The organism is Spongiivirga sp. MCCC 1A20706, from assembly GCF_046524175.1.
Classification (GTDB): domain Bacteria; phylum Bacteroidota; class Bacteroidia; order Flavobacteriales; family Flavobacteriaceae; genus Spongiivirga.
The window spans coordinates 1-57671 of sequence record NZ_JBEFZF010000006.1 but is presented as its reverse complement, the minus strand read 5'-3'; the positions used below and the strand labels follow the sequence as shown (position 1 = coordinate 57671).

The following is a 57671-nucleotide window of genomic DNA, read 5'->3' as shown; positions in this document are numbered from 1 at the left end:
GACGCATTTAATGCATCAAGCGCTTCGTACTATTTTAGGTGATCATGTTGAGCAAAAAGGTAGTATGGTGCACTCAGGTTACTTACGATTTGATTTTTCTCATTTTTCGAAGGTAACACATGATCAATTGAAGGAAATTGAGGACTTTGTAAATGCCAGAATAAATGAAGGTATTGTTTTAGATGAGAAGCGCGCAATGCCATATCAAGAAGCAATTGATAAAGGAGCAATTGCACTTTTTGGTGAGAAATATGGTGACGTTGTGAGAGCTATACGATTTGGCGAAAGTATGGAACTTTGTGGTGGCACTCACGTTCAAAACACCAAAGATATTTGGCATTTTATAATTATTGCGGAAAGTTCAGTAGCAGCTGGGGTAAGACGAATAGAAGCCATTACCAAAGACGCTGCCAAAGAACACTTTGCTAGTGAAACTGCAAAATTTAATGAAGTAAAAGTTGCTCTAAAAAATACTAAGGCACCAGTAAAAGCAATAATCAGTTTACAAGAGGAAAATGCCAGTTTAAAAAAGCAAATTGAACAACTATTAAAAGACAAGGCAAAGAATTTAAAAGGGGAGTTGAAATCAGAAATAGAAGAAATAAATGGTATCAATTTCTTGTCGAAAAAAGTTTCCTTAGATGCGGGTGGAATCAAAGATCTTTGTTTTGACCTTGGCAATGAGGTTGATAATCTGTTTGCTGTTTTTGGATCAGAAGCCGATGGGAAAGCTATTTTAAGCTGTTATATTTCTAAAAATCTCGTAGCTGAAAGAGAACTGAATGCCGGTCAGATTGTTCGCGAACTTGGTAAATATATTCAAGGCGGTGGCGGCGGACAACCATTTTTTGCAACTGCGGGAGGTAAAAACCCTTCCGGGATTGAAGAGGCATTAAATACAGCCAAAAGCTTTGTTGACTAAACCTATTACCGCTTCCTTAGGTTAGAGAGATAAGGTAACGGCTATGAAACTACAAACAACCATACCACTAAAAAAATCGGATAATCAAATTGATTATGATTCAAATGTGTTGCTAATTGGTTCCTGTTTTGCACAGAACATTGGAAGAAAACTGGATTACTTCAAGTTTCCGATCGTTCAAAACCCATTTGGTATTTTGTTTAATCCGGTTGCTATTGAAAACGTAATTGCCAATGCAATTTCTGGAGTTGACTATACCGAAGATGATATTTTCGAGCATCAAGGCTTATGGCATTGTTTCGATGCACATTCAAGCATAAGTAGTGATACCAAAGAATCAACACTTAATAACTTAAATGCCGCTTTGGGCTTAATGAGAAAGCAGTTATCCAAGGCTTCACATATTGTTATTACATTAGGTACTTCATGGGTGTATCAATTAAAACAGACCGATCATATTGTGGCCAATTGCCATAAAATTCCACAAAGTGAGTTTGATAAACGACTACTTTCTGTTGAAGAAGTCATCAAATGCTTAATGACGATTTTTAAGTTAATAAGGCATGTAAATAAAAATGTAGCTATTATTTATACGGTATCACCAGTACGTCATTTAAAGGATGGTTTTGTTGAAAATACGATTAGTAAGTCACATTTAATAACAGGCTTACATCAAACTTTATCTTTTAAAAATAGACCTACGGGGTTGAGTTATTTTCCTTCGTATGAACTTATGATAGATGAGCTGCGTGATTATCGTTTTTATGATCGAGACATGCTACACCCAAACGATTTGGCGATTGAATATATTTGGGAGCGATTTCAGCAAGTTTTTATATCACAAAACAGTTTTCCGGTAATGAAGGAAATAGACCAAATACAAAAGGGATTGCTACATCGACCTTTTAATCAAAATGGAGAACAACATCAACTGTTTTTAGAAAGGCTAAAGCAGCGAATAGGTACCTTGCAAAAAACGTACCCTGCAATACGGTTTAATGATTAGTAGCTAATTTCATTTTTTGTAACTTTCCTTAAAAGTGGCGCATGCGTAAAGTACTTTTCGGAATCATTATCACCTTACTTATACTCTTATTTTTTCAGTATTGGCAAAATAAAAAAGAACAACAACAAACTATTTTTAAAGGAACACAACTTATTCAGGAGCAATTAGTCAATGTGGGAAAGTTAGTCGTTTCTGAAGGGCATTTTTCAGAAGTATATAATTATGCTGATGCGAAGTCGTATTGGAGTGATTTCGTTAGTTTTGAAAAAAAAGCCTTGGTTGTTATTAACGCTGAGGTTACAGTAGCTTATGACTTAGGCAAATTAACCTATGAGTTAAATGAAGTTGAAAAAATAATCAAGATTACTAATATTCCTGAGGAAGAGATCAAGATCAACCCCATGATCGAGTTTTACAATATTGATCAAAGTGTTTTTAACCCCTTTACTGGAGAAGATTATAACAAAATTCAAGATAAGGTGCGCGCTGACTTTAAGGAAAAAATCGAAGATTCAAGCCTAAAAACAAACGCACAAAATCGGTTGATTAGCGAATTGTCAAAGTTTTATATCATCACGAATTCGATGGGTTGGAAACTAGAATATGAAGAACAGCTTGCCAAAGAATATGAATTTTTAAATACGAAGTCATTAGAATTTGCTAATTAACTTCTTTTTCTAGGATATTTTCTTTCTTAACGAAGCAATACCACCACCGTTAACAGCCTTAATACCATGTTTACGTAATATACTTGCACCCTTAGCACTTCGCACGCCACTTTGGCAATGGACAATTACCGGTTTATTATGCGATTTTACTTTGTCTATATGCTGTTTTATTTCGTTTATAGGAATGTGTAGAGCACTTGCAATATGATCGGTTTCATATTCATTTTTGGTTCTTACATCGAGAATAATATAATCTTGATTCAAAAATTCATCAAGTGATCCATTCTTTTTCGAACCAAATAAAAAACTAAATAATCCCATTTATCGTATAACTTTTTGTTCCTGTATTAAAGTAATACCACCATCAATTAGATGACCCACTTCAGGTCGGTTTTGTTTTACAGTTTCCAGATGCTGTTTGATTTCTTCAGCAAAAGTTGTATCGCCATTTTCTGAAGCTAGCTCAAATAACTCGACACTTAACAACCAGTCTTCAGGATGATTTTCAACAATTTGCTCAAAAACTTTATGTCTAGAAATGGTGCGGTTGGTTCCTTCTCTAAAATCACGAACCTGCTCGTATAGCATCTCTAAGGCTTTTCTTTCGGCGGATTTTTTTGGTTTAATGGTTGTTGAGGAAGGTGAATGCGTTACCAAATTAAATGAAGAAAGATCGGCAGAACCCGAAAAAACAGAAACAACTTCTTTGCCAACTGCCATGTCATAAATGCCCCATTCCGGTTTGAAAAGTACTTTATCATTATGGTTAACTGTGCAGTTTTTAAAACTGATTAATATTATTTTACCCTGCAAGTTTCGTGTACCTGTAATAATCTCACCTTTTACTTCGATACCACCTTCGAAAATAAGATGTACTTGTTTGCCTTCATAAATACCATAGGCTTCCAAATCACGCGGACTCATATCTTCAATAGCGAGATTGATACCTTTTAATTTACCGACAGTAGTACCGTATCCGTTGGTATGACTTTTGGTGCTATGACCAACTAATTCTTTTTCTCGATTAGACAGCGCTGTTTTTCCTGTGGTTTGTATGTAAATGGGCTTTCCTTCCCAATCAATCGCCTCGCTAAAAACTCCAGAAATTTGTAAACCAGTACTTAATTCGACAGTGCCTAGTGCATTTGAATCGATAAGTTTTTGTACGCCACTAAGTCCACCTTTTCTAAGTGCCATGGTATTGGCAAATTCTTCTAAAATGAGACTTAGATGGGCAAAATCAGGGGTCACAAAAAGTTGAGGTTGTGGTTTGGTAATATCAAAACCAGTAAAGGTAGCCTCTTTGGTATATGGTATTTTTTTAACTTGATCGGTCATACACCACTCGCTCTCACCAATAGAGGATAATAGCCCGGCGCCATAGATTTTCGGATCATCAACTTCGCCGATCAAACCGTATTCAACCGTCCACCAGTGTAAATTTCTGATCAAAGCCATTTCACTAGGTTCACCCATATTTTGTTGAAGGTATTCAATATTGGCCTCGGCTTTATCAATTTCTTCTTTTGGAGTGCCTGGCGCTTCTTTGATAATACTTAAGTGACGCACAGCTTCGTATAATTCGTAATCCTTGGCACTACTAATGGCCTTACAGCCAATTTCACCAAAACGCCGCAGATACTCTGCGTACTCAGGATTTGCAATAATGGGTGCATGGCCTGCTCCTTCGTGAATGATATCAGGAGCCGGAGTGTATTCAATATGTTCTAATTGTCTTATGTCTGAAGCAATGACCAGTACATTGTAAGCTTGAAACTCCATAAATGCACTGGGGGGAATAAAACCATCAACCGCAACTGCTGCCCAACCAATTTCCTTTAAAATACGGTTCATGCCGTACATATTTGGGATATGGTCAATAGAAATCCCTGTTTTTTCAAGACCTTCTAGGTAAGATGAATGAGCAACTTTACTTAAATAATCAACGTTTTTTCGCATTACATAGCGCCAAACGGCTTGATCAATTGCTGAATAAGCATCATAATCTTGCGGTTTAATGTATTGACTAAGGTGCTTTGGTAGCCTATCTAATATCTCGTTTGATTGAATTTTTAAGCTCATTAATCCCTTCTTTTTTCATTAGTAAAGTTACGAAAACAAGCAAAATAAAAAGCTGTAGCATTGCTACAGCTTTCTCGTATTTTTTGTTATCAGAATTTTAATTAGCCTGTGCTAAAGGTGGGTATTGCTTCATGATTTCTTGAACAAATTCTCGAATACGTGCCTCCTTTTTCTCAATATTATTGTTGGTTACTAGATTACCTGTGCCTTTTCCTTGCCAAACCAATTCTTTTTCAGTGGTATCGATAACATCGATATATAATGATCCTTCGGTGCGCGTGGCTACATTGTTAAAGCCAGCACCCCAACCTGGACCCCAGCCCCAGCCCCAGCCTCCCCAGCCGAAACCGCCCCAACCAAAGCCTCCCCAGCCCCAGTTGTTATATACGTCAACTCTTTCTTTTTCTTTAGTGAAAATGTTGACTAATACATCGGGATTATCACTTTTTACGAATCCTTTCGCCAACATTTCAGCTTCAATGGCTCTTAAAATTCGCTTTTTGTCTAGATCTGAAATTTCAGCTTTATCAATACCTGTTTTGTAAAAGGCAAATGACTTGTAATTGTTAAAATCAGCTTGCTGATCATAATCTGAAGCTACTCGTACACTTACGCATGAAGTTAGCATGAGTACCAGTAGCAATGGTAGTAGTACTTTTATTTTTTTCATCATAACAGCTTTATAAATTAATATTCTCCAGAAATTCTATCAAAAATGTAACAATAATTGTACCGAAAAGGTATTTTAACTGTTAATTCTTGTTCTTGTCAAAACCATAGGGACAATGTCTGCATCCGCTTTCGCAACAGTATCCTCTTTTAAGGTGGTATTGCTCAGTAAAACACCTATAGCCTTCTGGTGTTAAGTAATAGTCACCTTCTTCTACCGGAATTATTTTTTTCATCTAAATAGGTAATGTTAACAAAATCAAGCAATTCTGCTTATAACTTTTTTCTTTTAAGTGCGTTTAAGATACACCGGTTCTATACCTTTATTCCAAAGATAACCCAAAATGGTTTGATATTTGAGTAGTTTAAGATATGATTCTTGTATTTAAACATATTTTTAGGAAAAACTATATCGGGCTCACACTCTGGCCATTAATTATTTTGCGCGATCATGAGTTAAAGAACGATGAGGTGTTGCTTAATCATGAACGTATTCATCTAAAACAACAGAAAGAACTTTTCATTTTTCCATTTTACATTCTTTACATGTTGGAATGGGTGTTACGAGCTATTCGCTATGGCAATGCTTATAAAGCCTATAAAAATATCAGTTTTGAGCGTGAGGCTTATTACAACGAATGGGATCTAAACTATTTAGAAAACCGAAAATCATGGCACTTTATCAAGTATCTTCGTTGTCATGAATCTCTTTAGTGAATTTATTAGCCAAAATCAAGAAATTGAGCTTCCGCTATTTCTAGCTAAAAAAGTAAGAGTATCAATAAAGCGTGAGGATGTTTTTGATGAGTTCGTATCAGGTAATAAGTTGAGAAAACTTAAATATAATTTGTTAGCTGCAAAGACTAAAAAGTGCAATACGCTACTAACGTTTGGTGGTGCTTATTCCAATCATATTGCTGCTGTAGCAAAAGCAGGAAAACTCCTAGATTTCGAGACCATAGGGGTTGTTAGAGGCGATGAGTTAGCAGATAAAATAGAAGAAAATTCAACATTGCGTTTCGCACAATCTTGCGGAATGAAATTTGAGTTTGTTTCTAGAGAATTATATCGCGAACGAAACGACCCTGAATATATAGATGAACTTCAGGAAAAACACCCTAATACCTATATTATTCCTGAAGGTGGTACCAATAAAGAAGCTATTAAAGGATGTGAAGAAATTTTGACTAAAAGAGATGAAGACTTTTCGCATATTGCAGTCGCTGTTGGAACTGGAGGCACCCTTGCCGGAATTGTTAATTGTTCAAAACTCGGTCAACAAGTTTTAGGTTTTCCTGCTTTAAAGGGGAATTTTTTGCAAACTGATATTAGTAAATTTACAAAGAAGCAAAATTGGTGCTTAGTGCCTGATTATCATTTTGGCGGGTATGCCAAGATAGATGAATCGCTTATCAGATTTATTAATCAGTTTAAAAAGGATACTAAAATAGCACTTGATCCTGTTTATACAGGTAAAATGATGTTCGGCATTATCAATATGATAAAGAACGATCAATTTAAGCCAGGAGATTCCATTTTAACAATTCATACGGGAGGCTTACAGGGAATCAACGGTATGAATAAACTGCTTCGAAAAAAGAGCATGATTGAAATAAAATAGTAATGATAAGGATTGGAATGGTAATGGTAGTCTTTGCACTACTTTTTTCAAGCTGCGGAAACCAACGCAGAGTGGTAGAAAATACTAAGGACAAGGAAAAGTCAGTTGTCAAAGTATCGCCAAGAGATACGGTAAAAGTGTATGTTGCTAAACGAATGGCTAATTATAAAGAATATATAGCGACATTTAAAGATATTGCTATGGAAGAAATGACCAAAAGTGGCATACCGGCAAGTATAACATTAGCTCAAGGCCTGCTTGAATCTGGTGGTGGTAATAGCAATCTTTCATTACGTAGTAACAACCATTTCGGAATTAAATGCCATAAAGGCTGGAAAGGCTATCGGGTGTATCATGATGATGATGAAAAAGGCGAGTGCTTTAGAAAATACACGCATCCTCGTCACTCATTTAGGGATCATTCAATTTTTTTGACTACGAGATCTAGATATTTATTCTTATTTAGTTATGCAAAGGACGATTACAAGAAATGGGCTAGAGGTCTAAAGAAAGCAGGGTATGCAACTGACAGGCGATATCCACAAAAGCTCATCGATCTTATTAATAAATACGAACTTTACCAATATGATGCGTTGGTTTTAGGTAAAGATAGTAGTGTGGCTAATGTGGTAACTGATGATTTGGACAAATACATGGTAAAAAAAGGTGATACGCTTTACTCAATTTCTAGAAGATTCAAAATATCGGTTGGTGAATTAAAAAAGCTAAATGGTTTAGAGACCAATGACCTTCATATAGGACAGGTATTATTTACTAAACCACTTCCAAAAGATTTTTAAAATACATGTTATACAAACGTAGTAGTGCTTTGTTTACCGAAGCACAGAAAGTAATTCCTGGGGGAGTAAATTCTCCTGTCAGGGCATTTAAAGCAGTAGGGGGTACTCCAATTTTCGTAAAAGAAGCCAAAGGTGCCTATTTATATGATGAAGATGGCAATCGCTTGATTGATTATATCGCATCGTGGGGCCCACTTATTTTGGGACATGCGTATGAACCTGTAGTAAATGCAGTTATTGAAAAAGCTAAAAAAGGAACTTCATTCGGTATGCCGACAGCAATCGAAACCCAAATTGCTGAACTTGCTGTTTCTATGGTGCCAAATATTGACAAAATTCGATTTGTAAATAGTGGTACCGAAGCATGTATGAGTGCGGTACGCTTAGCAAGAGGGTATACTAAAAAAGATAAGATTATCAAGTTTGCTGGGTGTTATCACGGGCATAGTGATTCGTTTTTAATACAGGCGGGTAGTGGTGCTGTTACCTTTGGGTCACCAAATAGCCCCGGCGTTACTCAAGGTACCGCTAAGGATACTTTATTGGCTAGATATAATGACCTTGATAATGTTAAAGCTCTTTTAGAGGCTAATAAAAATGAAATAGCAGCTATCATTATCGAACCAGTAGCTGGTAATATGGGCTGTATTATTCCTAAAAATGGTTTTTTAGAAGGACTTCGGGACTTATGTGATGCATATAGTGTATTGCTGATTTTTGATGAAGTGATGACCGGTTTTCGATTAGCGGCCGGAGGCGCTCAAGAATTGCTAGGTATTAAGGCAGATATTGTCTGTTTCGGAAAGGTAATTGGAGGAGGTTTACCTGTAGGAGCATTTGCGGCGAGAAATGAAATAATGGATCATCTTGCCCCAAGCGGACCGGTATATCAGGCGGGTACTTTATCCGGAAATCCATTAGCTATGAGTGCTGGACTTGCAATGCTAAGTTCATTAAAGAATAAGCCTAATGTTTTTGAGAGTCTTTCAAAAAAGTCGGAATATTTACATAACGGAATTTCAAAAGTACTTATGGCCGAAGGGATCGAGCATCGGATAAACCGATTAGGATCGATGATTTCAGTTCACTTTACTGATCAAGATGTAGTCGATTTCGATTCTGCAGCATTAGGTAATAATCCTGTTTTTAATGCATATTTTCATGGTATGCTTAAGGAAGGTGTGTATTTACCACCTAGTGCATTTGAAAGCTATTTTTTGAATGATGCGTTGTCGTACGAAGATATTGATTTCACCATTGCAGCATTAGAAAAAATTGCGCCTACTTTGAAATAACCTAATATCGTTCTTTAGGTATCTCGGCCTTTTTTTCCTCTACACCAGATGATTTAATTAATTTCTCATATTGCTGTGGAGTTAAGATTGCCTTTAACTTTGCTGTAACGGTTATGCGCTTACTTTTAGCTTCCTGAACTGATCTCGGTTTGCGCGCCATCATATTTTTTTCTGAATACAAGGCAATTAGCTTTTTTTCTTGTTCTTCGTTTAAGTCGAGAATTTTGTCAAGGTCTTTAACTTTTCGAATTGCCAAATCTTTTTGAGACATTTTATCCAGAGGGACAACATTTGATTGTGCCATTGAAAAAGAGGTAAACACAATGGCGCAAAGGAGCATAAATTTTTTCATTTTAGTCTTATTTAAGTAGGTAATATTGGCCACAATATACAGTTAAATTAGCAAAAAAGGGTGTTTGGAGACTTCGGGTTTTAACGATCTCGTCTTAAAAACACCCTTTCTTGACAAATAACGTACTACTTACGAGAGCGTCTTTCTCGCTTCATTTTAGCTTTTCCTCTTCGCATTTTTCTCCGTTCCATCTCTTCTTTCCATTGTGCGAATTGATCATCATCTAAAATATCTTTTAAGTTATTTTTATAGCTAATTTGACGATCTAGGCGTTCGTTGATTCTATTAAAGCGCTCCTCGTCACTAAGAGTCTTATTGTCACTTTTTTCTTGTTTACGAGAGGCCATTTTCGTTTTTTTAAACTGGGCCTCCTTCAATTCTAGAGCTTCGACAGCCTTTTGTTGTTTGTCTGTTAAATCAAGCTGCAGCGTCATCCGTTTACTATTAATAGTAGCAATTTGCTCAGCAGTAAATTTTTCAAATACACTCGCTTTTTTCTCCTGATGTTGCCCTTTTCTATGTTGAGCGACACTTATGCTGCTTACTGTTAATAGTGCTAGCATTAAATAGATTGTTTTTTTCATTGTACTTATGTTTTAGTTCAATGCTATGACCATTTAAAAAGAGAATGGTTTAATAGCTTAAACCTAATACAATGTTAAAAATGAGAGAACAAAAAGTCCGATGTATTAAAACAAAACGGACTTTTAGTGAAAATAAAGTATTGTAATTATAGCACATCAATAGTGGCTGTAAGGTCTAGTTTTATAGCTATATCAAAATTGATAGGTGTACTACTCACTGTACCTTCTAGAGTGGCTGTAATCGAACCAGAACTTTTAAGAATAGAAGCGATATTGCGAAGCAAATCTGTATCTGTTATAGTATAAACAGTACCTGCTTCATCCGCTGTTTGAGGATTAATCTCATCAACGTTAATGCCTAAGTCGCCAAAACTAAGAGAAGCGTTAGTTATGGTAGTATTTTGGGCTCCTGTGAAATTAGTGATTTCATAGGTTAGTGAATTGATATTAATATCTTGAATAAGATTTAGATTCTCTTGAATATCTTGATTGCTTAAAATATCAATAGTTGAAGTTTCAGAAAATGTTTGTGCCTCAGTGGATTCATCAGGAATCGAAACGGACATAGTGGTAGAAAAGCCATCGGTTACATCAAATTCCGTTAGTTCATCTATCTTATTACAAGAAAAAAGTGTCGCGATAATTAGAAGTAGTAACGTTGATTGTTTGGTAATTGTCATTTTTTAAATTTTTATTGGATTTACTACTTAGTTGGAACTTAACAATAAAAGGTTAACACCTCGAGGGAGTTAAATGTTTTACAAAAAAAAGAGGCTATCTAATAGATAACCTCTTTTAAAATAATGTGTATTAATTATTTCGGATCTAAGATAAGATCGATACGCTCCGCTAAATCTTGAAGGTGATACCGGCTCATGCTATCAGCGGTTCTTCCAATAGCACTGCGCACGCTACTTTTTAAGCTTCTTAACTCTGCACGAACAACTGGGCGAATATCACTTTGACTTACATTTACATTTGTTCTTGCAACAAAACGTCTAAATGCAGCCGGAATTGGTGCCTGTTCTTCAGTCATTAAATGCTCCATACGTTCAACATACGCACGTTGAAGGTTACGACGATAGGTATCAATTTTTCTTCCGTTTCTTAATTCGTTGAACAAGCCTCTTCGCAATTCGCGCATCATTTGTGGTAGGCTATATGCATTGCCGCCATTAATGGTTTCATTTTCAATCATGCGTCCCATTCTGCCAAAGTCTAGCATATTGTTTAATGTACGCACTTGAAAAGCTCTTATACGATCAACATTACCTGCAGATTCAATTTTATTGAAAATATTTTGATCAATTAACCATTTTGGAGTTTTGAACAGTTCATTTTGCACAAATTTCATTGCATTTTGCTGATGCGCTTTTGGAACATGTGTATAAACAGCACCTTCCTGATCATAAGTTTTATAGTATTCATAAACCCCACCAATATTAGAGGACACATGTCCCATGTAGCGGTTATACTGCCCTAGTACCTGACGGTACATGGTACCGAGGTCGCTATAGTTCTTTCCGTCTTCAGCTGTCCATTCAATCAGGTTTGGAACAATTCGTTTCAAGTTGGCAATACCATAGTTGCTTGCTTTAATGGCATCATCACCTAAATCTTCTGTTTGAGAACTAGGGTCAATAACACCAAATTGTTGGCGACCAAAACGGTACATGGGGTCATCAGCATGATCTAAAATCCACTTATCGAGTGTTTTCTTCTCGTCAGCAGGAGTTTCAGCATCTAGTATTGGACGATACCCCCACTTAATTGAGTGCTTGTCATAAACACCAATATTTGGCATTAGCGCTACACCTTCATCGCCGGGTTGCGCAACGTAGTTAAAACGAGCATAATCCATTATTGAGGGTGCTGTACCGTATTTTTTAGTAAAGCTGGCAGAACGAAGTGAATCTACCGGATATGCCACACTGCTTCCCATGTTATGTGGTAAACCTAATGTGTGACCTACCTCATGGGCGGAAACAAAACGGATCAAACGACCCATTGTTTCATCTTTAAATTGTACGCCACGAGCATCAGGATTGATTGCTGCAGTTTGTACAAAGAACCAATTGCGTAACAATGTCATTACATTGTGATACCAGTTAATATCGGATTCTAAAATTTCTCCTGATCGAGGGTCACTAACATGCGGTCCGTTTGCGTTGGGAATTGGTGAAGCCAGATAACGAACAACACTATATCGTACATCTTCAGGGCTCCATTCAGGATCTTCTTCTTTTGAGGGAGGATCTTTTGCGATAATAGCTTCTTTAAAACCAGCCTCTTCAAACGCTACTTGCCAATCTTCTATACCTTGCTTTATGTATTTCCTCCATTTTTCAGGAGTCGCTCGGTCTATGTAATAAACAATTTGCTTTTTTGGAACTACGAGCTCACCTCGTCTAAATTTTTCAACATCTTCATCTTTTACCTCCAATCTCCAACGATCTAAATAACGAACCGTTTTACTCTCCTGATTTGGTAAACCATAATCAGTTTGACCTCGTCCAAACCAGCCAACACGTTGATCGAAAATTCGACGCTTCATGGGTTCTTTTGGTAGTAAGATCATGCTATTATTCATTTCTAATGAAATAGTACCCGTACTTGAATTAGAAGGAGGTCTTCCTGCTGCATAAGTTTTTACATGTCTTGCTTCAATATTTAGAGGATAGCTCTTCACACTTTCGATAAATGATTTGCTATCATCAAGTCGAGTGATACGATATTGTTGTCTTCTACTTTGAGGAAAACCAAGAGCCTTTACATCCTTAGTAAATAATGGAGAGACATCAACTACAGTACTAGTACTGTCTTTGCCGAACGCCTTTATTGGAAAATTATAAAGTACCGGCTCAAAGTTAGAATTTACAACAGCCTCATGAACAGGTAGCGAATCTGCAGCAAATATTTGATGAGAAACGACCCTTAATAATACCTTTTTATCTCTTTTTTCCCAGCGAAGTACTTGTGTATTTTGCTTACCACCCCCAAAACCAATACCAGTAGCTGTTTTGGCAATTCGGGTTACCATCAGCATTTCGCGGTTAAATAAGGAGTCCGGAATTTCGTAGAAGTATTTGTCATCTACTTTATGTACTGCAAAAAGGCCTTCATCTGTTTTCGCCTTTTTCGTAATTACTTTGCTATAGGGCTGAATTCCGCCTTTTTTGCTTGGCGGCTTAGCAGGAATTTCCGTTTTACCCTTTTTCTTTTTCTTTTTTCTCTGAGCATTAGTGGTATGAACCATACCCAAACACAACAACATCACTAATGATGCGCTTAGTACTTTTTTAATCATAATCATATTTGAATTAGTCGGTAGAAAGGTACGACCAACCAAGGTGCATTTTCTGTTAAGAGAATCATAAGAAATTTATTTAATGTTAAGAGAAAGTGTCCTTAATATAAAGCGATCTAAAAGTATTCTTAAAGCAGTGCAGTTTCTGTTAAATATTTCCAAATGACTGTAACGAAAACATTTAGTAAACGTCTTTTAGGTGTATTCAATAGTGAATACCATCAATCAATCAAATCAAATCAAAAATGAACCAATTATTAATTTTAGGTAGCCTTGTATTCTGGATGAATACCCCTACCGACACGACCAACACAGTAATTAATTACATCGATGTAGAAACCGTATCGTATGTATGCAACGAAGAAACAAACGCCGTAGAACCGGTAATTTACATTGAACAAGAAGAAGAAATCGAATTAGGGTTTGATACTGCTGAATATTTACCAGTTGGTTTTGATCCTTATGCGGAGAGCGGACAGCTTACAGAAGATGAAGTAGACGCTTTATTTGAAGAAGAAATCGAATTAGGATTCGACACCGCTGAATATTTACCAGCTGATTTTGATCCTTATCAAGAAGTTCTTACCGATGAGGAGATCGACGCTTTATTCGAGGAAGAAATCACCATTGAGTTTAATACCAGAGACTATTTGCCAAAGGATTTTAATCCTTATGAAGCAGTAGCAATGATAAAATAGTTTTTATAACAACATAAAAATTATTTGAATTAGTCAACGAAAAAGCCACCTGTGCAAAGGTGGCTTTTCTACATGTTTTAATCGTTGACATTCCTTAGTCAATCTGTACCTTTTGAATATGTTGAGCATCTTCTGTCGAAACACGAATAAAGTACGATCCTTTTTTAAGTTTTGGTAATGCAATTTCAGTGAGCTGGATTCCTGAAGAAATCTCTTTTTGGATACTGTCAGAGGCAGTTTTTCCATTTTGATCGTAAATATCAAGTACTAAATGTTGTGGTTCATAGGCCACATGCTGAACAAGTAATTTCGAATTACCATCAGATGTATTCTGATGAACACTCATTACTTCAGACAAATTTTTATAAAATTGTTTGTTACGTTCAAAAGCCGGTGATTTCGAAGGTGCTAATGCCGGTTGATTAGGTTTTGTGTTACTTGCACTAGCAGCCTTTTGCAACTTATTGTCATTAAAATTAGCAAACCAACTTTCTCCGTAGGTTTCTTTAATATTCTTTTTTCTGTAGTCGGGTTTTTCAGTAATGTCAGTATAAACCCAGTCAGCTTGTACACTGTTTGACCTTACATTTAAAATCATATAACCATGTTGTTGTACATTACTGAATTTTAAATGTTCATTGTTCGCCGATAAGTTAGCGTCTATATAGCGAGCGTTGGTGGTGCCATCTAATTCATTAAAGTTAGCACTGCTAATACTAGGGGTGCTAAATTCAACACCAAAATGTTTACCATTATTCTCGAGTTCTAATCCTAAGGAAGAATGCATGTCGCCCGATAGCAAAACTGTATTATTGATGCTGTTTTGAGTAAAGAAATTTATGATTTCTTTGCGCTCTGCGGGATACCCATCCCAATGATCAAGAAATGCACTTTCAAGCTTATTTGGTGTAGTCTTCAGCTGGTTTGCAGCCCAACCAATATTGAAATCAGAAAACAATACTTGGCTGCCAATTATTTTCCACTTAGCATTACTAGCAAGTAATTCTTGCTTTAGCCAAGCTTTTTGTTGACTTCCCAAAATGGTACGATCGTCAGCATGAAGCGCCTTACTGTTAATATCAAAAATTTGTTTTTGTCTACCTTCTAATCGTGTGTCGAGCAATATAATATCTGCAAGATTCCCGTAGCTAAGTGTTCTGTAAATTTGGTGTTTCTTAGTCTCACGAATTGGCATCCATTCAAAAAACACTTTCTTAGAAATTGACTTTCTGGTTTCCCATGCGCCTTCATTTTTATTGTGATTCGTGGCACCATCTTTATATGCTTGGTAGGCTGATTCATGATCATCCCAAATAGCAATAAACGGATGTTGTTGGTGCACCGCTTGAAGGTCAGGATCTAATCTATATAATGAATATCTAGTTCTATAATCTGCAATATCTAACAACTCAGTATTAGGAATATTAATACGGTCGGCACGTTCTTTTGAATATCCTTCGGTATTGTTTCCAGCTCCGTACTCGTTTATATAATCACCTAAATGAATTACGGCATCTAGGTCTTTTCGTTTAGCAAGTTGTGAGTACGCATTAAAATAGCCAGCTTGATAGTTGGCAGCAGCTACTACACCAAAACGCAAATAATTAGCTTTGGCAATAGGGCTGGTTCTCGTGCGACCGATAATAGAGTTTTTACCAAGGGATGAGAAATAATAATAATAGGTAGTTTCCGGGTGTAAACCTGTTACATCAATTTTTACCGTATAGTCTTTTTCGCTATTGGTGGTTGTTTTTCCTGATCTAATGATATTTTTAAATTCAAGATCAGTTGCTATTTTGTAGCTTACGTTTACATCGCCCTCTTCTTCGGTGGTAACGCGCGTCCAAATAATAACACGATCCGCTAAAGGGTCTCCAGAAGCCACACCATGGTAAAAGGGTTTTAAAGCCGGATCGAACGGCAGTACCTCGTTTCCTACGACTAGCTGGGCCATACTCGTAGAAAAACATACCATAAGGGTAAATAAGAACAGGGGGATCCGCATTAGGGGGTTGTTTGTTTGGGTGTTAAAATCTGATTAATAGCGCTGGCAATATAAAATTTTTTATCGATTAAAAATGCATTTCATCTAACAAAAATTATGTTTTTATGTTAAGAAATTGTTTCTAATCGAATTTATTTACGTTTCGCAGAATATTTTGGATTTTGGTATGCTAAATTTTTTTGAAGAAAAAGAAAGTAAATGGCTCGTAATAAGCTGATTATAGCCTTTATAAAATAAGCTTGGTTTATTCATAGGTTGGGGTTATCATGTGGCTAACTATAACTCAACTTTTTTTAAAAAATTGTGATGCACACTTATAAAAACCCATTTTTTTAGGCAAAAAGTTGTAGATTAAACTAAAATCTTAAACAAATGCCACGTTGGTTATTGGTTTTAATGGTGATTCTTTTGGCGTACATAGCGATTAGTGTAGCGCTTTATTATTTGCAAGAATATTTTTTGTTTAAACCTGAAAAGCTCCCTAAAGATTTTCAATTTGCCTACGAGAATCAAAAATTTGAAGAATATAATATTACCACCCGTGACAATGCGGTGATTAATGGCATATGGTTCAGGGCGGAAAAACCCAAAGGTGTTGTACTCTACTTAAAAGGTAATTCTAAAAGCATAAAAGGTTGGGGTAAGTTTGCAGTCGACTTTACAAGAAATGGATATGATGTGATTATGGTCGATTATAGAGGTTTCGGTAAAAGTACGGGTCGTCGATCTGCAAAGGCAATTAAGCACGACCTGCAATTGGTATATGACAAAATTAAAAAGCGGGTTGCTGAAAAATATATTATCCTTTATGGAAGATCATTAGGTTCAGGCTTTGCCGCCAAATTGGCTTCAATGAATAATCCTAGAATGTTAATTCTTGATGCGCCTTACTACAGTCTTACAAAAGTGACGGCAAGGTATATGCCATTTATGCCTTTATCCGTATTAATACGGTATCCGTTGCCGACCTATAAATGGCTTAAATATGTGCAGTGCCCAATACATATTATCCACGGTACCCATGATAAGCTTATTCCCTTTAAAACGAGTGTCAAGTTATCTCGTATAAAGCCAAAGCTAACGCGTTTGTACCCCGTTATTGAAGGAGGGCATAAAAACCTTAATAATTTTGAGTCTTATCATAAAATGTTGACCGAAATAGTGAATTCTGACCCAAAAGAAATAGATCTTAGTGATTCAAGTATTCATGTGGCACATGGTAAAAAGCGTAAGCGGCAAGCATGAACAAAATAAAGAAATTGATGTTTTGGTTAGTTGGAATCTACTTGTTAATTGGTGTTTTATTGTATTTTTTTCAGGAGCGTATGCTGTTTTTGCCGGAGACGCTTCCTACGGACTACGTATTTAAATTTGACACACCTTTTGAGGAGGTTTTTTTGGATGTTGAAGACGGGGCGCGGTTACATGCAATTCATTTTAAAAATGAGAACCCATACGGACTTATTCTATATTTTCATGGTAATGCGGGCAGTTTAAAGCGGTGGGGTACCTTAGTGCAGCCCTTAGTTGCTAAAAATTATGATGTGCTTGTTATGGATTATCGCACTTATGGCAAAAGTGATGGAAATATTAATGAAAACAAGTTGTTGGCTGATGCCCTTAAATGGTATGAATATGCTACCAAACACTACAAGGAATCAGAAATTACGCTTTACGGACGGTCATTAGGAACTGGCTTTGCAAGCTATGTTGCAAGTCAAAATATGCCCAGACAATTAATATTGGAAACACCTTACAGTAGTATTAGCGATGTAGCTTCCATTCGTTTTCCTATATATCCCGCTAAGTTGCTGGTTCGTTATGAATTTGAACCAATTCTGTATTTGGAAGAAACTGATATTCCAATTAGTATTTTTCACGGGACAGATGATACAGTAGTTCCGTATCGTTATGGTGAAAAGCTTTTTAACTCATTAGGTACAAAGACAAAACGGCTAATTACAATACCTGGCGGTAATCATAATAACCTATCTGTTTATCCTGATTTTCAAAAGGGAATCGATTCAATTTTAAACATCAAGAAGCAGTAGCTTTTTTTATCAAGTTTAAAGTTGTGATATATAAAGCTGCGTTTTCCATTTTAGATTTTAACCATGCATAGAAACTCATGACAAAAAGGTCTTCTTGTTCAACACCAATCCACTCAAAGGAACTTTCAACTTTTTCTTTAAACGCAGCGGTATTTACCTCTTTTTGATTGTTATAATATAGTTGTATCAATGAGATAAACTGAAGAGTCCTTTCTTCGTTTGTCTGCTTTAGGTAATTGCGATGTGTTTTCCTGAAACTTGCTAATCGCGATTCAGTAAGGTCAATATAGTCTAGTTCAATAAGCAATAAAATTTCAATAATATCTTTTTTGATTACCCACTCTCGCCCCATTTTTTTCTCATAATAGGTATTGCTATGTATCAGCTGGTTGAGCTTTCCAAATGAAGTTTTGTATTGTTCTCGATTAAAATAGCACATTACCAAAGCTAGGCGAGCATCATATTGTAACCTTAGTTGTTTGTTAGTTATTTTAATAGTTTCTTCAAGTATATCAATTGCTTTTAGAGCATTGCCCGTATAATTTTGGTTTAATGCCATTAATAGTTGTAACTGCCCTTTGAACACTGATTTATACACGGCTCTTTTCTTTTCAAGTTGAGTATGTAATAGGTTGAGAATTAACATCGATTCATCAAAAAGTTTATTTCGAAAAAGAGTATTTGCCTTGATGAATAATATTTTGATGTAATAAAATAGGTGTTTGTCTATCTGTTCTTGTTTGTCCTCTATATGTTGAAACAAGAACCGCATGGTTGGCAAAATTTGATAATAATTAAATTCCACTTTAGCTGCTGTATTACAAATTTCCATTAATCGGTAAACCGACTTTACGTCCAGGATTTCTTCATTGGCTGAAGTATATTGATCTATGATTGCATGTATTGAAGTACCTGTATTATCATTGATCTTGGTTTTGTCCAGTTGACGCTTAATTTTCGCATATACAATATTGAGTCGTTGTTGGCTTATGTATCGTTTTCCGTTATTGTTTAGCTTTTTAACAAGATTGTCAAGATTGACGTTGGGATTAAGGTGTGCATATTGGATGAGTGTATGATATATTTCATTGAGAATATTATAAAACTCATACTTCAAAGCCAATTTTTCTGCCTTGTTGATGGTTTTAAAACCAGCTTTTACCTGTTTTCTTTCAAACAAAATACGGGCCGCTAACAAAAGCTTTAAAATGTTCATTTCTTCTGCAGTTTCACTATCAAAACTTCTAGCTGCCAAAAAGTCAATTAAAGAATCAGATAGTCTTTTGTTTAGTGCGTGATAAGCCCCATCTGGTTGATTGGTATATAAACGTTCTTTGATAGCAGAAGATGTAGTGCCAGCCTCCAATAGTTTGAATAGTTCGATATTTTTAGTGTCATGGCGTTTGTTTTTTTGCTGCAGTCTATTGATAAACAATCGTTTTTCGTCACTGCTTAGAACACTGATAATGGATGATAAACTACTCATTATATCATAAGTTTTTATACATATAAAGCTATTAAATATAATATTTTTATGTAAAAAAATATATTTTATATCATAAGTTTTATCTTAAAATAGATTGTGTTACTTATCATTACACGTTCATCTTTGTCATGTAAATTGATCGAAGGATCCTAAAACTCAAACAAATGGAAAATCAGAATTTTAAGATTAAAGATGAAATTATTGAAAAGCCAAAAACACGACCTACAAAGAAGGCTACGGTTTATGATCAAAAACCAACATCCGCTTTTATTTCAGCCTCATGGGCGGCTTTATTTATTGGCATGGTGTCTTATTGCATCGGGCTGTGGAATGCCGATATGTTATTAAATGAAAAGGGATATTATTTTACCATATTGTTGTTCGGATTGTTCTCTGCGGTGTCAGTGCAGAAAAGTGTACGCGATAAGCTAGAAGGTATTCCGGTTACGGATATTTATCACAGTATTAGTTGGTTTACAACAATAGCCTCAATCGTGCTTTTGGTTATTGGTTTATGGAATGCCGATTTACTGCTCAGTGAAAAAGGTTTTTACGGTATGTCGTTTACCTTAAGTTTATTTGCTGCCATTGCCGTGCAGAAAAACACCCGTGACACTAAGTTTATTGACGAAAAGGAATTAGAAAAATAGAAATTTATAAATGTCAGTCTGAGTTTTCAGACTGACATTATTTTAAATAGTAATTATGAAGAAGATAACATTTCATAAAGTCTTAGTGATAGGTATTGGTATGTCATTTTTATTATATGTAGGTTCAATGTTTTTACCAATGTTTAGCTCTGATAAAAGCGCTTTAGGGGCATTAGGGTTTTTATTAGGCTGGTCGGGTTTTCTTGACAACGAACCTTTTATGGCAATTTCATGGTTGGCAAATGTTACTTTTCTGCTGTCAATTCTAGTGTATGCCGTTCCAACTAAAAGAAGACTCATTCTTGCAACAATTACTTGCTGTTTATCGCTATTTGCTTTAGGTTACGAAGAATTTATTTTTGGAGAAAGAGGAAATGTACCGGGAATTGGCTTTTTTGTGTGGGTTTTGAGCTTTTTAACGATAATCATCACCTTTTACATAAAGAGACGACAGGAAAAATCCCTCTTGTAAATCCGCTATTTCCACCTTGTCATCGCGCAATCTTGCTACTACTTTTGTTAAAAAGCAAAATGATGAAAAACAAGACATTTTTGGTAGAGCGGTTTATTGTGCATGAGTCAAAGCGAATAGTTTTCTGGAAAGGAGCGCGCGTACACACAGTTGGTAATTTAACCTGCAGTGGAGAAGACCATCGATTTATTGTTTATTTTTTGGAAGATAAACAATATGCTCCTCCTTCTATGTACATTCCTGAATTTAAGTTAGGTGTACAATTTGTAAATAAAACGCAAATGGGATCTTATTTAAAGTTAAAGGACGTTGAAGCCCCTGTATATGCATATTTAGATACAGCGAATCCTGACTGGAATGCACTGACAGTTAACGAACCGGTACGGCAATGCGATTACGTAATGGGATAAAAAAAGGCCGACAACTTTAGTTGTCGACCTTGATTTGTTTTAGGATAGTTTATTAGGGTTTACTTTCGCTTTCGCATTTTGAAAGCATTTCACAAAATTGTGTCAAACTTTCAACTGTATTTTTGAATTCCTTATTCATTGCTTTTTCAGCAACGGCAGGACATCCTTCGGCGTAAGCAGCTAATTTCTTTTTGAATCCGAATATAAAACCAGTACCTGAGGTCGATTTCCCTTTTTCATCAGCTGGACGCTTTAATACGATTTCTTCATTATTAAAAAGGTATAATTCAATTTTATCAGACTTGTGCAATACTTTTGCAAATTTTGGAGATGCACCACCTAAAGCCATTTGACCAACATCCACAGCACCTTCTTTTGTTGAAGATTCTTTGAATCGAATAACCTCATACATATCACCATTACTAAGTGCTAATGCCTGGCAGTTTTTAGCTTTATAAAACTTGTCGCCTACATTACCATCTTCATCAGCCATTCTTACTTTTGCCGTAAAAGCGATGTCTTTTATAGAAGCCTCATTCATTTTGGCAGCTATAGTGTCGTTTTTTGTAGTAATCAAGTACGCTACCATCTCACTTGGTTGAGCAGCTTCAGCTTCCACTTCATCAAAACTCATTTCGGCTTGACCGGTAAGATCTTCACTTACTATTTCAAAATGGCGAGTACTTAATTTATTTTTGTCTAATTGCTTACGAAGGTATTCACCATCCTTAATAAACTGCTTTCCATCACTTTTATCATAGTCGTTATCAATAATCATCTGTCCGTACTCAATGGTTTTTTCAGGATTATCTAAATAATAATAAATGTTTGCAAGGTTGTAGTAACTTGAATATCGTAGTTTTCTAATACGTTTTTTATCTCCAGGGTAACGTGCAGGTACACCTTCAAAATATTCGATAGCAGGTGCAAGGGCAGCAGCGAGCTCATCAGTAGCAACATCTGACTTCATTTTAGAAGCAAAAGCCTCTTTCATAAGTTCGTACATTTCTTTATGTTTAGGCGTTTCCGGATGTTTTCTTGAATCTAGAATCCAGAATTGGTCTTTTTTGTCAGCAATTCTGTAACCATACTTTTTATTCAAAGTATAGTTCATATCACCAACAACGCTTTTAAAGAAATCGCTTTTAAAACGATCACGAAGATTATAACGGTTGTTGTTATAAAATTCTTTAGCTTTTGTATAACTTCTAAACTCGTCGCTATTATAAGTTTCTCCCTTACCGTAAGTAAAGTTCTTGTTTTCACCAATTAATTGGTTATTAACCGACATGGTAGCATACGTTTTGTATGGCCACACTACTTTATAGTAACGACTAACCGATGTTACCTTTCCTTCTTTGTCTTTGTTTTCAACTTCTCGCTTCTCTATGTTCATATCTCCTAACTCCACATTGAAAATCTCAATATCAATATCAAGATTTCCGTTATTGTCAAGCTTGCTAAATCCGTTGATCTTGATACGACTTTGCGCAATATCTCTTCTAGAAGAACTATTCATTGCGTTGGTAACACTTACATTGAAGGTACGATCCTTATCATTTAAGATTGGATCGGTTGGTAACAATACATAAGAGGTTTTGAAATACTCTCTGTCTAGGTTTGAACTTTGGGCTTTGACTCCTACGTATGCAAGTAGTAGAAGTGCTACAATTAAGTTTTTTTTCATAAGTAGATAATTTGTGACGAACGATTTTTAAATGTTTGGGTTATGTTCGCCGTCTATAAAACAATCTACTTGTGAAAAACCCTACCCAATTTTTAACATTTTTTTGAATTTTGTTTAATGCACAAAAAAACCGACGCTGAGGTCGGTTTTTATTCTTTTTTTGACTGATTAATCCTGTAATTCCACCATTAAAATATCATCAACTTTTGAAACTTTAGCAAGGCCGTGTTTGGTAAGACCTTTAATGCCTTTATCCCAGCCTTTATTGCTTAAGCCGGCTGCATCTTTAAGGCTAACCAGTTGTATACTCTTTTCTTTCTTCAATATTTCGAAAATGGCTTTTTCATTATCGCTTAATTCAACCTGCTTGCGCTCCGGTTTCATTTGTGGAAAGAACAACACGTCTTGAATACTAGCGCTATCCGTCATAAACATGGTAAGACGATCGATACCAATACCAATTCCTGAGGTCGGGGGCATACCATATTCTAAGGCACGTAAAAAATCGTGATCGATGAACATGGCTTCATCATCTCCTTTTTCTGAAAGCTTTAACTGATCTTCAAATCGTTCTCGCTGATCGATCGGATCGTTTAACTCTGAATAAGCATTGGCAAGTTCTTTTCCATTTACCAACAGTTCAAATCGTTCGGTTAATCCGGGTTTGCTTCTATGTTTTTTAGTAAGCGGACTCATCTCTACCGGGTAATCAATAATAAAAGTTGGTTGTATGTAGTGATGTTCGCATTTCTCGCCAAACATCTCATCAATCATTTTGCCGATACCCATTGTATTGTCAACTTCAACACCTTCGGCCTGGCATGCAGCTCGTACTTGATCTTCATTTTTACCATACAAATCATGACCGGTATGCTCTTTAATGGCGTCTAAAATACCGATGCGTTTGTAAGGAGCCTTATAATTGATGGTCTTGCCATCTAATTCGACCTCAGTAGTGCCATGAAGGTTTATAGCTACTTTTTCCAGCAATTTTTCCGTAGTATCCATCATCCAATTGTAGTCTTTGTATGCAGCATACATTTCCATTACTGTAAATTCTGGATTATGGGTTCGGTCCATTCCTTCATTTCTGAAGTCTTTAGCGAACTCATAAACACCATCAAAACCACCGACAATTAATCTTTTTAAGTATAACTCGTTAGCAATTCGTAAATACAGCGGAATATTTAATGCATTATGATGCGTGACAAATGGTCTAGCGGCTGCACCTCCAGGAATTGACTGAAGAATTGGAGTTTCTACTTCAAGAAAATCCATATCATTATAAAAATCACGAATGGTGCTCATGATCTTGGTCCGCTTTACGAAAACATCCTTTACTTTAGGGTTGACGACCAGATCAACATAACGCATACGATAACGCTGCTCAGGATCTGTAAATGCATCATAAATGATTCCATCTTTTTCTTTGGGTAGTGGTAATGGACGTAATGCTTTACTTAAAACAGTAAAGTCTTTAACCATTATAGTTTTTTCGCCAACTTTTGTGGTAAAAAGCTCGCCTTCTACACCAATGAAATCTCCAAAATCAAGAAGCTTTTTAAAAACCTCATTGTATTTTGTTTTATCTTCATCTGGGCAAATTTCATCTCTATTAAAATACAACTGAATGCGCCCCTCACTATCTTGAAGTGCCGCAAAAGATGCTTTCCCTTGAACCTTGACCGCCATTAAACGCCCAGCAACAACTACTTTTTTACCTTCTTTATATTCATCTTTTATCTGTTTGGAAGTATGTGAAACCGGGTATAAATTTGCTGGATATGGGTCGATACCCAATGCCTTAAGGTCATCTAACTTTTTACGTCGTATAATTTCCTGTTCAGAAAGTTGCATCTGCGTTCAATTTTAAGAGCGCAAAGATACATTTCTTGCTTCCAAATTAAAAGGGCATTCTTTATCTCAGTTTGATGCTTGAACAAGAATGGCATGCAGATCTTTTTCAAGGGAATGCACAGGTCGTTCAATGATGCGTCCTATCTCTTTGTCATTTTTATAGATAATAAAGGTGGGAACACGTTTTATATTCAAACCTTTTTCCTCCCCTGTTGGGCTCTTTTTGTAATTTTCCAGACCATTACCAACACCAACTACTTCCAGGTTTTTCATTTTGTAATTAGCATTTTCTAGTATTTTGTAGAATCTAGGTACTTGCCGTTTGCTATCACCACACCAAGTACCCATAAAAATCTGTACCTTATAGTTATTAATATGAGATTTAATATCATTAATTAACTCCTTATCGATATCATAACTTTCGTACTGAAGATTGAACCAACTTTTATAGGGCACCGTGGTTAACCCGTTTTTATTAAGCTGCCCTACCAATATCGGCTTATTTTTGGAGATGATTTCTTTGTTGATTTTTTGCGAGTAGCTAAAAGAAGTTACTAATAAGAAGGTAATCACAATTATTTTTTTCATGTTGAAGCGATTTGATTTTCTTCTTCGAAAATGAAAAAAAGAGTAGTGTTTTAGACTGTTTTTAGGGTTGAATCAGGGTCTAGACCCCGGTTGAATTTTTTATTGGCTGTTGGCGCTAAGCATTATGCAATAAGGGGTGTTCGTTTATTAGTGCTTAAATTTGATGCTTATGAGTTATGAAACTGAGTTTCTTTTTCTGGTTTTGTGTTTCCACTTTTAGTTTAGGACTTTATGCTTTGTTTGAGTATTTTGTTTTTTACGCCTACAGCCTAGGGTAATTTACTTTTTAATCGATTTGATCTCTTCCCGAGATTGTACATTTAATTTCTTGTAAAGATTGTTAATATGTGTTTTGACCGTGCTTACGCTAACAAAAATTTCCGAAGCAATTTCTTTGTTGGTCTTATCTTCTTGAATAAGGGTGAAAATCTTTTCTTCCTGTTTTGTTAATTTTGAAAATGGAGTTGACCGTCTTTTCTTTCGGATTTTCAGTAATGTTAGCAGCAATATCAAATTACCAGCAATGGAGAGGAATAGCAAGAAGTAAATTACGCTGTTCCATTTAAATTCGTCGTTGTTTTGATTTAAAGTAAGACTGTAGGTGTCAGTTGCTATTTCAGAAACATATAATTTGGTAAACGCTTCATTTGGGTACTTTTCCTCCAGTCTTAATTGCAGTGCCTTATAATAGTCATTACTACTTAAATCCTTTAAGTAATAAGGATAGGTGTCATTTCTTTTATCAGATAGAAAATCATAAATAAACAACTCGGCAAGTGGTTCGTTAGTTTTAAAGCCAAAATCTTGAAACTGCCTGAACCAGTTCTTTGTATTAATTTTTCGGTTGGCATCACTTCTAAACTCTGCAAAATCAAAAAGCATTTCTTCTTTTAATAGCTGAGTTTGTAATATGGCATCCGTTACAGGATTAGTAGTGTTTATTTGGCAGAAAATCTCATTGATATCATTTAGAGGAAAGTATATAGTATCGTTATTATTGGCTATAAATAATATTTGCTTGCTGTCCTTGCATTCCTCTGTTAGGTGATTGATTGTTTCTTTAGCTGTGTTGCAACCATCAGTATGTAAGCGATAAATTCGATTTTTTTCAGGCAGATTATCACCTTTAAAAGAAAAAAATCCGGTCGAATCAGCTTCTGTTTTTCTAATAATTTGGGATAATGAAATTTTAGATACCTTACGGTAGTCTTCAACTAATGAAAGGTAAACGGTGGTGTTTTTGGTGCCATCACCAACGTAACCACTAAAATCATACTGTGCATACGTAATCATATGTAGCAGTAGAAGAATTGCAGTAGCGCACTTTTTCATTAACAGAGGTAGATAATATGAAATAAAATTAACTGAATTAAGTAACAAATCATACTTTTAAACTACTTATAGATATCATCAATCACTAAAACAAAATCACTATGAGTATTTGGAGAGTCCTACTATCCATTTTATTTCCCCCTCTTGCTGTTATTGACAAAGGTTGCGGAAGTTTTATTATTACTTTAATTTTAACAATCTGCGGCTGGATACCTGGTGTTATCGCCGCCCTAATAATTCTTAATAACCCTAAAAACTAATACATGAACAGAATTTTATGCCTACTATTTATTGCCTCGACCTTTCTTTTTACCTCTTGTAATTTTACTGAAGAGATTTACGTTAACGACGATGGAAGCGGAAAGATGAGTTTTAAATTTGATGGCTCTCAAATGATGACTATGATGGGGGATAAGTTAATGGAGAATGCTGACGGCGAGAAGCGTGAGTCGGTTGATTCGCTAATCGTTTTTAAAGACATATTTGAAGAAAAGAAAGATAGTATCAGCAAATTATCAGCAAAAGAACAGGCGGACCTAAAGAAGTTAGAAGATTTTAGTATGCATATGCTCATGAATGCTGAAACCAAGAAAATGAAGTTTACACTAATGACTGATTTTAAAGATATTAGTAAAGTAGGCGATGTAATGAAAAGCTTTCAAGATGCAAGCAATATGCAACAAGGTAAATCTAAATCCGGTTCAACACCTCCAAATCCTTTGAGTTCATCATCTGAAGCCTCAGAGGTCTCTTATACTTTTAAGAATAACAAGTTTACCCGACAGGCAGTTGTTAAAAATAGAGAACTGTTAGAAAAAAGCCTGGATAGTCTTGAACAAATGAAGACCTTCTTAGCTGGATCATCATATACTTTAAAATACCATTTTCCTAAGCGTGTAAAATCTGTTTCAGACTCAACGGCATTGTTAAGTCAGGATGGAAAAACGATGACGGTACAATTCGATTTCTTACAAATGATGAAAGATCCGGAAAGCTTGAATATAGAGGTGGAGTTAGTAGATTAAAAAGATGTCTTCACATTCGTACCTTTGTAGTATGAATAAAAAAGTACATTTTGAAGACCTTGGTTTAAAGGATTACAAGGAAACTTGGGATTATCAAGAACAGCTTTTCAAAGCGGTGGTAGATACCAAAATTCAAAATAGACGTAATGAGACTTCGTTCGTAACAAACAATCATCTTTTGTTTGTAGAGCATCCACATGTATATACGTTGGGTAAGAGTGGTGACATTTCAAATCTATTGGTAAACGAAAAGCAGTTAGAAGAGAAAGGCGCCACCTTTTATAAGATTAATAGAGGAGGGGATATTACGTATCATGGTCCAGGACAAATTGTAGGCTATCCTATTTTGGATCTTGAAAATTTCTTTGCTGACATTCATAAATATCTCCGACTTTTAGAGGAGATGGTCATGTTAACCTTAGCCGAATACGGGCTACGGGCTGAGCGTTCACATGGTGAAACCGGGGTTTGGTTAGATGTTGGAACTCCGTTTGCTCGAAAAATATGTGCCATGGGGGTAAAGGCTAGCCGCTGGGTTACTATGCATGGTTTCGCACTGAATGTAAACGCTGACTTGGGCTATTTTGATAATATTATTCCCTGTGGAATAAAGGAAAAAGCCGTTACCTCGCTTCATGTTGAAATGGGAGGTAAAGTTGATGAAGATGAGGTAAAACAAAAACTCCTCAAACACTTTGAGGAGCTTTTTGAATGTAGTTTTATCGAGAGGGCCGAGGTTTAAAGGTCTAATTTCAAATAGTCCATTACTTCTTCATAGGTCATTTTATAGAAATTGGGATAAGTTCCCTTTCCGCTAACGTTAATAGTAGGAGGTATGATTACATAGCGAAACCGATTGCCTCTTGCAGGATCGATCTGAAATTCATTCAAATCACCTGACAATGCTTGTGCCCGAATTAAAATATCTTCAACAGAGGCGCTTCCTGAACCAAACCCAGCAGTAAATTGTGCTCCTCTAAAGTTTAAAACGGGAAGTAAGTAAACATTTCCGTCACCAAACCCCGTAAAATAGACCAGAATGATATGGGTGTTTTTGATAGAAAAAGCACTTGGTAACTCAGGAGGAAAATCAATATTCATAAACTTCACTGATGACGAACTACCTTGAAAATCAGCTGGAATCCAATCACTGTAATACACTTCGGCATTTCCATCTTCGCCATCTTGTCCGTCCTGACCATCAACTCCGTCTTCTCCAGGTTCTCCCTGTTCACCTTGAGGTCCCGCAGGTCCTTGCTCTCCTTGTATTCCCGGCGCACCGTCCATGCCATCAGTACCATCTTCGGGATTGCATGCAATTGCTATTAAGGCGAATATTACCGTAGCTAAAAATCTAAAGTTTAAAAGTGTTTTCATGATTGTTTGTTTTGTTGTTTTCTCTTAATGAATTGGGAATAGAAAGGTTAACAAAGAGTATAAAAAAAGCTGACTATTCTGCCGGCTTTATTGAGGTTACGTCTTTATTTTTCCAGCCCAAAATAGTCCATGACCTCTTCGTATGTCATTTTTGAAAAGTTGGGTTGTTGCTTTTTTCCTGTTGTACTTGGTGGTATTAATACATATCGGAACCGAACTCCTTTACCATAAGCAGGTCCGTTAGGGTCCCATAAATATTCTCTAGCTGTTAAATCACTTCCAAATCGTTCGATATTTAAGTACAATGTTCTTGAAGCATGGTTGATGTGTGCATCAACTACTTTATAAATATTACCATCAATATCTAACTGATATTTTGGAAGGCTTACCACTTCAATATCATTATCATAATAAACAATAATTGTACCTTCACTTATGGTATTTGGATTCATACCATTTGCGAGCTCTAATGATTTAAAACGAGGGTTGTTAATGTTATATGAACCTTCAGTAGGCTCAAACCAATCGGATGCTTGAACATTAGCATTCCCATCTTCACCATCTTCACCATCTTCACCGTCTTCACCGTCTTGTCCATCAGTACCGTCCTGTCCGTTTTCGCCGGGTTGACCCTGTGGTCCTACAGGACCTTGTTCGCCTTGAATACCCGTTGCACCGTCCATACCGTCAGATCCATCTTCAGGATTACAAGAAAATGCCAGAATGGTAATACCAGCAATTAAAAAGTATTTCAGCTTTAAAAATGTTGTTTTCATGATTAAAAGTTTTATTGTTTTCTTATTAATGAGAAGAATGGATAAAGGTTAACAATGGGATATAAAAACCGAAGCACAATTGCTTCGGTTCTTATTTTATTCGAATGAAGAATGCTTATAATGAATTATGTGTAGTTTATTTTAATAAGTTCCAATCAGTATTTTATACAAACAAGTCTATGCCTACACCACTTATTTCAAATATACGATCTGCTGAAACGCGATTTCCATTGACTCTAACCGATACACAAAGACCATGCATTACTGGTTTTTGTGCTTTTAATGCCAAGCGATGCATTTTATCATTACCCCATAATTTAAGACCGCTTTTTTGAAGAATACGTTTATTGGCGTCCCATAATTCTACTTGATCTATAAAAAAGTTAGCATCAGTAGATGCGCATTTGACTAATACTTGTGCTGCTTTTGCTCTAACTCCGTTTACAATTAGAGGGGTCGGTATTGCGTAATGTACCCAAAACGATCCGTTCTTGGCTTTAGATTTTGTTCCTCTATCCCAGATTGTAAATTGCGCACCTCCAGAAGTAGGTAACATGGTTGCGGCAGCAGATCCTGGGAGTTTAATAGTATGTCCAGGCATACCAGCCATTTGTGAAGATCTTGCGAAGCCAGCAGTTGCTGCCTTTCTAATTTTATCAGCAAATTTACTTCCGAGACCTTTAGCATCTTTACCGTTATGAAAAACACCCTCCATTTTTCCGTCGTTACCATGTAGCCAAGTGGCAAAAAGTTTAGCAGAAATGTTTTCGCTTGAAGCGAGTATTTTAGCTGGAGCAATGAGTCCTACACTTGCGCCAACGGCAATACTTTTCCCTAATTTGTTGATAAACCCTCTTCGGTTTGCTGTTGATTTTTTCATAATAATATGTTTTGTTTTCTCTTTAATGAGGTTAAGGGTTTCAGGTTAACATGTAGGCGAAAAAAAACCGGCTTAAAGTCCGGTTTTTGAATAGGTTTGAAGTGGAATACGAATTATTCTGTTCTAACTTCGTTCAGTATGCTTTTTGAAATTAACTTCCCATTTTCCTTTCGTATTTCTTGTTGAATCATTCCCATTCCTTTTGCAATCCATTGGGTAGCATATTGGGCTTTGCTCGTTCCCATTGTTAAGGTATTGGTATAGCTTATTACATAACAATCGAAAGTGCCAGCGGGTGTGGTCAGCTGTTCTTTTCTTTCTACCTTTCTATCTGTCATCGTTACTGATACATTCATATTCATAATACCTGCATCGACTTTCATTTCGACAGCACTGTCAGGAAGATGCTGTCCAACTTCTAAGGTGTTTGGCAACCGAATGCCATCACCCGTAATCGAGTATTTCATATTCTGAAATTGCTTTAAAGTAGACGGGTCGATAATTGATTCTGGTTCTATAACAGTCTCTTCGCCCAAACAGGTGACTTTAAAATTGCCAGTAACAATTTCTTTTCCTTTTTTATCGAAAAGTGCTGTATTTAATGTGATTATGGAATCAGTAGCACTTTGAATTCTATATTCGGTCACTACATTTAGCTTTCCTTTTTTATTGAGTTGATGAACTACTAACGTTTGTCCCGTTTTTGATGGATAGTAAGGTGAGCAACCTTCTTGTGCTCTGCCAACAACGTTTACCATTAGGAAACAAAAGATGAATAAATTTTTCATGATTACGCTGGTATTAAATGAGACAAGTGGTAGGAATGATACCTATGCTTACCCCAAACACCACCCCGTCAACTTTATAATCACCGGTAATCAAAATGCCATGGCGTTCATATCGTACCGATACATTTTGTAAATGAAAGGTGCGTAGTTGTGACTCGGGAATACGCCATGTTATTTTAACCTGATTTTTATTAACTAGTTTAGGGTTGCGACGATCGGGATAAATTAGCACTTCATAGTTATTACCTCGATTACGATTGAATCCTTTATCACTTCTTAATAGCAGTCCATTTGAGCGCAAATAGGTGCGTTCAACTTTCAGATATCTGGTACTACTGTAATAGGCGTCAACCGCTTTTACCGGCTTTGGGTGCTTTGGAGGAAAAATTGCTGTGGATGATACATTAATCGTATAGCAGAATTTACCATTCTTAATATGACTTTTGATCTTTTCCAGATCGAGTGTCCCACTTAAATCTACTGGTATATTTACCTTTTTTGGTGGAATTTTAATGGTTGGTTTTGTGATTTGAGCTGATGTCGTACCTAAGGTGAATAGGATCAATAATACTGTTATAAAATGTGTTTTCATGATTTAAAATTTTTAGAGTAATGTGGATTAAATGAGACCAGAACACTTTAATTTATAGAGTGCTATGGTTACGAATGTTAGTTTTTTTCCGTTGTAATAGTTACCTGAAATAAAGAAGCCGTTGGTGCCTCTAAAAATCGTAGCATCCCTTAGAGTTTGCGTTCTGTTACCCCAATCATGTTGTTTGATTTTTACGGTAAAAGCCCTGCTCGTGCAATTAATTGTAAATGACTCCTTCGTAGTTCTGCCCCTAAACAAGCCTCGGTCGCTGAAGTAGGTTTTTACATTTTTTATCTCAATTGTCGAGCTGTTTACTTTTTTCACATCTGCTTGACCAAAGGTCGTAAAGGCATGTTCTTCGTTACTTCCTTTTTTCTTGATGTTACTTGAGGTAGCGTCCATTCGATAGCATTTGCCATTGTTCAGTTCTTTCATGAGTGCTGTCCAAATTGCGTTGTCGTAAGTGTCGGCTATTTGCTTTAAACTTTGTCCCCTTTCCAGGGTATTACTTGAACTTACTAGAAAGCACAGAAGCAATAATCCTGTAAACTTCGCGAAGGATACTTTTTTAGTTGTTTGCATTGTATTGATTTTTAATTATTTACTCTTAATGCAAAATGTAATGGAAGGTTAACATCAAGCCATAAAAAAACCGAGGCATTTTGCTTCGGTCTTTATAGTTGAGTGTTGAGTTAAAGATTACAGCTACTCCACCCAAATTTTGTTAATTGCCATATTGCAACCTGTTTTACTGCGGCTATCAAATTGAAAACGGATATAATCAATATCACTAAAAGTGAAATCTTTATGAATAGGGTTGAAATCTTTCAAAGGAATTTCTTTTACAAATTTGCCTTCTCGTGCACGAACATGATCCCCGAAGGTAGCGCGGCGATTACCAGTGTAAACTTGTATGTTAAGTCCATTAACCGTGCTTTTCGCTTCAAATTCAATTTTTAAGGTTTTGTAATCTTTTAAGTTAAGGTTCATGGGTTTGTTTTTTCCATTTTTGTCTACGCCATAATTCACATAGGTAGTACCTCTGGTATCATAGCCATAACTTAATGTAAGTAGTCCGTTTTTAATACTTAATTGTAAGCCATGATCATTTGGGTTTTGATTGAGTTTAGCATTGATACTACGTATACCTTTTACGATTCCGGTACCCGATTGCGTGGTGACAGTACCGCTACCGGTCCCGTACGTTTTTTTATTGATGGTTCCCGTTTTAAAATCATCAATAACCAATTGGGCATTCATGATTGTTGTTAAAAGAATTGCGGTACATATGATGATATTTTTCATAATAGTCTATGTTTAGAGATCTTATTTTTCGAACCAAATTTTGGTGATTGCAAAATTGAGTCCTCTTTGATTTTGAGCGATGAATTGAATTTTTATGTGATCAACATCCTTAATGGTAAAAGTGTTGTTTCGTTGTGAATTGTCTTGAGCTTTTTGCAATTCATTTAATGGAATTTTTAGTGTAAAAGGGCGTTGATTTCCTTCAAAGCGTTCTGTTTTACTTCCCCCTCGCCAAAAGGCACGATTAGGGCCGTTACTAAACATACTGGTGTACACACGACCAAAGTTGCTTTTAGCTTCGTATTCAATATTTAAATACTTGTAGGTACTTAAGTCAAGATTTAATGGTTTTTTACGATTATAGCCATATCGAAGCTCGATTACCCCGGTAATGTTATAGCCAATACTTGAGACCATACGACCCTTTTCGATTTTTGTAAGCATCAATTGCCGATCATCATTCTTTTTTATCCGTGTAATTACATCGCGCTGAGTATTTAAAATCGTACTCCCAGATTGTGTCAGTTTCGTTTCTTTTAGGGCACTATGTTGTTGCTGACTCAAATTACCACTGGAAAAATCGTCTACTACTATTTGCGCATGGGTCAAGAAAGAACCCATTAATGCCATTATTAATGTGAAGGTTTTCATGTTTTTGACTTTTGTATTTATTAGTTAATGTCGTGATGAATTAAAAGGTTAACATCTGTCTAAAATTTTTACCTTTAAGTGTTTACTTTTTATCCCACTAACCATTAATGAGTAATCTAACGGACCAAGATCTTTTTAACGCACTTAAAAATGGCTCAGAACAAGCTTTTAAAAAAGTGTATGAAGACAATAGAGAGAAGTTTGTATTGTTTGCAAAACGATATGACCTGACCGACGATGAAGTAATTGATATTTACCAAGATGCTTATATCGTATTTCACGAAAATATTGTCAGCGGAAAGATCAAGCAGTTTACTAGTACCATAAGCACCTATTTGTTTAGCATAGGTAAGTTCATGATTATGGATAAAATGCGAAAGAATAATAAAACCATCCGGTCAGAAAAAGTGATGAGTGTGGTAAAAGAAGAAGTTGATATTAACGATTTTGAAATTGATATTACGGCGCCAAGTGAACGTCAGTTATTACTCAAAAAGTTCTTTTCTTCCTTAGGGGAGCAGTGCCAAAAAATATTGACGTTATTTTATTACCGCGGACTCACCATTGATGAAATTATGGAGGTCGGAAATTATGCAAGCAAGAATGTGGTTAAAAGTCAGAAATCACGATGCTTAAAAACGTTGAAGGATAAAATAAACCCCCAATAGCAATGAAGAGCGATATTTTATTAGAAAAATATTTTTCAGGTGAATTAGATGCGAGCGAGCAACTCGAATTCGACTCGCTTTTAAAAACGGATGCAGATTTTAAAGCCGAGTTTGAGCTGCAACAAGATATTCAACAAGCCATTAAACTTTCTGAAAGAGCTGATAAAAAGAGATTGCTTCAACGGTATGAAGAAGATAGAGCTGCCGTTGATAATGCTAAAGCTTCTAAACGAAAGTGGTTGCCAATAGCAGCGGCCATTGCATTACTCTTTTCTTTGGGAATTTACATAGGCTCTAATATTGCACCTAGTGGCAATTCACTATATGACAATTATTATGAAATGTATCCGAATACGGTATATTCCATTACTCGCAGTGGAGGGGAAGAATCACCAGAGCGTAGTGCATTTGAAGCCTATGAAGGGGGCGATTATCCAGGAGCGATTAACTACTTTAATCAGCTACATAAACAAGATGGTTTAAAAAATCTTCATTTTTATTTGGGTCAAGCATATTTAGCCAATGAGGAATATGAAAATGCCGTTATAGCGTTTAAAAGTGTGATCAAAGCAAATGAAGATTTTACCCAAGAATCACGTTGGTATGCCGCGCTTTCTTATTTAAAACAAGATAATATTAAAGAAGCTAAAAATGTCTTGAAGGAAATAGCTGCCAAAAACACCTATAAAAAGGAGGCTGCGATGGAGTTGCTGGAAAAATTGGATTAAGCTGCTTTTTTCCGCTTGCGATTGTAAATAACCAGTAAAGTAGGAAGCAGTATAATAATAAACCAAGCCCATTTTCTATTCTTAGAAGTTAAAGGTGCAGTATCGCCACTAATAACAAATCCTGCCCAATAATAAGGATGCGAATAATTGTTGTCACTATTGGCATCGATAAAATTAAGCTTTGCATTGCGAAGGGCTTCATCTTTTGGTTTTCCGTTGGCCAATTCTTTGTAAAAGCCTTCCATAATTTGAGAAGAAGCATTATCATTCACTTTCCAAAGTGTATGTGCAATACTTGAAGCACCTGCATAGAAAAAAGCGCGCGATAAACTAATCATCCCTTCTCCTTTTTGCAGTTTACCAAGTCCGGTTTCGCAAGCGCTTAGCGTCACTAAATTGGCATTGATGTTGGTAGCATATAAGTCATTAACATACAATAATGACTCTTTAGAATCTTCTTCTGAAAATGCGAGGTAAGAATATTCCGGTGTTTCATTATCTATGATAGCATGAGTTGCAAGATGAATAATATTGTAGTCGTTTATTATGGTTGTGAAATTAGATTTGTTCGCCGCTTTTCCTTTAAGAACATCACCCCTAAAAAAACTGGCAATCTTACTAGCTTCTTTTGTGTTATTTGGTAAAGGTTGTAATTGATTGTTTTTAGACTTCTTTGTAAAAACAGGTGCAAAAGCGAGTAGTTTATCGCCCTTGTTGGTAGGTTTAAACTTCAACTCGGTTAATAGCGATGCTGAATTTACATAAGTGCAAGCATATTGATTAATAAGATAATTGTCACCAGTATACAAAGCTTCAAATGGTAACGAATGTAAAATACCATCAGCAGCAATAACAAGGTTTTGATAATCAGTTTTCAATAATGGTTTTAGTAGTTGGTCGTATAATTTTTTCGAAACCTGTTTAATTTCTGCCTTATCGGATTTGGGATCAGCCAGTAGTTTGGAAAAATTAATTATTTGCTCGCTTACATTTTTGGAATTTGCGATACTTGTATAGTGTTTTTGATTTTTAGAGATGGCAATAATGTGGACGGCGTTATTGCCTTCAAAAAAATTGAGAAATAGCGTTTTTTCATCTAGGTCTTCCCTCAGTTCAGATAGTGTCGGCGTATTTTTTGCGTATTTAAGCTGATAATACCTTGGGTATTCTGTCTCAAATAATTCGATTAGATTATTATACTCATTTTTTGTGTCAAAAAGTTCGGCCTTACTTTCTTCAGATGTATCTTTTTGTAAATTGGCGATGGTTACACGAAGTCTTTTTTCTTCTTCCAATTGATCATCCGGAATACCAGAAAATGATGAAGCTTTATTTCTTGTAAGCGCATCCAGTAGAATACTATTTTTTGAATTTTCAACTAACTGAAAAGCGGCTTCTAGATATTCGTCATTTTCTTGTATATTATTTAGCTTATTTAAGGCATCCAAGCTGTATTCAATTCCGCTGATTGAGGCATTGATCAAATTTTGTTTATCACCATCGTTAATAAAAGAAAGCTTTAGTAAATCGATTGTACTAATTAACTCTCGTCCTTGGTTAACAGCTCGTTTTAATTTCTTTTCATCCTCATTTTCCGATAGTATTTTGTTCGATTCGCTTAATAACTCGATCTTTTTTATCAAGTAATTACTGCCAGGTGATTCCTCATTTCCTATAAGTGAAAGTCCTTCATTATACATTTTGTTGGCAGTTTCATTATTCTCTTTTAATGTATATAATTTGCCTAGTCGTAAATAAATTCTAATTTTTTCAAAGCTATTATCAGTAGATTCTAGATTGGCAAGGATTTTTAGATACTCATCTTCTGCCTTATTAAAATTATTTTGTTCGATATAGAGGTCGGCTTGTAAACGATTGAAGCTATTTGTAAAACGTTTTCTTTTTTCTAAATATGGTTTTGTTTTGTTGATGAAGTATTGCGCGCTGTCTATTTTTTCAAGTTTTAAATAGCTCTCAATAAGAATTTGCGAGATACTGATGAAGCTATTAATTTGATTCATGGGTTGAATTTCATTATAATAAGAAATAGATTCTCTACAAATCTTAACACAACTTAATAAATCTCCCTGGTCTAGTTTTAACCCAGCAATAAGATTTTTAGTATCATAAACGGTAGTTTCTGAGCTGTTATACCGCTTATGAAGTCTTAAATTTTCATTATAAAACTCCTCGGCGACTTCATACTTTAATTCATCTGCGTACATAAGTGCCAAATAGCTATTAGCAACTGTAGAATAGGCATTGTATGATTTCCGAATCTCTTCATTTTGATTTGATTCAATTAACTCTGTAAGTAAAAAAAAGGCTTTTTTTGCTGTATAGAAATTATTCAATTTATAATTATATAGTCCTTTATCATATGCTAGTTTACACTTGTATTTGAAACCTTTATCAGAATAAATTATAGAATCCGGAAGTTTTCTAAAAACCAGCTGTTCTTCGCTAACTGATTTTTGAAGAATTGATAGATCACTATAATAGCTAGCAATGGAAGATTTATCGGATAGTGCTTCTAAAAGTTTTAATGTATAATTATTCCTTTTCGCCCAGTCTATTTCTTTATTAATATAGAATAGCGCAGAATCTTTGTTAGAATATATGAATGATGCTGCTTTTTCCCGATTTCCTAAATCTTGACTTAAGCAATAAGTCATTGACAGATTTGAAATAGCAAAAAACAAGCAAAGCCCAGTGTAATTTACAATGGACTTTGGAAACCATGACTTGCGTTTATAATTATTGAACATTAACTTCATAAGATTCCTTCAGGTTATTTGTTAAAACCTTTTTTATCTTAAAGGTAATAGGTCCTTTAGGTCTTGACTTCCATTTAAACCTAAAGGTTTTGAAGCCAATCTTTTTATTCAAGAAATTCGGCTTTTTATCAAGAACTCCGATTGTTTTACCTTGTTTATTTACCGCTTCAATGCTGATTGATCTAACCAAAGATTGTACTATTACAGCATCGAGCTTTGGTAGCCATTCGTTACCACATTCATTAGGCGTTGGACAAGGAGGAATGGGGCCTATTTCAAAGTAAATTTGCTCGTTAAGCCTAGCGAACTTCAAAGCTTTTTTATTTCGTGCATTAAGCTTAGATTCTGTTGTTTTTAGTTCCTTTAAATCACGTTCTGCTTTCTTATCACCTTTCTTTATCTTTTTTAAGATCATCTTTTTTTTCAATTGAATATCCTTTGTTTCCTTCGAATAATACATTTGAAACATGTCAGCTTCGTTGAAAACAACAGCATTTCTTTTTTGCGGGAGTTTTGATGTACTCTTTTCGACGATTTCCTCTTTTGTAGCCAATTTTACATCTGCTTTTTGTGCTATTGTTAAGCTGCAATTAATAGAGGCGATTGCTATATACAATATTAAGTTTTTCATTTCTTGAGACTTTTTAAGTTACTGATTAATCAAGTAATTCTCTAAATATTAATTCGTTTTTACGAATTCCACTCTCCTATTTTGCGCTTTTCCTTCTGGGGAGGTGTTATCAGCAAGTGGATTTTCTTCTCCCATCCCTTCGGTGGCGATCAAGCTTTCATCTACCAGAAACTGATCAATCAGAATCTGTTTTACCGCTTCAGCACGATCTTGTGATAGTGCAAGGTTCATTTCTGCGTCACCATCACTATCAGTATGGCCAATAATATTGATTGCGATGTCACCTTGTTCGAGCATTTTTGCAATTTTCTTTAATACGCCATATGATTCTGCTTTAATTGACGCGGACCCTGAATTGAATAATATTCCAGTGGTTGTAAACCTTCCTTCTTCTAGTAACTGGTTTCTTAAGTCCTGACCGCCGGCAGCAATTTTGAAATTAGTAATAAATAACTGATCAATTTCATCTCTTAAACTTTTAGGATATAGTTTAAAATTGGTGATTCCTTCAGGGACTAATCTCGGTATATCTACTACCTTATTTTCATTCACCCATAAGCGGAAACGACTTTTATTCACTGCTATTGAAATATGCATTTTTTCTAGTAAGACACTTCTAATATCTTTTCCAATTTGGTTGCGCATAATCCGTTTATCATCGACTCGTTTTTCGACTATAAAACCCGGATCGATGAATAGACACATCGGTATTTCTACCCAAGCTCGGTTTGGAGAGCCTTGATACCCGCTATTATCATGTAACCATACTTCTAACATGGCTTGTGAGCTAGTTTTTAGATCTAAACCTTTTGTTAAAAGATCAAACTCTATCGTATATTCCTCAGGAAGTGTGTTTTCAAGCATAGGCACATAAACTGATTTGCTAACTAATCGGAACCATTTTTCTTCATCGATTTCCACAAGTTCTCCCGAACCATTGGTATCCCATCTTGAAGGAAAGTCTCCCAATGCATCATTGGAAAAATCATCATATAAGAGCATTTCTTCCCCTGGGACGAAATCAAATTTAGAATATACTTCGAGTGCTTCTAGGTCGGTTTCCAAACCTTCCATAGATTCACCTTCTGTTTGGTCATCCATTTCTACACCTTTCTTCGATCTGTTTTTTCGACGCTTCTTTTTTCTTTTCTTCAGTCCAATAAACTTTCCGTCACTATTAAAAATAGAATCAAAAGTTTTTTCTGTTTCGTTAGCGGCTTTTTCTTCCACCTTTCTTTTTAAAGCTTCTTCAGCAGCTTCTGCAGCTCGTTTTTTTAGTTTTTTCCATAGTTGCGCGTCTGCGGTGCTAAAGCTGAAGATTGCTAATAGCAGAACGATAATTCTTGTTGTTTTCATGATGGTATATTTTTAGTATACCATTTAATGATATGGTCAAAGAAAGGTTAACATATCTTCACAATCATTACTAATTTTAGATAGAACGATTATAAAGCATATGGTATATCAGTAATTATTTGACCAGATAGGATCTGGTCACCTTGTTATTTTCAAACACTTCAACTTTTATGGAATAAAGATTGTCGTTGTAGTTTTCTATTTTAAGATTTGCAAAATTAATTAGGCCCTTAGCATCGGGTAGCGGAGATAGTAGGTCTATCGTGCCACCACCAATAGCTTTATCATTACTGTCATAAAAAATGACCTCTACTTTTTCTGCTTTGCTATCGACCAGTAGATATTCTAAATCTTCATAACCACATTCATTAGGGGTAGGGCAGGGAGGAATAGGAGGGATTAAATCAAGCCCTAGCTTCTCCAAATTTATAATATTGTTAAGTTCTTTTTTCCAGAAGTTTAATTGATTATCGCTTGTTTGATTGTTAGCATTTGAGATTTGTTCTTCTAAATAATATTTATATAAGTCTCCCTCATAAATATAATTAGTGGCAGTAAATTCTGCCTCGTCCGGTATTTGCCCTTGATAATCGGTAACACAGGATGTAAAAGTTATTACTACTAGAACGCCTAGAAAGGTTTTAATTGTGTTTTTCATGATGTAATGGTTTATTGTTAATTATTTGATCTGTTTTTAGTTTAATGATATCTGCTTATAAAAGTTAACAAGCAACTAATACGCTGTTGTTGGGCTGGGAGAACAGTAAATAAAGTCAATAAAGCAATCTGACTAGAAAGTGACAGATTAAAGCCTTTCTCTAGTTGTCATTATTCATGTTATTCTTTTTTAAAAGAGACCACCTTGATAATTCTATGCTTATGAGAGATTAGTAATTGATAGATACCAGTATCAAGATGGTCTATATTTAAATACACCTTTGTTTTAGGTAGTGAGTCTATTATGCCAGTGTAAACACCATCACTATTTTTCATTATTTAACAGGTGTTATGAATGTTTTTTGATTTGATATTGTAAAAGTATTTTTAATAAGAGCTAGAGGCTATGAGTATTGTAACAAAACCTGTAAAATATGTAACAACCTTTATTTACTGAGGTTTTTAGAGCGGTATTTCAGGCTTTTTTCAAGAAATCAGTAGGAGTAACCCCATAAGTTTCTTTAAAACATTTAGTAAAATAAGCGGGGTCGTTGAACCCGACTGCATAACCTATTTGAGAAATATTGATTTGATTTTCGTGAAGAAGTTTTGTAGCAATTTTTAATCGTTGAGATCTTATAAACTCGGTAGCCGATAGACCTGTCAATGCTTTTAATTTTCTATGCAATTGCATACGACTCATACCGATTGTTTCAGCAAAAGCTTCAGCTTTAAATTCTGATTCTGTTAGGTGATTATCCAAAACTGTTTGCACCTTATTTAAAAATAGCTCATCAACTGCGTTAACAGCAATGTCTTTAGGTTTTAAAACTATTTCTTGACTATACCGTTGCCGTAATTTTTTTCTGTTGGATAGTAGGTTGTAAACTTTGGTAGCTAGTATTTTTTGATTAAATGGCTTCGTGATATAATCATCCGCGCCAGTTTCAAGTCCGATCAAGGTATTTTCATCTCCGGCTTTTGCGGTTAATAGTATAATAGGGATATGACTAGTTCGTTCGTCGTTTTTCAGTTGCTTAGTTAGTTCTGTGCCATTCATAACAGGCATCATTACATCACTAATAATAATATCTGGTACTTTTTCTAGGGCAATTTTACATCCATGTTGTCCATTATGAGCGCGAATAACCTCATACAAATGCTTAAAATGGTCGTTTAATAAATTCCCCAAATCTAAATTATCTTCAACAATAAGTAATATTGGTTTTTCATCATTATTAGAGTCACCTTCCCCAGAAATTAGGTGATCATCATTTAAAACAGTTAAACTTTTGGCTAGAGGAGATTGGGTTTTTTTAAATGTCGCGTATTTAATATTCGCTTTATCTAAAGAGATGGTCAATTCGAATTTGGTGTATTCATTCTTTTGACTATCTACATGAATTTCTCCACCATGCAGTTTTACCAATTCATTGACCAAAGCAAGTCCAATACCAGTGCCTCCTTTTGAGTGTTGAGATTGATAGAATCGCCTGAATATGTTTACCTTTTCTTCTTCGCTTAGCCCATCTCCGGAATTTATGATTTCAAGATGTAACTTGTTGTTTTTAATATCAGCTTTTAGCGTTATCTTTCCATTTTCAGGAGTGAATTTTATCGCATTTGATATAAGGTTAGTAACAATTTTTTGCAAAGCATCCGTATCAATCCATCCATTAGAAATATCATTATCAATAGCAAGATCGAAATTTATTTGTCTTTGGTGCGCCAAAGCAACAAAGTCATGTGCGACTGCTTTTATAATTTTTAAGGGATTTGCCTGATTGATGGTAAGCCTCATTTTGCCCGACTCTATTTTCGAAATATCCAATATTTGATCTACTAGTTGTGTTAAGCGATCAGTATTTTTTAAGACTATTTCAAAATCACCTTTATCGCTTTCACTATATGTTTCATTGGATAATTTATTCTGAACATGACCCTTTATTAGAGTAAGCGGAGTGCGTAATTCATGAGAGATATTTGAAAAAAAATGAGATTTGGCCCTATCAAGCTCTTTAAGTTTTGCAGTAGTTTTTTGACGATTTCGGAATAGTATGAAAATGAAAATTCCAGCTATTACAACTAACAGAATACCAGCAATAAACAAGCGCTGCTGATTCGTTTTTTGTTCTTTTATTAGTTCGTTTTGTGAACTCAAAAGCGCTATTTCTTGTTCACTTTGAAGCACTTTATACTTGGATTCTACCTCCTTGGATCGTTTTCTGTTTGCTTTTTTATTAAGGTCAACTTTGAGTTCATATGCCGCTTTATAAAACGTACTTGCCTTTTCGTGATTCCCCAATTCCAAATTGCAAAAACCAAGTTCCCTTAACAACCTATGATATATTTCTGTTTCTTTTTCGTTTAGAGGTTCATACAAAGCATAGGACTTTTCCAATTCGGCCAGGGCTTCACTATATTTTTTCAAGCGATATCGTTTGAAATAACCATAGTAATAGTATGTTTTTGCAAGTAGTAAGGCATCATTTTTATCAGCTAAATAGGCAAGATGAATTTGGAAATTTTCATCAGCGCTTTTGAAATCTCCTTTTTCGAGATAATAGGAATAAAGTATATTATACAGTCGGCTAACGTATGTTATATTATTTTCTTTCAGAAAATAAGGTAGTGCTTTGTCTATATATTCCTTGCATTCTTCAACTTTGCCAATCATTCCGCTTAAATCAGATAAGTAAACATAACCAGTATGAATTTGTTCCTTATTGTCTATTTTTTTAGCATCTGACAAGGCTTTTTTTGCTAAGCTATATGCTTCTTCAACACTTTCGTATGTAAATGTTAAGCGTGAGATTTCTGATCTTTTTATAATCGCTCCAATAGTCGTGGGGTCGATATATGATTTTAATCTACTTAACGAATCTATTTTGATATAAAATGGCAGTGCAGCGTTAAAATCCTGATTGGTATAATGACCATCACCCATTGATTTGAGAACTTCTAGTTGTTCAGGCCAAATAGTTGATGCTAAATAGTACTTTTGAATACTATCATAAAAACCTGTAGTGTCTTTGATCTGTAGTTTTGGCTGACTTTTGAAAATAATAAGAGCGCTTTTAAATGCAAGCGAATCATTTTTTCGTTCTGCCAGTTGTTGTATTAGGTCTTTAGAAATTGTATATGCAGTATCATATTTTCTATTTTTCAATTCAGTTTTCGCCTTAAGATAAATAGAATCAAAGTAACTGTCAGATTGTGAAACAACTATTGTTGTACCAGAAAGAAAAAATATAAATAAAAATATATGACAAGCCCTACACATTTACTATGTGTTTGATAGCTAAAAGATAGGAAATTTCTTGCGAACTAAATTAGGGACTAGTTTTTATTGCAATACTACTTTATGGTTATATTGTTCTGTTCCTTTGTTAATACTAGGCCGAGTGAGATTCAATGTCACTTCTCCAAATACTTGATGAGTCCATATAAAGGAATACACCTTAATGCCGGATGTAGTATCGGTAAATATTGGGCTTACATTAAGTGTTGCAACCACATTGTCATTGGCATCGATAATTGAAGCGTCAATAAAACTAATATCTTTAGTAACAATACCTTCAATCTGATTACTACCACAGATAATATTATACTTGCAAGGTGGCATTGGTATTGGAATTTTAGGATCGTAGGATGCCGCATTAAATCGCAGCAGTCTACCAACTTCAACAGCATCTTCGTATGCAGTTTTATTACCTGTATTATTGTCTAATTCTTTTTTTAGGTGATTAGCGTATAAATCCGATTCTAATAAATAAGTGGTGCTAAATTTGCTGTCGGTTTGGGCAAATTGAAGCTGAGTACATCCTAAAGCAATTACTATGAGGAGTTGTAAACGTAATTTGAGAATAGACATTTTTGTTAATTTAGGGTTTTGCAAGATATAAAAAAGGAAGAATTCATTCCAGATTGTTGACTTTTAAGCAATGTAAGCTACTTTTTTGTGATATTGACTAGTTCTTTGATTGCTATTATTTTTCCTTTTCTGTTATACTTTTCAGCGCGTAAGAGCAGTTTGTCATTTGTATACCATTCGGATACAGTTCCCTCGGTTTTAATACCAGCTTGATTACTATAATTATAGGTTATTTTTTTGCATTCGAAAGTGCCCATATTAGTCGTTTTCATTTCGTTATCCACCACTTTCCTTTGGCTTATTTCAAAGATGATCTTGATCAATGTCTTTGTTTGTCCTTCGACCGCTGCCGTAAAAGTACCACCATTCAAATCTTGGCCTACTTCCAATTGAGAAGGAAATTCAAGAATATCTCCATCCATTTCAAATACGAAATCTAATGCATTGTATTTCGATAAAATGGCAGTCTCAAAAAAGTGGATCATTTCATAAGACATCATCCCGTTTTCACAACTAATTTTATACGTTGTATCGAAACTATCTTCATTAGAAGTAGAAATGACTGTACTATTCACAGTAGCTTGAGACCAATCATTTTCCGTGTCTAAAAAAGTAGTTGTAACCGTTGTTTGGTATATGGCTTTTCCTTTTTTGTTGTACGTATTATAAGTAAGCGCATTGCCTTCCTTTAAAAGGAGGGCATTTTCACAGTTTTGTGCGTTGAAATGAGTTGTAAAAACAAGAAATAAGAGACTTAAAGTTGATTTGGTAAATTTCATGATCACCTAGTTCATATTATAAATTAAGATAGAGTCGTCTTCACCTTGTACTACGAATTCTGGATTCTCATCATTATCAATATTGTCCATTGCAATTGCAGAAGCACCGTAAACTGGAAAGTTTGGTAGTAATTTAGCATTGCTGTCAAACAAGTATACCTTTTTAGCTTGTACATCTGTTACCGAAACGTAGATTTTGTCGTTGAGATAAAAGATGTAGGGTTCACTATAAAGGCCATAATCAAGTTGAACTTTTTTCTTCTTAATTGTAAGCGTATTATCTGATAAACTAGCAAGTGTTTTGCTTGTTGTTGTGAAGCTATGTTGGGCTTGTAGCCCTAATTTTGCTACTTCCGTTTTACCTGATTTGTCTACAAGATGTAAAAGTCCCTTTTTGTCAGTCGCTACAAACTTATTTCGGTAAAAGTATATTTGGTTTTCGGAAAAATCGATTTTTTTATTGACTTTGATTCTTTGTTGTCCACGGCGGTTAAGAATATGTAGAATGCCATCTGTAGTAGGAAAGACAATGTAATCTTTTCCTGATGACCTGACGTGTTTTGGGGCGTGAATTAAGTTGGAGCTTGCCTTTGTAAACTCGAAACCTTTTACAGTCTTTCCCCCACCATCTAGCATTAACAAGTGGTTGTTTTGTGTAATTAAGAATCGATAATTTCTACTTTTATCGTAATCAAAAACAGCGATAGGTTGAGTAATTTCATCCTCAAAACTTATTGGGAATGGATCAACTACTTTTCCGTTCCGATCTAAAACATGTAGTTTGTGAGGAGTATTAAAAATGAGCTGTAACCTTCCATTTTTATAAAGATCGACTTGTTTGATTCCACCAACTATTTTGCTTTCTAGCTGTTTTTTCCATAAAATATTACCTTTATTAGAAATAAGGTATAAGATGTTGTTTTCATCTTGTACCACTATTTCTTTTTGTTTTGTTCGATGGTTTGTGACTAGCTGCAGTTTGCTTGTAATTTTATTGTCCAATGTTATGCTAGCAGTTTGTGCCACAACGTTTGTTTTGACGGTGCCTTTTTTCTTTTTGATAATACCGTTTAAATATCCAAAATCATCTTGATAGTTCAATTGAAAAACTATCCAAGGGTATTCCTTTAGATCCAGTTGATTAATTTCTTTAGACCTTTTCGTTGAGACTTTGTCTTTCAAAATAGATTTAAATTGATCTGCATTTGCAATAAAAGTGAATGAAGTTTCTTCTGACAGATGATCTATACCATTTTTAAAATGATCATTCTTTTCAATTGTGTTCCCATTCTGAAATGAAGAAATAATGTCTTGAAGCGGGGCTATTTCTTTTGAGAAAATATAAGAATCATTGACTTTGAAGTAGTAGTTTATATCAATTTCTGGAAGAATGGTAGGGGTATTTTTATTAAAGATATCGGAAATGCTGAACTCATAAATAGAAATATCTCTAAATTTTTTTACTTCGTTTTTTTCACTTGCTATAGCTTCATTAGTTGCAAAGACGTCTTTAGAATGTATTAAAATGGCAGTATTTTTGTCAAGCTGAAGCTGTGATATTTCATCAATATCTTCAAATATTGGATGATAGCTTTTCCCTGTAGGAGCCCCAGTTTTTTCCAAATATTGGTTAATGTTCTTATGTAAAACGGCAAAATCGTTAAATGCATATGCTTTGACATAGGTGCTTGTAGCTGGGGCAATTTTTGTGCTTTGCAATAAATGTCCTTCCAGACCTTTAAGAATATTAAAGTGTAGTTGAACTGAATCACTAGCAGTAACAACTCCGTTGAACTGCATATCGTGGCCATCAATATCGGCATCAATCGCTACCCAATTAGCAAGATGTTGATAAGTATTTCTTTTACTATTTGGGAGCATGCTGGTCAAAAGGTCATTTGCATTTTCAATATTGACAAAAAATGAGAACGGGGCATTTATATCTGTAGTCTTGTACAATTTTTTGAAGGCTTCAGAGGTGAAAACACTAGGTGATTTATAATGACGAAGTGTATTTTCAGCCAGCAGTTTGGAAGTTGAAATTATCACCTTATCGTCAATAGATAGTTGGTATACTTCATGATCATCTCTTTTTATTTGATTGATCGTGTTATTTAAATAAGTGGAAGAGGTAATCTGAAATTTAGATGAGTTTAGGCTTTGCTTAAAGGTGCTGTTACTTTCCGTGACAATGGTAATTTCAAAACTATTTCTACCTTCATTTGAAATGCAAACTAGAGCGGTTTCATCAAAATTAAGATCTTTTAAGAAAGAAAGTTTATTGGTAAACTGCTTTTTGAGGTAAGTATTCTTCAAAAGACTTATAAAGTCATGATTCTGAAGATTACTTTTTAAAATGTTTAGGCTATTTGTTTTTATGATTACTCCTGAATTGTGGGGAATTAAACTAAAGACATCAGTTTTAGATGTGTTTTGTTCATTACAACTGATAAATAAGAGTATAGTCACTAAATAGGATAACAGACTTTTTCGCATCGATTCAATCAATATTTATAAGATTGAAAAGTAGCTTTTATTCATTTTGTGTAAATGATAGCCGGAAGTCTTTTTTCAACAAAACAATGAACGATTTACTTATAGGTCTAGTGAGAGTTGTTCGGGAAGTAATCTGAATGATTTACGGTGGTATTTACAAGGGCCATATTTTTTAATTGCCGCTCGATGCTCTTCCGTAGGATAGCCCTTGTTTTTTTTCCAATTATACATGGGAAATTCTTCGTGGATTTGCATCATATAAAGATCTCGATATGTTTTAGCAAGTACCGAAGCGGCTGCAATATTCAAATACTTACCATCACCCTTGATAATAGTTTGATGCGGAATTTCTTTGAAGCACTTAAATCGGTTACCATCAACTAAGATAAACTCAGGGTTCGGATTTAACTTTTTTATAGACTTATGCATGGCAAGTATGGAAGCATTTAGAATATTGATTTTGTCAATTTTTTCAGGAACAATATGCGCCACTCCAAATGCTACACTTTGTTGTTCTATAATGGGTTGTAATGACAGTCTTTTTTTCTCTGACAGTTGTTTAGAATCATTAAGTATTTCGTTTGAGAAATCGGTCGGAAGAATTACTGCAGCAGCGGTGACTGGACCTGCTAAACATCCCCGTCCAGCTTCATCCGTGCCGCATTCGAGAATGAACTTACTAAACTTAAGATTTAACATTTAATGTTTTGACTGTATTTTAGTTAAAATTGTTGATAGATTACACATAAAGATTACAAAAAAATAAATATTTTTCAATAAACGAATACTTTGATTAGCAAATATTTAGTTTAACCTTTGAGCGTTCTTGTTAAACATACTCATTTTTTTGCTTTATTAACAAATTATTAGGATGTTTGCGATTGACTAATTCAAATAATTTAAAAGTATGAGATCAAAGTTTACTTTGTTTCTAACGCTATTATTGGCGTTGGTTACAAGTTTTTCCTTTGCACAGGAAAAGACGATTACTGGTAATGTTACCTCGGCATCCGATGGTTTACCATTACCTGGTGTGAGCGTCGTGGTACAGGGTACTTCGCGCGGAACGCAAACTGATTTTGATGGTAATTATTCCATCAACGCTTCTTCTAGCGAAAGTTTAGTTTTTTCTTATTTAGGTTTAAAAACTCAAACTATTTCAGTTGGCGGTAAGACAACAATCAATGTTGTTTTAGAAGAAGATGCAGAAGCATTGGAAGAAGTTGTGGTAACCGGTTATTCTACAGTTAAAAAGGAAAGCGTAACGGCTGCTCAAACTACGGTAACGGCCGAAACTATTGAAAATGTTCCTATTCCAGCTTTGGATCAGGTACTGCAAGGTCAGGTAGCTGGTCTTAGTGTGAATGCTGGATCAGGACAACCTGGGGCTAGTGGTACTATTATCTTAAGAGGGCGAAGTTCATTTAATCCGAACGCAAATATTGAGCCTCTTTTCATTATTGATGGTGTTCCTGTTGATGAGGATAATTTTAGAAGTATAAATTCTAACGATATCGAAAATTTAACCGTTCTAAAAGACGCGAGTGCTTCTGCAATATATGGTAATAGAGGTGCGAACGGGGTTATTATAGTAACTACTAAAAGAGGTAGCTTTAATCAACCTTTAAGTGTAACTTATAGATCACAATATGGTTTTACCGATTTAATAGAGCCAAACATTAATTTCCTTAGTAGCTCTCAATTTTTAACTTACCAAAGAGATTTGGGTGCAGGTGCTGGTAATGGCTTGAGTGATGCAGAAATAGCACAATTTGGCCGAGTTAATACTAACTGGCAGGATTTCTTATTAAGACAAGGTAAAACTTTTTCTCAGGAATTAACTTTTTCTGGTGGTGGCGAAAACTCTCGTTCTTTTAGTTCTATACAGTATTTTGAGCAGGAGGGTACTTCTTTGAGGTCAAAGTTACAGCGTATATCATTGCGTTCAAACTTAGATGCTAGATCTGATAAATTAACATTCTCTACAAATATATCATTAAACTTTACTAGAAATGATTTTGTTGTAAATGGAGCTGCTGGTGGTGGTTCTTTAGATAACCCGTTCTTGGCAGCTTTTATTAGTTTGCCTTATTATTCACCTTTTAATCCTGACGGTTCTTTAAACATTACAGGTTTAAGCAACGATCCGATAACAGGTGCTGCGTTGGCTCCAACTGGTTTCCAGAATACGCCATATGTGACTCAAAATACCAATCGATTTAACACTAATCGTGAAGATGAAATAAGGGCAGTAATCAGTGTGAGTGGTAAATATCAATTAACAGATAACGTGTCTGTAGGTACTAATGTTGGTGTAGATTATACTCAGGAAAGCGATTTAGATATTATTAGTCCTACAAGTTTACGTGGTATTGCAAATGTTCCAAACCCAACTGCGCAGATTAGAGGTAGCAGAAGAGAAGCTACTCAAAGAGCTTTAAGGGTGAACTGGTCTAATAATATTACATATACCAATACATTTAATGATAAGCACAATCTTGAGGTTGGTGCGTTTACGGAGTACTTTAAACAGCAATTCCGTGATGCAGGATTTACAGGATTTGGTATTGATCCTAGATTACCAAATTCTATTTTGGGTTTAACAAGTGGTCAAACAGCGGACCCTGATGGTACTACTCCTTACGTGCCTACTTTAGAAGGTAGAAGTGTGGATTTAGGTTTATTTTCTGTTTTCGGACTTGTGCGCTATGGATATGATGGTAAATACAATATCGAGGCGAATATTCGTCGTGATGCTTCTTCGCGTTTCTCAAGTGATAATGAATGGGGGACATTCTTTTCTGTCTCTGGAAGATGGAATATTACTAAGGAAGATTGGTTGAGTGATTCTACTTGGATTGATAACTTGGCTTTAAGAGCGGGGTATGGAGAAGTAGGTAATCAGGATATTGGATTCGGTCAAGCAAATATTTTTGCTACAAGAGATTTATTTTCTTCGGGAACAGGTTATGCTGGTAACCCTGGGGTATTTCCTTTCGCTATTGGTAATCCTGATTTAAGATGGGAGACAAAGAAAAGTATTAATGTTGGACTTGATTTTGGTTTTATGAAAGGGCGTCTATCCGGATCTCTTGATGTTTATCAAGAAGATACTGAAGACATTCTTCTGAGTGCACCAATTTCTGCAACATCTGGTTTTACAACAATATTGAGAAACCTTGGTGAGCTTAGAAATACAGGTGTTGAGTTTGCGATGTCTTATGATGTAGTGCAAACTAGTGATTTGGTTGTTAACTTATTTGCAAATACCGCTTACAATAAAAACGAAGTTATTTCAATAGATGGCGAGCAAGAATTTGTAGATAGAGGTCTTACACAATCTTTATCAGTTGGAGATCCTTTTGGATCGTTCTTTGATGTACGTTATGCTGGGGTTAATCCAGCAAATGGACGACCTTTGTTTTTAGACGTTGACGGTAATGTTACAGAACAATTTAGTTTGGATAATCGAGTGATCTTAGACAAAACAAGAGATCCTGAATTCTCTGGTGGATTTGGGTTGAACGTAACTTATAAGGGATTTGGTTTAACAAGTTTATTTAGTTACGCAACAAACGTTTGGAGAAACAATGGCACCTTAGCGGTTGTAGAGGATCCTTCATTAGTTGGAATTGCTAATCAATCTACGAGAGTATTAGATCGTTGGACGCAGCCTGGTGATATTACTGATATCCCAGATCCGCAGTTTTTTAACCGTTTCGCGGATGGAACTCGTTATTTAGAAGATTCGTCTTTCTTAAGACTACGAAACGTGACATTGGGTTATACTTTTAATTCTGATCAATTGAAGAATCATTTCAAGAGCATTCAAATCTATGTACAAGCTCAGAATTTAGTGACTTGGTCTAAGTGGAGAGGATTTGATCCTGAAGATAATGATGCTGGTTCTTTCTTTGATTTTCCGGTGGGAAGAACGTTTACGTTAGGATTTGATATTAATTTTTAATTAGAGTTAATCATGAAAAAATATAGTTTTTATTTAATAGCATCTCTTTTTGTATTTCTCTCTTGTGAGGATGCCAGAGAGATTGACCCCATTGACTTGATTGATTCCAGTCAAGCCTTTGGTACTGTAGGAGATATCGAGCAGGGGGTTCAGGCTGCTTACGGATCTTATAATCCTGAAAATGTTATAGCGTTTTCTTCAAGATTTGTTGATGACTTAAGAATAGGATCTAACAGTGGTGGTCAAGGTATTGCCGACTTGTCGCAGGTCCTAGATCCAGGTAGTGGAAGTACTACAGGAATATGGACATCAAGGTATGGAGTTATAAATCTTGCAACTCAGGTTATTTTGGCCATTGAAGGTTTTGAAACTGATGATGCCGATGAGCGAGCTAGATTAAACAGGGCTTTGGGTGAAATGTTAGCTTTACGATCCTTAGCTCACATCGATTTGATGGCTCTTTATTCATCTGATGATAACATTGCGCCAGGAGGTGAATTTGCTCCGGATGCTTTGGCAGTTCCTTATGTTAATAGTATAATTGTCTTTGAACAGCCTGTAAGGAATACTGTTGCCGATTTAAGCGCTGCCATAACTGCTGATTTGGATAGAGCGGCATCCGTTTTGGGTAACCAAACAGATCTCAATAGAGTTACACCAGAATTTATTACTGCAGCTAGAGCTAGACTTGCCCTTTATACAGGGGATAATGCAGGTGCGATAGCTAACGCTAATGCTTTGATAGCTGCTATCCCGTTGGCAGATAAGGCGGACTATTTAGGTATTTTTAGAGATACAAATGACGAAGAAGTTATTTGGTCATTAATTAGAAACCAAGCAGCAGGAGGAAGTCCGGGTACTTTGTTTTCTTTCGGGACAAGAAACCCCTTTCTAGAGGTGTCTTTTGGTTTAGGAGACTTACTAGATCCTATGGATGCTAGAAGAGAAGTTGTTATTGATTTAGTAACTAGTGAATCTGGAGAAACAAGAGTCGGTAAATATTTTGGTAGACCAGGTGAGGATCTTAGAAACAATGTTAAAGTTTTCAGAGTGGCTGAGCAATATCTTATCAAAGCGGAAGCTCAAGCACGTTCAAATGATTTGAGTGGAGCCGCTACTACAGTTGACATGCTTCGAGATGCAAGATTTGGGTCAGATCAACCTACACCTTCATACGGAAGTTTAAGGGATGCGATTGAAGATATTCTTTTAGAAAGAAGATTAGAGTTGGCTTACGAAGGACATCGTTATATTGATTTTAGAAGAACTCGTGATATTTTGGGTAATGGCATTGTTCGTGATGCTAGAGATTGTGGGGCGCAGGGTATTCCTTGTGGTATCCCCGTAGATGATCGCCGTTTTGCTATGCCAATCCCTAATGTTGAAATTGCAGGAAATACGGCAATCGTTCAAAACCCGGGCTACGGTAACTAAAAATTTAAAATATTTAAAATGAAAAAACTAGTTTATATCCTACTAATAGGGTTTTTAATTGGTTCCTGTGATAAAGATTCGCAGGTAACTGCTGATTCTCAGGGAGCACAAGCAATAGCCTCTTTCAATGGAGGTGAAGTTTTGGTAATTAATCCCGCGGCTGATACAGAAAACAGATTGGTAATAGGTGTTTCTGCTGCATCTAACGTAGATAGATCTTTTACACTATCAGTTGATGAAGACTCTAGTCTTGACCCGACGCTCTATGATATTCAATTAACAGGTATTATTCCTGCTGGGAGCTACACCGGAGAGGCGTTAGTGACAACATTTGCGACAACTGATTTCCCTGAACAGGGCGATGCTCTGATTCTAAATTTGGTATCAGTTGATGGTGCTACAGTTGTTGAGGGTGGTGCTCGTAACACACTTTCTTTTGGTTTCACAGTTGAATGCCCTTCTTTTGAATTATCTAATATTGTTGGGACTGCAACAACTGTTTCGAATGAGTTGCTTAGTGCATTTGGGTTAGAAGATACAGCTGCAGATCCTCGTACTGTAGTAGAGGGTCCAGGAGAAAATCAAATTACCATAGTTGGAGGTTTTGGCGTTAGCACGTCAGATGATATTATTTTGAATATAGATCCTGCAACAGGAAATATTACAAATGGCTCTCCAGATGGAACATTGATATTTATTAATGGTGGTACAACACCTGTTCCTGTTACAGGGATTTCGGGTAGAGCCTTAACATGTATAAATCAAATTACTATTGAAGCTGCAAATGGAGTTTTCGGCGGTGGATTCGCTGCATTTACTTTGGTATTGGTCGTACAATAGAGTAATTAAAGTTAAATTAAAGCCATATAATTTAAAATTATATGGCTTTTTTAGTTTTTACTTTATTGGAATGAAATTTTTCGTGAAGGAAGGTAATCGTATTTTTGATTTTTTCTTCACTAAGAGTTTTGCTCAGATTTGACTATTAACATTTTAATAATAAATAATTGGTTAAAAAAAATTACCTTTAAAACTTAAATTTGGTTTTATGAAGAACTTACTTATTATTCTATCTTTTGTTGTGGCCACCGGGTCAGTTTTTTCTCAAGGAACAGTTGATTCCTCTTTTCGTAAAGTAGAATTTATTACATTAAGACCAAGTAACAAAGATGGTGTGAAGGGAACTCCTTATATTCATAGTGATTTTCTACCAGCTTCGATACAGGGTTTTAAAGGAAGTTATCTAGTTAGGTATAATGCTAGTGAAGAACAGATGGAGGTAAAAGTCGGTGCTGGAGTAAAGGTGGTGCCGGTTTCAAATGTTAAAAGTGTGAAAATTAAATCTACCGGCGAAACCTATATTCCTATGGGAGAAGCCTATGGAAATGCTTTCGGTAGAGTTGTTTGGGAAAGTGCTGATGGAAATATGCTTCTTGCTCGGGATGTCATCGGTTTTCAAGAAGAACAAAAAGCAAAAAATGGATATGGGAATGATAAGCCTGCGAAGTTTCTTAAGAGTAGATCTTCTTATTATCTGAAGACAAAGGGTGAGTTAGTTCAAAAACTACCGGAGAAGAAAAAGAGGTTCTTTAACGTCTTTAGTGATAAGAAGGATGACATTGCGCAGTTAGTCAAAAAACGAAAATTTAAATTAGATGACGAAAATGACTTAAAGCAAATTGTCGCATATTATTACAAAAACTAGATATAACCCCTCCCTTCTGGAGGGTTTTTTATTTCACAAAACCTTACCACTTAAATTAATTCAAATACCATACCTTTATCCCGATAACAATCGGTACCATGTGGCCGCTGTATAATCATCAGCAATAATACATGAAATACACATTTTTCTGTTTTTTCTTTTTCAGTATCTCATCATTTGTCTTAGGACAAGACTTACCGCCGAAACCAGATAACAATACTGACCCATTTAATCAGCAACAACAAGACTCCACCATTCAAAAAAAGGGAGGGCGTACATTTGATCCTGAAGCATTGGCTAGAAACAAGCAAGTAAAGCCAACAATCGACTTATATAAAGTCATTTCACATAATCGAGATACCACTTTTATCGACACAACACTTACGATTCAAAAAGAATATAAATACAACTATCTGCGTAAGGATAATTTCGAATTACTGCGTTTCTCTAATGTTGGACAAACTTATAACAGTCTTGGTTATTCATTTAAGCGTTCATCCATTTACCCGGAATACGGTTTGAAGGCAAAGCATTTCGCATACAAAGAACTTAATGATATCTATTATTACCAGGTTCCCACTCCCGTCACTGATATTCTTTTTAAAACGACCATGGAGCAGGGGCAGTTGTTGGAAACGATGATCACTCTTAATCCTAGTCCAAATTTCAATATTTCGTTGGCTTACAAGGGGCTCCGCTCATTAGGTAAGTATCAACACATATTAACTAGTAACGGTAACTTTGCAATAACTTCCAATTACAATACTACTAACAAAAGGTACCACGCCCGTTGGCATATTGCTGCTCAAGATATAACCAATCAGGAAAATGGCGGAGTTGAAGATCTAGAGGGGCAGTTTACCTCAGGTGAAGACGAATTCAAAGACAGATCTCTAATAGGAGTCTTATATCAAGATGCTGAAAACCGATTGGACGGTAAGCGGTACTTTCTCGACCATGACTTTAGCATCTTTAAGAAAAATGATTCGCTTAGAAGGTATAACCTTAAATTAGGACACGTATTTAATTACGAAACTAAATCTTATCGTTTTGAAAAGACTGCTGCAGATACTTTTTTTGGCACCACCCTCGCCTCTGGATCGATTGATGATCGTTCTAAGCTTCGCGCTATGAACAATCAATTGTATTTAAGCTACGATTCGAAACTAACAGGTGAACTTAAGTTTACTAGTAGTTATTATAATTATAACTATATACATGGCAGTACCTTTATTAACGAAGATGAAACAGTTATTCCTAATAACATAAAGGGCAGTACCATAGGCATCGGTGGTAGTTGGCAGCACAAAATAGGTCAGTTCGATATTGGTGCTAACTTACAAACTATTATTACAGGCGATTTATCCGGAAATAGTCTGAATGCTAATGCTGGCTATCAATTTTCAGACGACCTTTCGTTAAGTGCCTCCATACAATCCGCCTCAACAGCCCCTGATTTTAATCTAATAATGTATCAAAGTGATTATACAAAGTATAATTGGCTTAACAATTTTGACAATGTTAAAACTCAAACTGGGCAATTCAATTTTAAATCAAAAAAATGGTTCGATATTAATGTCAGCTATTCCATTATTGATAATTACGCATATTTTGGTAAAGAAATACTGCCTGTCGAATCAACAGAAGTTGCACAAGCACAACCATTTCAGTTTACTGGGACTATCAATTATCTAAAAGCAAAACTACAGCACGAAATTAGGGTTGGTAAGTTTGCGCTGCACAATACGGTTCAATACCAAAATATAACCCAAGATCAGCAAGTCATTAATGTGCCTGAAATTGTTACACGAAATACCCTGTATTATTCCGGTTTTCTATTCAAAAAAGCCATGTATTTCCAATCTGGATTCACACTAAAGTATTTTACCGAGTATAATGCTGACGAATATAGCCCCTTAATTGGCGAATTCTATACCCAAAATCAAACAAAGATCGGTAACTTTCCGGTTCTCGATTTCTTTTTCAATGCAAAAGTGCGCCAAACACGTATTTACTTAAAGGCTGAACATTTTAACAGTAGCTTTACAGGTTATAATTTTTTATCGGCACCCAATTACCCATATCGGGATTTCATAGTGCGCTTTGGTGTTGTATGGAATTTCTTTACGTAACATAACTTGGGCGCTCCCGCGGTTGCTAAAGCTAAGTTGGGTCGGGCTGTCACTAGTCGCTTCTTCCATAGTTAAAAACCAAGAAGAGAGCTCCAACATGCCGTTTCATCCATAACGCAGATGAACACTTGTTTAGCGATTATAAAGTGCGTATTAATAAGTTTACAGTAACGAGATTGTGGTAAAATTGGAAAACCTTTTGCTGTAAAGTAGCTTTTTTTAGTAAAAATGTGTTTTGTGAAATTGAGCAAAAGCCTATAAATAAAGGGCTTGAAAAAGATGCTGAAAAAACTTCGAAAAAAACAACAAAAGTCTTGCGGTAAATCAAAAGACTATTCTATATTTGCAGCCGCTTAGACGGGGAACGTTTGGGTTAGTTTAAAGAGTTCATTTTGTATTGGGAGTTGTGAGATAAAAAAAATTAATTTTTTTTGTTGTGTGAATTAAAAACTGTTTTTATATTTGCACCCGCTTTCAGGGAGAGTGAAAAAAGTTCTTAAAAATTAGTGGTTTTATGGTAGGTGTTTAGAG

55 protein-coding genes (1 of these 55 running past the window's edge) are annotated in these 57671 nt (G+C 35.5%); 23 read left to right on the top strand and 32 right to left on the bottom strand.

Annotated features, from left to right (window positions below; all coding sequences use genetic code 11):
- The 3 genes in view from alaS to ABN763_RS14450 are tightly spaced (at most 43 nt apart) and all read left to right on the top strand, a layout consistent with a single transcriptional unit that may run on beyond the window.
- On the top strand, positions 1-922 hold the 3' end of the coding sequence (gene alaS, locus ABN763_RS14460; RefSeq protein WP_410486202.1) for an alanine--tRNA ligase. The gene continues 1694 nt to the left of window position 1, outside the view; only the last 922 of its 2616 coding nucleotides appear in the window; its start codon lies off the left edge, out of view; the stop codon is at positions 920-922.
- Between the two features lie 43 nt (positions 923-965).
- The gene (locus tag ABN763_RS14455; RefSeq protein WP_410486201.1) at positions 966-1928 is read left to right on the top strand and encodes a GSCFA domain-containing protein; all 963 of its coding nucleotides are present in this window, start codon (positions 966-968) and stop codon (positions 1926-1928) included.
- 41 nt (positions 1929-1969) lie between these two features.
- Positions 1970-2596 carry a DUF4230 domain-containing protein gene (locus ABN763_RS14450; RefSeq protein ID WP_410486200.1) on the top strand — a complete coding sequence of 209 codons (627 nt, stop codon included), beginning with the start codon at positions 1970-1972 and terminating at the stop codon, positions 2594-2596.
- A gap of 9 nt (positions 2597-2605) precedes the next feature.
- Here the strand turns inward: ABN763_RS14450 and ABN763_RS14445 are convergent, their stop codons facing one another.
- The 4 genes from ABN763_RS14445 to ABN763_RS14430 all read right to left on the bottom strand — a co-directional run bounded on the left by ABN763_RS14445 (position 2606) and on the right by ABN763_RS14430 (position 5583).
- Positions 2606-2917 (bottom strand): rhodanese-like domain-containing protein, encoded by a 312-nt coding sequence (locus ABN763_RS14445; RefSeq protein ID WP_410486199.1) that lies wholly within the window; start codon positions 2915-2917, stop codon positions 2606-2608.
- The gene (locus tag ABN763_RS14440; RefSeq protein ID WP_410486198.1) at positions 2918-4678 is read right to left on the bottom strand and encodes an aromatic amino acid hydroxylase; all 1761 of its coding nucleotides are present in this window, start codon (positions 4676-4678) and stop codon (positions 2918-2920) included.
- Positions 4679-4775: 97 nt separating this feature from the next.
- On the bottom strand, positions 4776-5348 hold the full coding sequence (locus ABN763_RS14435; RefSeq protein ID WP_410486197.1) for a DUF4136 domain-containing protein: 573 nt from the start codon (positions 5346-5348) through the stop codon (positions 4776-4778).
- Between the two features lie 82 nt (positions 5349-5430).
- Complete coding sequence (locus tag ABN763_RS14430) at positions 5431-5583, bottom strand: DUF5522 domain-containing protein (protein WP_410486196.1); 153 nt, start codon at positions 5581-5583, stop codon at positions 5431-5433.
- A gap of 136 nt (positions 5584-5719) precedes the next feature.
- On the opposite strand from ABN763_RS14430, the gene ABN763_RS14425 reads away from it, so the two are divergent.
- From ABN763_RS14425 to hemL, 4 genes are read left to right on the top strand one after another with little or no spacing between them, the layout of a single operon-like run.
- Entirely contained in the window at positions 5720-6061 is a 342-nt protein-coding gene (locus ABN763_RS14425; RefSeq protein WP_410486195.1) for a hypothetical protein, read from the top strand.
- Positions 6048-6968, top strand: a complete 921-nt coding sequence (locus tag ABN763_RS14420) for a 1-aminocyclopropane-1-carboxylate deaminase/D-cysteine desulfhydrase (protein ID WP_410486194.1) — start codon at positions 6048-6050, stop codon at positions 6966-6968. Before ABN763_RS14425 ends, ABN763_RS14420 begins: the two co-directional genes overlap by 14 nt.
- A gap of 2 nt (positions 6969-6970) precedes the next feature.
- Positions 6971-7768 carry a glucosaminidase domain-containing protein gene (locus tag ABN763_RS14415; RefSeq protein ID WP_410486193.1) on the top strand — a complete coding sequence of 266 codons (798 nt, stop codon included), beginning with the start codon at positions 6971-6973 and terminating at the stop codon, positions 7766-7768.
- Between the two features lie 5 nt (positions 7769-7773).
- Complete coding sequence (gene hemL / locus ABN763_RS14410; protein WP_410486192.1) at positions 7774-9063, top strand: glutamate-1-semialdehyde 2,1-aminomutase; 1290 nt, start codon at positions 7774-7776, stop codon at positions 9061-9063.
- A gap of 1 nt (position 9064) precedes the next feature.
- Here hemL and ABN763_RS14405 read toward each other — a convergent pair whose 3' ends face one another.
- The 4 genes from ABN763_RS14405 to ABN763_RS14390 all read right to left on the bottom strand — a co-directional run bounded on the left by ABN763_RS14405 (position 9065) and on the right by ABN763_RS14390 (position 13306).
- The gene (locus tag ABN763_RS14405) at positions 9065-9415 is read right to left on the bottom strand and encodes a hypothetical protein (RefSeq protein ID WP_410486191.1); all 351 of its coding nucleotides are present in this window, start codon (positions 9413-9415) and stop codon (positions 9065-9067) included.
- Between the two features lie 125 nt (positions 9416-9540).
- Positions 9541-9999 (bottom strand): hypothetical protein, encoded by a 459-nt coding sequence (locus ABN763_RS14400; protein WP_410486190.1) that lies wholly within the window; start codon positions 9997-9999, stop codon positions 9541-9543.
- Between the two features lie 146 nt (positions 10000-10145).
- A complete protein-coding gene (locus ABN763_RS14395; protein WP_410486189.1) occupies positions 10146-10679 on the bottom strand; it encodes a hypothetical protein in 534 nt (177 codons plus the stop codon).
- Positions 10680-10813: 134 nt separating this feature from the next.
- Positions 10814-13306 carry a zinc-dependent metalloprotease gene (locus tag ABN763_RS14390; protein ID WP_410486188.1) on the bottom strand — a complete coding sequence of 831 codons (2493 nt, stop codon included), beginning with the start codon at positions 13304-13306 and terminating at the stop codon, positions 10814-10816.
- Positions 13307-13551: 245 nt separating this feature from the next.
- On the opposite strand from ABN763_RS14390, the gene ABN763_RS14385 reads away from it, so the two are divergent.
- Complete coding sequence (locus ABN763_RS14385) at positions 13552-14004, top strand: hypothetical protein (RefSeq protein ID WP_410486187.1); 453 nt, start codon at positions 13552-13554, stop codon at positions 14002-14004.
- A 94-nt stretch (positions 14005-14098) separates the two neighbouring features.
- On the opposite strand, the gene ABN763_RS14380 is transcribed toward ABN763_RS14385, so the two are convergent.
- Positions 14099-15958: an alkaline phosphatase D family protein gene (locus tag ABN763_RS14380; protein WP_410486186.1), complete on the bottom strand. Its 1860-nt coding sequence runs from the start codon at positions 15956-15958 to the stop codon at positions 14099-14101.
- Positions 15959-16381: 423 nt separating this feature from the next.
- Between ABN763_RS14380 and ABN763_RS14375 the strand changes: the two genes are divergently transcribed.
- Both ABN763_RS14375 and ABN763_RS14370 read left to right on the top strand, forming a co-directional pair.
- Entirely contained in the window at positions 16382-17254 is an 873-nt protein-coding gene (locus ABN763_RS14375) for an alpha/beta hydrolase (RefSeq protein WP_410486185.1), read from the top strand.
- Positions 17251-18060: an alpha/beta hydrolase gene (locus ABN763_RS14370; RefSeq protein ID WP_410486184.1), complete on the top strand. Its 810-nt coding sequence runs from the start codon at positions 17251-17253 to the stop codon at positions 18058-18060. The genes ABN763_RS14375 and ABN763_RS14370 overlap by 4 nt, the downstream gene beginning before the upstream one ends.
- Here ABN763_RS14370 and ABN763_RS14365 read toward each other — a convergent pair.
- Positions 18047-19546: a hypothetical protein gene (locus ABN763_RS14365; protein WP_410486183.1), complete on the bottom strand. Its 1500-nt coding sequence runs from the start codon at positions 19544-19546 to the stop codon at positions 18047-18049. The two genes, ABN763_RS14370 and ABN763_RS14365, sit on opposite strands and share 14 nt — an antisense overlap.
- Positions 19547-19710: 164 nt before the next feature.
- Between ABN763_RS14365 and yiaA the strand changes: the two genes are divergently transcribed.
- The 3 genes from yiaA (at position 19711) to ABN763_RS14350 (ending at position 21078) form a co-directional block, all read left to right on the top strand.
- The gene (gene yiaA, locus ABN763_RS14360; RefSeq protein ID WP_410486182.1) at positions 19711-20196 is read left to right on the top strand and encodes an inner membrane protein YiaA; all 486 of its coding nucleotides are present in this window, start codon (positions 19711-19713) and stop codon (positions 20194-20196) included.
- A 55-nt stretch (positions 20197-20251) separates the two neighbouring features.
- Complete coding sequence (locus ABN763_RS14355) at positions 20252-20668, top strand: hypothetical protein (protein ID WP_410486181.1); 417 nt, start codon at positions 20252-20254, stop codon at positions 20666-20668.
- 62 nt (positions 20669-20730) lie between these two features.
- Positions 20731-21078, top strand: a complete 348-nt coding sequence (locus ABN763_RS14350; RefSeq protein WP_410486180.1) for a hypothetical protein — start codon at positions 20731-20733, stop codon at positions 21076-21078.
- A 52-nt stretch (positions 21079-21130) separates the two neighbouring features.
- Here ABN763_RS14350 and ABN763_RS14345 read toward each other — a convergent pair whose 3' ends face one another.
- From ABN763_RS14345 to ABN763_RS14330, 4 genes are all read right to left on the bottom strand, one after another.
- Positions 21131-22765: a hypothetical protein gene (locus ABN763_RS14345; RefSeq protein WP_410486179.1), complete on the bottom strand. Its 1635-nt coding sequence runs from the start codon at positions 22763-22765 to the stop codon at positions 21131-21133.
- A gap of 168 nt (positions 22766-22933) precedes the next feature.
- Positions 22934-24622 carry a lysine--tRNA ligase gene (gene lysS, locus ABN763_RS14340; protein WP_410486178.1) on the bottom strand — a complete coding sequence of 563 codons (1689 nt, stop codon included), beginning with the start codon at positions 24620-24622 and terminating at the stop codon, positions 22934-22936.
- A 66-nt stretch (positions 24623-24688) separates the two neighbouring features.
- On the bottom strand, positions 24689-25210 hold the full coding sequence (locus ABN763_RS14335) for a thioredoxin family protein (protein WP_410486177.1): 522 nt from the start codon (positions 25208-25210) through the stop codon (positions 24689-24691).
- Between the two features lie 279 nt (positions 25211-25489).
- The gene (locus ABN763_RS14330; RefSeq protein ID WP_410486176.1) at positions 25490-26542 is read right to left on the bottom strand and encodes a LuxR C-terminal-related transcriptional regulator; all 1053 of its coding nucleotides are present in this window, start codon (positions 26540-26542) and stop codon (positions 25490-25492) included.
- A 101-nt stretch (positions 26543-26643) separates the two neighbouring features.
- On the opposite strand from ABN763_RS14330, the gene ABN763_RS14325 reads away from it, so the two are divergent.
- Genes ABN763_RS14325 through lipB form a run of 3 tightly spaced genes read left to right on the top strand, consistent with a single transcriptional unit; the run spans position 26644 to position 28309 of the window.
- Positions 26644-26802 (top strand): YqaE/Pmp3 family membrane protein, encoded by a 159-nt coding sequence (locus ABN763_RS14325; protein WP_410486175.1) that lies wholly within the window; start codon positions 26644-26646, stop codon positions 26800-26802.
- Between the two features lie 3 nt (positions 26803-26805).
- The gene (locus tag ABN763_RS14320) at positions 26806-27567 is read left to right on the top strand and encodes a hypothetical protein (protein WP_410486174.1); all 762 of its coding nucleotides are present in this window, start codon (positions 26806-26808) and stop codon (positions 27565-27567) included.
- A gap of 31 nt (positions 27568-27598) precedes the next feature.
- On the top strand, positions 27599-28309 hold the full coding sequence (gene lipB / locus ABN763_RS14315) for a lipoyl(octanoyl) transferase LipB (protein WP_410486173.1): 711 nt from the start codon (positions 27599-27601) through the stop codon (positions 28307-28309).
- Here lipB and ABN763_RS14310 read toward each other — a convergent pair.
- From ABN763_RS14310 to ABN763_RS14275, 8 genes are all read right to left on the bottom strand, one after another.
- Positions 28306-28944 (bottom strand): hypothetical protein, encoded by a 639-nt coding sequence (locus ABN763_RS14310; protein WP_410486172.1) that lies wholly within the window; start codon positions 28942-28944, stop codon positions 28306-28308. The two genes, lipB and ABN763_RS14310, sit on opposite strands and share 4 nt — an antisense overlap.
- A gap of 104 nt (positions 28945-29048) precedes the next feature.
- The gene (locus ABN763_RS14305; protein ID WP_410486171.1) at positions 29049-29720 is read right to left on the bottom strand and encodes a hypothetical protein; all 672 of its coding nucleotides are present in this window, start codon (positions 29718-29720) and stop codon (positions 29049-29051) included.
- Positions 29721-29883: 163 nt separating this feature from the next.
- A complete protein-coding gene (locus ABN763_RS14300) occupies positions 29884-30600 on the bottom strand; it encodes a DUF6623 family protein (RefSeq protein WP_410486170.1) in 717 nt (238 codons plus the stop codon).
- Between the two features lie 113 nt (positions 30601-30713).
- Entirely contained in the window at positions 30714-31388 is a 675-nt protein-coding gene (locus ABN763_RS14295; RefSeq protein ID WP_410486169.1) for a hypothetical protein, read from the bottom strand.
- Between the two features lie 13 nt (positions 31389-31401).
- Positions 31402-31980: a hypothetical protein gene (locus tag ABN763_RS14290; RefSeq protein ID WP_410486168.1), complete on the bottom strand. Its 579-nt coding sequence runs from the start codon at positions 31978-31980 to the stop codon at positions 31402-31404.
- Between the two features lie 27 nt (positions 31981-32007).
- A complete protein-coding gene (locus ABN763_RS14285) occupies positions 32008-32562 on the bottom strand; it encodes a hypothetical protein (protein ID WP_410486167.1) in 555 nt (184 codons plus the stop codon).
- A 123-nt stretch (positions 32563-32685) separates the two neighbouring features.
- Positions 32686-33285 (bottom strand): hypothetical protein, encoded by a 600-nt coding sequence (locus ABN763_RS14280; protein ID WP_410486166.1) that lies wholly within the window; start codon positions 33283-33285, stop codon positions 32686-32688.
- A 21-nt stretch (positions 33286-33306) separates the two neighbouring features.
- Positions 33307-33936, bottom strand: a complete 630-nt coding sequence (locus tag ABN763_RS14275) for a hypothetical protein (RefSeq protein WP_410486165.1) — start codon at positions 33934-33936, stop codon at positions 33307-33309.
- A gap of 107 nt (positions 33937-34043) precedes the next feature.
- Here ABN763_RS14275 and ABN763_RS14270 point away from each other — a divergent pair, with 107 nt between their 5' ends.
- Positions 34044-34604 (top strand): RNA polymerase sigma factor, encoded by a 561-nt coding sequence (locus tag ABN763_RS14270; RefSeq protein ID WP_410486164.1) that lies wholly within the window; start codon positions 34044-34046, stop codon positions 34602-34604.
- 2 nt (positions 34605-34606) lie between these two features.
- Complete coding sequence (locus tag ABN763_RS14265) at positions 34607-35332, top strand: tetratricopeptide repeat protein (RefSeq protein ID WP_410486163.1); 726 nt, start codon at positions 34607-34609, stop codon at positions 35330-35332.
- Here ABN763_RS14265 and ABN763_RS14260 read toward each other — a convergent pair.
- From ABN763_RS14260 to ABN763_RS14215, 10 genes are all read right to left on the bottom strand, one after another.
- On the bottom strand, positions 35329-38007 hold the full coding sequence (locus ABN763_RS14260; RefSeq protein WP_410486162.1) for a CHAT domain-containing protein: 2679 nt from the start codon (positions 38005-38007) through the stop codon (positions 35329-35331). The two genes, ABN763_RS14265 and ABN763_RS14260, sit on opposite strands and share 4 nt — an antisense overlap.
- Positions 38008-38089: 82 nt before the next feature.
- A complete protein-coding gene (locus tag ABN763_RS14255; RefSeq protein WP_410486161.1) occupies positions 38090-38740 on the bottom strand; it encodes a hypothetical protein in 651 nt (216 codons plus the stop codon).
- A gap of 48 nt (positions 38741-38788) precedes the next feature.
- On the bottom strand, positions 38789-40096 hold the full coding sequence (locus ABN763_RS14250) for an OmpA family protein (protein ID WP_410486160.1): 1308 nt from the start codon (positions 40094-40096) through the stop codon (positions 38789-38791).
- A 115-nt stretch (positions 40097-40211) separates the two neighbouring features.
- The gene (locus ABN763_RS14245; protein ID WP_410486159.1) at positions 40212-40754 is read right to left on the bottom strand and encodes a hypothetical protein; all 543 of its coding nucleotides are present in this window, start codon (positions 40752-40754) and stop codon (positions 40212-40214) included.
- A 179-nt stretch (positions 40755-40933) separates the two neighbouring features.
- Positions 40934-41089, bottom strand: coding sequence for a hypothetical protein (locus tag ABN763_RS14240; RefSeq protein ID WP_410486158.1), 156 nt, complete (start codon positions 41087-41089; stop codon positions 40934-40936).
- A gap of 139 nt (positions 41090-41228) precedes the next feature.
- Positions 41229-43922, bottom strand: a complete 2694-nt coding sequence (locus ABN763_RS14235) for an ATP-binding protein (RefSeq protein WP_410486157.1) — start codon at positions 43920-43922, stop codon at positions 41229-41231.
- Positions 43923-44099: 177 nt separating this feature from the next.
- Positions 44100-44627, bottom strand: coding sequence for a hypothetical protein (locus ABN763_RS14230; RefSeq protein ID WP_410486156.1), 528 nt, complete (start codon positions 44625-44627; stop codon positions 44100-44102).
- 77 nt (positions 44628-44704) lie between these two features.
- The gene (locus ABN763_RS14225; protein ID WP_410486155.1) at positions 44705-45406 is read right to left on the bottom strand and encodes a hypothetical protein; all 702 of its coding nucleotides are present in this window, start codon (positions 45404-45406) and stop codon (positions 44705-44707) included.
- Between the two features lie 6 nt (positions 45407-45412).
- Positions 45413-47902 carry a hypothetical protein gene (locus tag ABN763_RS14220; RefSeq protein WP_410486154.1) on the bottom strand — a complete coding sequence of 830 codons (2490 nt, stop codon included), beginning with the start codon at positions 47900-47902 and terminating at the stop codon, positions 45413-45415.
- A 99-nt stretch (positions 47903-48001) separates the two neighbouring features.
- Entirely contained in the window at positions 48002-48601 is a 600-nt protein-coding gene (locus ABN763_RS14215; protein ID WP_410486153.1) for a ribonuclease HII, read from the bottom strand.
- Between the two features lie 208 nt (positions 48602-48809).
- On the opposite strand from ABN763_RS14215, the gene ABN763_RS14210 reads away from it, so the two are divergent.
- The 5 genes from ABN763_RS14210 (at position 48810) to ABN763_RS14190 (ending at position 57140) form a co-directional block, all read left to right on the top strand.
- Positions 48810-51869, top strand: a complete 3060-nt coding sequence (locus ABN763_RS14210) for a SusC/RagA family TonB-linked outer membrane protein (protein WP_410486152.1) — start codon at positions 48810-48812, stop codon at positions 51867-51869.
- A gap of 12 nt (positions 51870-51881) precedes the next feature.
- Positions 51882-53303: a RagB/SusD family nutrient uptake outer membrane protein gene (locus tag ABN763_RS14205; protein ID WP_410486151.1), complete on the top strand. Its 1422-nt coding sequence runs from the start codon at positions 51882-51884 to the stop codon at positions 53301-53303.
- 18 nt (positions 53304-53321) lie between these two features.
- Entirely contained in the window at positions 53322-54143 is an 822-nt protein-coding gene (locus tag ABN763_RS14200) for a hypothetical protein (RefSeq protein WP_410486150.1), read from the top strand.
- A 208-nt stretch (positions 54144-54351) separates the two neighbouring features.
- A complete protein-coding gene (locus tag ABN763_RS14195) occupies positions 54352-55008 on the top strand; it encodes a hypothetical protein (RefSeq protein ID WP_410486149.1) in 657 nt (218 codons plus the stop codon).
- 131 nt (positions 55009-55139) lie between these two features.
- Entirely contained in the window at positions 55140-57140 is a 2001-nt protein-coding gene (locus ABN763_RS14190; protein ID WP_410486148.1) for a putative porin, read from the top strand.
- Positions 57141-57671 lie beyond the last annotated feature (531 nt).

What these genes read in the sequence shown, in the direction of transcription:
- ABN763_RS14455 (WP_410486201.1), top strand. Translation starts at nt 966, where the DNA reads ATGAAACTACAAACAACCATACCACTAAAAAAATCGGATAATCAAATT.
- ABN763_RS14450 (WP_410486200.1), top strand. Translation starts at nt 1,970, where the DNA reads ATGCGTAAAGTACTTTTCGGAATCATTATCACCTTACTTATACTCTTA.
- ABN763_RS14445 (WP_410486199.1), bottom strand. Translation starts at nt 2,917, where the DNA reads ATGGGATTATTTAGTTTTTTATTTGGTTCGAAAAAGAATGGATCACTT.
- ABN763_RS14440 (WP_410486198.1), bottom strand. Translation starts at nt 4,678, where the DNA reads ATGAGCTTAAAAATTCAATCAAACGAGATATTAGATAGGCTACCAAAG.
- ABN763_RS14435 (WP_410486197.1), bottom strand. Translation starts at nt 5,348, where the DNA reads ATGAAAAAAATAAAAGTACTACTACCATTGCTACTGGTACTCATGCTA.
- ABN763_RS14430 (WP_410486196.1), bottom strand. Translation starts at nt 5,583, where the DNA reads ATGAAAAAAATAATTCCGGTAGAAGAAGGTGACTATTACTTAACACCA.
- ABN763_RS14425 (WP_410486195.1), top strand. Translation starts at nt 5,720, where the DNA reads ATGATTCTTGTATTTAAACATATTTTTAGGAAAAACTATATCGGGCTC.
- ABN763_RS14420 (WP_410486194.1), top strand. Translation starts at nt 6,048, where the DNA reads ATGAATCTCTTTAGTGAATTTATTAGCCAAAATCAAGAAATTGAGCTT.
- ABN763_RS14415 (WP_410486193.1), top strand. Translation starts at nt 6,971, where the DNA reads ATGATAAGGATTGGAATGGTAATGGTAGTCTTTGCACTACTTTTTTCA.
- hemL (WP_410486192.1), top strand. Translation starts at nt 7,774, where the DNA reads ATGTTATACAAACGTAGTAGTGCTTTGTTTACCGAAGCACAGAAAGTA.
- ABN763_RS14405 (WP_410486191.1), bottom strand. Translation starts at nt 9,415, where the DNA reads ATGAAAAAATTTATGCTCCTTTGCGCCATTGTGTTTACCTCTTTTTCA.
- ABN763_RS14400 (WP_410486190.1), bottom strand. Translation starts at nt 9,999, where the DNA reads ATGAAAAAAACAATCTATTTAATGCTAGCACTATTAACAGTAAGCAGC.
- ABN763_RS14395 (WP_410486189.1), bottom strand. Translation starts at nt 10,679, where the DNA reads ATGACAATTACCAAACAATCAACGTTACTACTTCTAATTATCGCGACA.
- ABN763_RS14390 (WP_410486188.1), bottom strand. Translation starts at nt 13,306, where the DNA reads ATGATTAAAAAAGTACTAAGCGCATCATTAGTGATGTTGTTGTGTTTG.
- ABN763_RS14385 (WP_410486187.1), top strand. Translation starts at nt 13,552, where the DNA reads ATGAACCAATTATTAATTTTAGGTAGCCTTGTATTCTGGATGAATACC.
- ABN763_RS14380 (WP_410486186.1), bottom strand. Translation starts at nt 15,958, where the DNA reads ATGGCCCAGCTAGTCGTAGGAAACGAGGTACTGCCGTTCGATCCGGCT.
- ABN763_RS14375 (WP_410486185.1), top strand. Translation starts at nt 16,382, where the DNA reads ATGCCACGTTGGTTATTGGTTTTAATGGTGATTCTTTTGGCGTACATA.
- ABN763_RS14370 (WP_410486184.1), top strand. Translation starts at nt 17,251, where the DNA reads ATGAACAAAATAAAGAAATTGATGTTTTGGTTAGTTGGAATCTACTTG.
- ABN763_RS14365 (WP_410486183.1), bottom strand. Translation starts at nt 19,546, where the DNA reads ATGAGTAGTTTATCATCCATTATCAGTGTTCTAAGCAGTGACGAAAAA.
- yiaA (WP_410486182.1), top strand. Translation starts at nt 19,711, where the DNA reads ATGGAAAATCAGAATTTTAAGATTAAAGATGAAATTATTGAAAAGCCA.
- ABN763_RS14355 (WP_410486181.1), top strand. Translation starts at nt 20,252, where the DNA reads ATGAAGAAGATAACATTTCATAAAGTCTTAGTGATAGGTATTGGTATG.
- ABN763_RS14350 (WP_410486180.1), top strand. Translation starts at nt 20,731, where the DNA reads ATGAAAAACAAGACATTTTTGGTAGAGCGGTTTATTGTGCATGAGTCA.
- ABN763_RS14345 (WP_410486179.1), bottom strand. Translation starts at nt 22,765, where the DNA reads ATGAAAAAAAACTTAATTGTAGCACTTCTACTACTTGCATACGTAGGA.
- lysS (WP_410486178.1), bottom strand. Translation starts at nt 24,622, where the DNA reads ATGCAACTTTCTGAACAGGAAATTATACGACGTAAAAAGTTAGATGAC.
- ABN763_RS14335 (WP_410486177.1), bottom strand. Translation starts at nt 25,210, where the DNA reads ATGAAAAAAATAATTGTGATTACCTTCTTATTAGTAACTTCTTTTAGC.
- ABN763_RS14330 (WP_410486176.1), bottom strand. Translation starts at nt 26,542, where the DNA reads ATGAAAAAGTGCGCTACTGCAATTCTTCTACTGCTACATATGATTACG.
- ABN763_RS14325 (WP_410486175.1), top strand. Translation starts at nt 26,644, where the DNA reads ATGAGTATTTGGAGAGTCCTACTATCCATTTTATTTCCCCCTCTTGCT.
- ABN763_RS14320 (WP_410486174.1), top strand. Translation starts at nt 26,806, where the DNA reads ATGAACAGAATTTTATGCCTACTATTTATTGCCTCGACCTTTCTTTTT.
- lipB (WP_410486173.1), top strand. Translation starts at nt 27,599, where the DNA reads ATGAATAAAAAAGTACATTTTGAAGACCTTGGTTTAAAGGATTACAAG.
- ABN763_RS14310 (WP_410486172.1), bottom strand. Translation starts at nt 28,944, where the DNA reads ATGAAAACACTTTTAAACTTTAGATTTTTAGCTACGGTAATATTCGCC.
- ABN763_RS14305 (WP_410486171.1), bottom strand. Translation starts at nt 29,720, where the DNA reads ATGAAAACAACATTTTTAAAGCTGAAATACTTTTTAATTGCTGGTATT.
- ABN763_RS14300 (WP_410486170.1), bottom strand. Translation starts at nt 30,600, where the DNA reads ATGAAAAAATCAACAGCAAACCGAAGAGGGTTTATCAACAAATTAGGG.
- ABN763_RS14295 (WP_410486169.1), bottom strand. Translation starts at nt 31,388, where the DNA reads ATGAAAAATTTATTCATCTTTTGTTTCCTAATGGTAAACGTTGTTGGC.
- ABN763_RS14290 (WP_410486168.1), bottom strand. Translation starts at nt 31,980, where the DNA reads ATGAAAACACATTTTATAACAGTATTATTGATCCTATTCACCTTAGGT.
- ABN763_RS14285 (WP_410486167.1), bottom strand. Translation starts at nt 32,562, where the DNA reads ATGCAAACAACTAAAAAAGTATCCTTCGCGAAGTTTACAGGATTATTG.
- ABN763_RS14280 (WP_410486166.1), bottom strand. Translation starts at nt 33,285, where the DNA reads ATGAAAAATATCATCATATGTACCGCAATTCTTTTAACAACAATCATG.
- ABN763_RS14275 (WP_410486165.1), bottom strand. Translation starts at nt 33,936, where the DNA reads ATGAAAACCTTCACATTAATAATGGCATTAATGGGTTCTTTCTTGACC.
- ABN763_RS14270 (WP_410486164.1), top strand. Translation starts at nt 34,044, where the DNA reads ATGAGTAATCTAACGGACCAAGATCTTTTTAACGCACTTAAAAATGGC.
- ABN763_RS14265 (WP_410486163.1), top strand. Translation starts at nt 34,607, where the DNA reads ATGAAGAGCGATATTTTATTAGAAAAATATTTTTCAGGTGAATTAGAT.
- ABN763_RS14260 (WP_410486162.1), bottom strand. Translation starts at nt 38,007, where the DNA reads ATGACTTATTGCTTAAGTCAAGATTTAGGAAATCGGGAAAAAGCAGCA.
- ABN763_RS14255 (WP_410486161.1), bottom strand. Translation starts at nt 38,740, where the DNA reads ATGAAAAACTTAATATTGTATATAGCAATCGCCTCTATTAATTGCAGC.
- ABN763_RS14250 (WP_410486160.1), bottom strand. Translation starts at nt 40,096, where the DNA reads ATGAAAACAACAAGAATTATCGTTCTGCTATTAGCAATCTTCAGCTTT.
- ABN763_RS14245 (WP_410486159.1), bottom strand. Translation starts at nt 40,754, where the DNA reads ATGAAAAACACAATTAAAACCTTTCTAGGCGTTCTAGTAGTAATAACT.
- ABN763_RS14240 (WP_410486158.1), bottom strand. Translation starts at nt 41,089, where the DNA reads ATGAAAAATAGTGATGGTGTTTACACTGGCATAATAGACTCACTACCT.
- ABN763_RS14230 (WP_410486156.1), bottom strand. Translation starts at nt 44,627, where the DNA reads ATGTCTATTCTCAAATTACGTTTACAACTCCTCATAGTAATTGCTTTA.
- ABN763_RS14225 (WP_410486155.1), bottom strand. Translation starts at nt 45,406, where the DNA reads ATGAAATTTACCAAATCAACTTTAAGTCTCTTATTTCTTGTTTTTACA.
- ABN763_RS14220 (WP_410486154.1), bottom strand. Translation starts at nt 47,902, where the DNA reads ATGCGAAAAAGTCTGTTATCCTATTTAGTGACTATACTCTTATTTATC.
- ABN763_RS14215 (WP_410486153.1), bottom strand. Translation starts at nt 48,601, where the DNA reads ATGTTAAATCTTAAGTTTAGTAAGTTCATTCTCGAATGCGGCACGGAT.
- ABN763_RS14210 (WP_410486152.1), top strand. Translation starts at nt 48,810, where the DNA reads ATGAGATCAAAGTTTACTTTGTTTCTAACGCTATTATTGGCGTTGGTT.
- ABN763_RS14205 (WP_410486151.1), top strand. Translation starts at nt 51,882, where the DNA reads ATGAAAAAATATAGTTTTTATTTAATAGCATCTCTTTTTGTATTTCTC.
- ABN763_RS14200 (WP_410486150.1), top strand. Translation starts at nt 53,322, where the DNA reads ATGAAAAAACTAGTTTATATCCTACTAATAGGGTTTTTAATTGGTTCC.
- ABN763_RS14195 (WP_410486149.1), top strand. Translation starts at nt 54,352, where the DNA reads ATGAAGAACTTACTTATTATTCTATCTTTTGTTGTGGCCACCGGGTCA.
- ABN763_RS14190 (WP_410486148.1), top strand. Translation starts at nt 55,140, where the DNA reads ATGAAATACACATTTTTCTGTTTTTTCTTTTTCAGTATCTCATCATTT.